This is a genomic window from Citrobacter sp. TBCS-14, from assembly GCF_005280805.1.
GTDB classification, from domain to species: domain Bacteria; phylum Pseudomonadota; class Gammaproteobacteria; order Enterobacterales; family Enterobacteriaceae; genus Citrobacter; species Citrobacter gillenii.
On record NZ_SZWM01000164.1, the window covers coordinates 633,384 to 691,054 of the forward strand.

Genomic DNA, 57,671 nt, shown 5'->3' on the forward strand with positions numbered 1-57,671 from the left:
AAGAGGAAAACCATGAGTCCAGAAGTGAGCGAAATACAGGCTCATCTTCAACAATAAGAATCTGTTTTCCGACCAATGGCTGCGTCATATTCTCCCCCCTGACTGGCTTTAATCAATAGTGGCATGCTATTGCTACTCACGCCTGTCAGAATTGACTTAAGTGTTGATAAAAAATGCGTTAGATGTTGGTCTTCACCAGTGGCAGCAACTCATCCATTTTTTTCTCTACCGCAAGCTGCCCGGCAGCAATAGCTGCACCAGCACGGTGGAAGTCCAGCGTGGATATTTGCGGACAAAACGGTTGAATTAGAATATCTGGCGGGTCGCCGGCCATGCGGTTACGTTTAAGCCGGTTTTCCAGCACCTGAATAGAGGTGGTCATGATCTCCATCGCCGTGGGCGCAGTGACCGTTCGTCTGGCGGTGATATTACTCAACCGCTCTTTCAGACGCGCATGCCATGATAGCTCGTCATCACTCGAGTCGGTATCATTGCTGACGTTAAAGGAGAGCAGATCTTGTTGCATGAGGTGCGCATCATGTTGCAGGTCAACCGCAATGACGATATCGGCGCCTAGCGCACGCGTCAGCGAAACCGGCACAGGGTTAACCACCGCGCCATCAACCAGCCAATAACCATTATGTGCAACCGGGGACATCAGACCTGGAATACTGCAAGAGGCCCGCACGGCAAGGTGTAAATCACCTTCGGTAAACCACAGTTCGCGACCCGTACTCAGATTCGTCGCGACGGTAGCAAACCGGCGCTGGCATTGTTCAATTGACTCGACAGGCATGACGTTGCGGTATTGATTAAACACGCGTTCACCGCGCAGCAATCCGCCTCTGCGCCAGGAGAGATCCATCAGGCGTAAAACATCCCAATAGCTGAACGAGCAGACCCATTGCTCGAGGGCGGGTAATTTATTACACGCATAGGCGGCGCCAACCAACGAGCCGATTGAGCACCCTGCAACGATATCAACATCAATGCCCATATGTTTAAGGGCCTTAATCACACCAATATGCGACCAGCCTCGTGCCGCGCCGGAACCTAGCGCCAGCCCAATTTTTATTTTTCTCATTGTACCTACAGACTTCCCCTGGCTTGCAGACGTAGCAACATCACTACGGCTCAGTTAACATAGTGCTACCGTGGCGTTTTTACGCCGTTTTTTTATTCCAGGGAGTATTTTGTGTCTCAGCTTTGTCCCTGTGGTAGCGCTGTCGAGTATAGCCTATGTTGCTACCGTTATGTGTCTGGCGCGCAAGTAGCACCAACGCCGTCACACCTCATGCGTTCTCGTTACTGTGCTTTTGTGATGAAAGACGCAGATTACCTGATTAAGACCTGGCACCCCGACTGTCATGCTGCTGCATTTCGCGATGAGATTAGCGCAGGATTTGCCCATACCGAATGGCTTGGACTTACCCTTTTTGAACAGGCAACGTCGGAAACAGAAAATACCGGCTATGTCAGCTTTGTGGCGCGGTTTTCCGAACAGGGGAAAACGGGCGCCATTATTGAGCGCTCTCGTTTTTTAAAAGAAAACGGCCAGTGGTATTATATTGATGGTACGCGCCCGCAAATTGGCCGTAACGATCCCTGCCCTTGCGGGTCAGGTAAAAAATTTAAAAAGTGCTGCGGCTAACCCACGCCCGACAGCATCTATTACGCAAACATTTTCAACAGGAATACCCCGGCAATGCATTCACAACAACGTAAAGTTCTGCGCACTATCTGCCCCGACCAAAAAGGTTTGATCGCACGCATCACCAATATTTGTTACAAGCATGAACTGAACATCGTGCAAAACAACGAGTTTGTTGACCACCGTACCGGTCGCTTTTTTATGCGTACAGAACTGGAAGGCATTTTTAATGACGTCACGCTGCTGACCGATCTCGACAGCGCACTGCCTGAAGGATCCATTCGCGAACTTACGCCAGCAGGCCGTCGCCGCATCGTTATCTTAGTCACCAAGGAAGCGCATTGTCTGGGCGACCTGTTAATGAAAGCCAATTACGGTGGACTCGATGTTGAAATTGCGGCGGTAATCGGCAACCACGACACGCTGCGTTCGTTGGTTGAACGTTTTGATATTCCTTTTGAGCTAGTCAGCCATGAAGGATTAACCCGCGAAGAACACGATCAAAACATGGCCGATGCCATCGACGCCCACCAGCCTGATTATGTGGTGTTGGCGAAATATATGCGTGTCTTGACGCCAGAATTTGTTTCACGCTTCCCGAATAAGATTATTAATATTCACCACTCGTTCCTGCCTGCCTTTATTGGTGCACGTCCGTACCACCAGGCTTATGAGCGCGGCGTCAAAATCATTGGTGCAACGGCTCACTATGTGAATGATAACCTCGATGAAGGTCCAATCATCATGCAGGACGTGATTCACGTGGATCACACCTATACCGCAGAAGATATGATGCGCGCAGGCCGCGACGTAGAAAAGAATGTGTTAAGCCGTGCGCTGTATCAGGTTCTGGCCCAGCGAGTCTTTGTTTACGGTAACCGAACGATTATTCTGTAATCACCAATAATATGAATTGATTAGCTTTACTGCGTTACGGATGAAAAACACGCAAACGATCTACGTTAAGCAAAGGAATGCTTTACAGCGGCGCGTCATTTGATATGATGCGCCCCGCTTCCCAAGGAAGCAGGCCAGTAAAAGCATTACCCCGTGGTGGGGTTCCCGAGCGGCCAAAGGGAGCAGACTGTAAATCTGCCGTCATCGACTTCGAAGGTTCGAATCCTTCCCCCACCACCATTATTCACTACAGCGATGTAGTTAACTCGATGAGCAATGCAGAAGTTTGCACTTATCGGGGAAGGGTGAGAAGCGAAGCGACGAATAATCCTTCCCCCACCACCATCCTCATAGCATTACCTACAATTTGAATTACCCCTGGTGGGGTTCCCGAGCGGCCAAAGGGAGCAGACTGTAAATCTGCCGTCATCGACTTCGAAGGTTCGAATCCTTCCCCCACCACCATCAATCCCCTGTGATATCTCAGCTAAATCAAAGCACAATGCCCCATATTCTGCCCATGCGGGAAGGATGAGAAGCTTCGATTAAGGTTCGATTCGAGCATAGCGAGAAAGCGTTGCCGCAGGCAACGACCCGAAGGGCGAAGCGCGCAGCGCTGAGTCATCCTTCCCCCACTACCACTTCCCTGTAGTACCCTTAGCTAAACAGCTAAACCCCATAGGCCGGATAAAACGTATTCGCCACCACCCGGCAACAGCCATAAAAAAACCCCGCCGAAGCAGGGTTTACAATGACGCAGAGAATCGATTAGTGACGTGCGCGAACAATCTGGTATTTGCGGGTCAAATACTCGACTGGCACGCTCCAGATGTGTACCAGACGCGAGAACGGGAACAGCAGGAACAGCGTCATACCGAGCACCAGGTGCATACGGAAGATAAACGCCACACCGTCCAGGTACTGGGACGCGCCGCCGTGGAAGGTCACCACGGACTGTGCCCAGTTGACCAGCTTCATCATCTCACTCCCGTCCATATGCTGGGCGGAGAACGGAATCGTCAGCAGACCCAGCGCACACTGGATAACCAGAACGGACAGCACCAGAATATCCGCGCCGGTGGTAGTGGCACGCACGCGTGGGCTGAACAAACGGCGTTTGAGCAGCAATACACCACCGACCAGACACATCACGCCGGACGCACCGCCTGCAAACATGGCCATTTTCTGTTTCACTTCCAGCGGCAGCCACGCTTCGTACATCCAGTGCGGCGTTAACATCCCCAGGAAGTGGCCGGCGAAAATACCCAGGATCCCGATATGGAACAGGTTTGACGCCATGTTCATCCCTTTGCGATCCAGCATCTGACTGGATGCCGCACGCCAGGTGTACTGCCCGTAGTCATAACGCAGCCAGCTACCAATCAGGAAGACAGAACCCGCAATGTACGGATAGATGTCAAAGAAGAACGTATTCAGGAAGTGCATTATTGCTGTCCTCCGGTGGTGATATTCAGATACTGCGGCGCGACGGCCCCGGCAAAACGACGCTGGTGAGCGGAGATCTCAGATTCACCGCACCCCTGATCGGCAAAGAATTTCACCTGCTCTTCTTCCCAGACAGCGTCCAGCGCCTGCGGAGTATCATCGCGAACTTCATCCGCAATTTTCTCCGCCACTTTGTCGCTATCGATAGCCGCATTCGCCAGTTTCAACAGCAGATCGAACAGCACGGCGTAGCGACTTTCACGCTGTTGCAGACGAGCACTGAGCAGGGCCAGAATCGGGGCGATATCCTGCAAACCACCCAGCGCCTCTTCCTTCGGCAACTGCGCCAGATATTCCAGGTACAGCGGCAGATGGTCCGGTAATTCGCGGCTGTCGAGCTGTAAACCGTGCTGCTCGTACTGCGCCATCAGGTCAACCATCGCCTGACCGCGGTCGCGGGATTCACCATGCACATGTTCAAACAACAGCAGCGAGGTTGCACGGCCACGGTCGAACAGTTCACTGTAGCGGGACTGTGCGTCCAGCATGTCCTGCGCGGTTAAATCGCGCAGGAAGACGCCCAGAGTCTGGGCATCATCTTTGTCCAGGTTTTCAGATGACGCGAGTGCATCGAAAAGTTCCTGCTGATGCTGCCATAAGGCAGCATCCGGGTACTCGAGCAGACGCGAAACAATGACGAGTTCAATCATTGGTGCGGCTCCGTTTTGCTGGTCACATCGACAGCATCGATGCGGCGACTGTTGAACAGATTGAATTTGGTGTCCGAACCGTGGCAACCGTCGCCGAAGGTAAAGCCACAACTGCTTTTCTCCGGGAACGCTTCACGCGCCAGCTCACGATGGCTGCTCGGTACCACGAAACGATCTTCGTAGTTCGCGATGGCCAGGTAGCGGTACATTTCCTGTGCCTGCGCTTCAGTCAGACCAACTTCCTCCAGCGCACGGGTGTCGACTTTACCGTCAACGGTTTCCGCACGTTTAAAGTGACGCATCGCCAGCATGCGCTTCAGCGCCAGTACCACCGGCTGCGTATCCCCTGCAGTCAGCAGATTTGCCAGGTACTGAACCGGAATACGCAGGCTGTCCACGTCCGGCAGAATACCGTTGCTGCCCAGTTCACCCGCATCAGCCGCAGACTGAATCGGTGACAAAGGCGGAACATACCAGACCATTGGCAGCGTGCGGTATTCTGGGTGCAACGGCAGCGCCAGCTTCCAGTCCATCGCCATTTTGTACACCGGAGACTGCTGGGCCGCGTCGATCACGCTCAGCGGAATACCATCTTTCAGTGCCTGCTCAATGACCGCCGGGTCATTCGGATCGAGGAACACGTCCAGCTGACGCTGGTACAGATCTTTCTCGTTCTCGGTGCTTGCCGCGCTTTCAATGGCGTCAGCGTCATACAGCAGTACGCCGAGGTAACGAATACGTCCGACGCAGGTTTCGGAGCATACGGTCGGCTGACCGGCTTCGATACGCGGATAGCAGAAAATGCACTTCTCTGACTTACCGCTCTTCCAGTTGAAGTAGATTTTCTTGTACGGGCAACCGGTAATACACATACGCCAGCCGCGGCACTTGTCCTGGTCGATCAGCACGATGCCGTCTTCTTCACGCTTGTAGATGGCACCGCTTGGGCAGGTCGCCACGCACGCCGGGTTAAGGCAGTGCTCGCACAGACGCGGCAAATACATCATGAAGGTATTTTCGAACTGGCCGTACATCGCCTTCTGCATGTTCTCGAAGTTTTTGTCTTTTGACAGCTTCTCGAACTCGCCGCCCAGGTCGTCTTCCCAGTTCGGACCTTTGGTTATCTTGTCCATACGCTTGCCGGTGATCAGCGAACGTGGACGTGCAATCGGCTGCGCTTTGCTGTCAGCCGGAGCGTTGTGCAGCGTCTGGTAATCGAAGTCAAACGGCTCGTAGTAATCATCGATACCCGGCAGATGCGGGTTAGCGAAGATTTTACCCAGCAGCAGCGCTTTGTTACCCATGCGCGGTACCAGCTTACCGTTGATCTTGCGGATCCAACCGCCCTTCCATTTTTCCTGGTTTTCCCAGTCGGTCGGGAAACCGGTGCCCGGCTTAGTTTCAACGTTGTTGAACCAGGCGTACTCGGTCCCTTCACGGCTGGTCCAGACGTTTTTGCAGGTTACTGAACAGGTGTGGCAACCGATGCACTTATCGAGATTCAGCACCATGCCGACTTGTGAACGAATTTTCATTTTACGCTCTCCTGTACCTGGTCATTGCCTTCGCCATCCAACCAGTCAATGTTCTTCATCTTACGGACCACCACGAACTCATCACGGTTTGACCCTACGGTTCCGTAGTAGTTAAAGCCGTAGGCCAGGTGGGCATAACCACCAATCATGTGCGTCGGTTTCGGCGTAATACGGGTCACAGAGTTATGGATCCCGCCGCGCTGTTCGGTAATTTCCGACCCTGGAATATTCACAATACGTTCCTGGGCGTGGTACATCATGGTCATCCCGGCCGGGACACGCTGGCTGACTACCGCACGGGCGGTTAGTGAACCGTTGCTGTTAAAGACTTCGATCCAGTCGTTATCTTCGATACCCAGATCTTTCGCATCCGCTTCACTCATCCACACGATCGGACCGCCGCGGCCTAATGTCAGCATCAGCAGGTTGTCGCTGTAAGTGGAGTGGATACCCCACTTCTGGTGTGGCGTCAGGAAGTTGAGCGCTTTCTCCGGATTGCCGTTGGATTTCTCGCCCATCACGGCTTTCACCGAACGGGTGTCAATTGGCGGACGATAAACCAGCAGGCTTTCACCGAAGTCGCGCATCCACTGATGATCCTGATACAGCTGCTGACGACCGGTCAGCGTACGCCATGGGATCAGCTCGTGAACGTTGGTGTAACCGGCGTTGTAAGAAACATGCTCATCTTCCAGGCCAGACCAGGTCGGGCTGGAGATAATTTTACGCGGCTGCGCCTGAATATCGCGGAAGCGGATTTTCTCGTCTTCTTTATTCAGTGCCAGATGCGTATGGTCACGGCCGGTAAATTCACTCAGCGCAGCCCAGGCTTTCACCGCCACCTGACCGTTGGTTTCCGGCGCCAGGGTGAGGATCATCTCGGCGGCATCAATCGCCGTATTCAGCATCGGCTGACCTTTAGCCGGGCCTTCTGCCTTGGTGTAGTTAAGCTTACGCAGCAGGTCCATTTCGCTCTGGGTGTTCCAGGCAATCCCTTTCCCGCCGTTACCGACTTTATCCATCAGTGGGCCGATGGAGGTGAAGCGTTCGTAAGTTGCTGGGTAATCACGCTCAACGGTCATGATGTGCGGGGCAGTAACGCCTGGGATCAGATCGCATTCGCCTTTTTTCCAGTCCTTCACGTCCAGCGGCTGCGCCAGTTCGGCAGCGGAATCGTGCTGGATAGGCAGCGTCACCACGTCGGTTTCTTTACCGAGGTGACCGACGCAGACTTCAGAGAATTTCTTGGCGATGGCTTTGTAAATTTCCCAGTCGCTTTTCGATTCCCAGGCCGGATCAACAGCGGCAGACAGCGGATGAATAAACGGATGCATGTCCGATGTATTCATGTCGTCTTTTTCATACCAGGTGGCGGTAGGCAACACGATATCGGAATACAGACAGGTGCTCGACAGACGGAAGTCCAGCGTCACCACCAGATCCAGCTTGCCATCGAGACCGTTATCCTGCCATTCCACTTCTTCTGGCTTCACGCCACCCTGTTTGCCCAGATCCATCCCCTGAATACCGTGTTCAGTACCCAGCAGATACTTCAGCATGTACTCATGACCTTTACCGGACGAGCCCAGCAGGTTAGAACGCCAGATGAACAGATTACGCGGATGGTTTTTACCGTTTTCAGGTTGTTCTGCCGCAAAGCGAATAGAACCCTCTTTCAGCGATTTCACGGTGTAATCCACCGGCGTCATCCCGGCTTTTTCCGCCTCACGGGCAATGTACAGCGGGTTGGTGCCCAACTGCGGCGCAGATGGCAACCAGCCCATACGTTCAGCGCGCACGTTAAAGTCGATCAAATGACCGCTATAGCGGGACTTATCCGCCATCGGCGACAGCAGTTCCTGCGCAGTTACCGTCTCATAACGCCACTGGCTGGAGTGGTTATAGAAGTAGGAGGTGCTGTTCATGTGACGTGCCGGACGCTGCCAGTCAAGGCCAAACGCCAGCGGCTGCCAGCCGGTCTGCGGACGCAGTTTTTCCTGACCCACATAGTGCGCCCAACCGCCGCCGCTCTGACCAACGCAGCCGCAGAACACCAGCATGTTGATCAATCCGCGATAGTTCATATCGAGGTGATACCAGTGGTTCAGACCGGCACCGACGATGATCATTGAACGACCGTGCGTTTTGTCAGCGTTATCGGCAAATTCACGGGCGATACGCACGATTTGAGCGCGTGATACACCGGTAATTTTTTCTGCCCATGCCGGGGTATATGCTTTGATGTCATCGTAGCTGGTGGCGCAGTTTTCATCGTTCAGACCGCGTTCCAGACCGTAGTTCGCCATGGTCAGGTCATAAACGGTGGTCACCAGCGCGGTAGTACCGTCCGCCAGTTGCAGGCGTTTGACCGGCAGTTTGTGCAGCAGAACGTTTTCCAGTTCGACTTTATTGAAGTGCTCGGTGCCTTCGCCGCCAAAGTATGGGAAGCCGACTTCAGCGATGTCATCCTGGCTGCCCAGCAAGCTGAGCTGAAGTTCGGTTTCTTTACCGGACGTGCCGTCGCGCTGCTCAAGGTTCCACTTCCCTTTTTCGCCCCAGCGGAAACCAATCGAACCGTTTGGCGCGACCATCTCGCCGTCGGTATTGACGGCAACGGTTTTCCACTCTGGGTTATTTTCCTGGCCCAAAGAATCGACCAGATCGGCGGCGCGCAGCATACGGCCCGCCGCATAGTAACCGTCACGCTCTTCGAGCATCACCAGCATCGGGAAGTCGGTGTAACGACGCACATAGTCGGTGAAGTACTGGCTTGGGTTATCAAGGTGGAACTCACGCAGCATGACGTGGCCCATTGCCAGCGCCATCGCGGCATCGGTGCCCTGCTTCGGTGCCAGCCACAGGTCGCACAGCTTGGCAATTTCAGCGTAGTCCGGGGTGATCGCGACCGTTTTGGTCCCTTTGTAGCGAACTTCAGTGAAGAAGTGGGCATCCGGGGTACGGGTCTGCGGAACGTTTGAACCCCAGGCGATGATGTAGCTGGAGTTGTACCAGTCGGCAGATTCCGGAACGTCGGTCTGCTCACCCCAGGTCTGCGGAGACGCAGGCGGCAGGTCACAGTACCAGTCGTAGAAGCTCAAGCAGGTACCGCCAATCAGGGACAAGTAGCGTGCACCGGAGGCGTAGGAAACCATCGACATTGCCGGGATCGGCGAGAAGCCTGCCACGCGGTCAGGGCCGTAGGTTTTGACGGTGTAGACGTTAGAAGCGGCAATCAGCTCATTCACTTCCTGCCAGGAAGAACGTACAAAACCACCACGACCGCGCGCTTGCTTGAAGCTTTTTGCTTTATCGGCGTCTTCGATGATGGATGCCCATGCATCTACCGGATCGCTGTGCAGTCTTTTCGCTTCACGCCACATTTTCATCAGGCGTTTACGCATCAGCGGGTATTTCAGGCGGTTAGCGCTGTAGAGATACCAGGAGTAGCTCGCACCGCGCGGGCAGCCGCGTGGTTCGTGGTTTGGCAGGTCTGGACGGGTGCGCGGGTAGTCGGTTTGCTGGGTCTCCCAGGTCACCAGACCATTTTTCACGTAGATTTTCCAGCTGCATGAGCCGGTGCAGTTTACCCCATGAGTTGATCGCACGACTTTGTCATGCTGCCAACGCTGGCGGTATCCATCCTCCCAGTCCCGGTTAGTATTGAGAAGCTGGCCGTGCCCATCGGCAAAGGTTTCGCCCTTCTGCTTGAAGTAGCGAAACCGGTCCAGGAATTTACTCATCGGTTGTCTCCTGTAGGAGCCTGACGGCTCTCTGATAAATCGACATTGCTTGATTGAGAGCGAAGGTAACGCTATGAAAGCGCGTGGGAATTGATAACGATCAAGGCAGGCAGGGATGGGAAAGAGAGGTTAAATTTTATATACCCCTTAAGTGGGATGGGGTAAAACCCAGTAATCAATTGATTTTAAATATGATTTTAAAATTAACTCATCATACAAATGTTAAATTCTTTACAAGTGAGTATTAAGGGGTATCCCCCCTGGCAGGCCTCTTTCTGTGCACCGTTCTGACAGACGATAGTCTCTGTAGACAAATAAGTATGTTGTAACTAATTACAGACAAAAAAAAGCGCGGTCTAACACCGCGCAAAGGATAATCAACCTACACGTCATCTTTCAAACTACTTCCGCGTTGGCTGTGCTCGTTCTCCCCAGTCACTGACTTGAGTATGCTCCTGGGGATTTCTCACTTGCCGCCTTGATGCAGTTAGAGTGATTTTGTGTACATTACTTTTTTATTTTTTAGAATGACGTCCGTATACCACCCAGGTGATGACCACGCAGGCGACATAGAAGATCAGGAACACTTTCATCGCATCCACCGGCGAACCGGTTAACGCCAGCGACGTACCAAACGCTTTAGGAATAAAGAAGCCGCCAATCGCGCCGATAGCTGAGATAAAGCCCAGTGCTGCCGCCGTGTCGGTTGCCGCTTCACGCATCGCTTTCTCTTCGGAGCCACCTTCGGCTTTCACTCGGTCCATCGTCAGTTTACGGAAGATCACAGAGATCATCTGGAAGGTAGAACCACTACCCAACCCAGCCGTCAGGAACAGCGCCAGGAACACCGCAAAGAAGGCGATAAAGTTGCCACCCTCACCGTTTGTTGGCAGCGTCAGGAACAGCAAGGCGCTGAAAATGGCCATCAGGACAAAGTTCACCAACGTCACGCGCGTCCCGCCCAGTCGGTCAGAAATTGCCCCACCAGCAGAACGAGCCAGGGCGCCAATCAGCGGACCAAAGAAGGCATAATGCAGGATCTGCACCTCAGGGAACTGCGTTTTTGATAGCATGGCAAAACCGGCAGAGAAGCCGATAAAGGAGCCGAAGGTTGCCAGATACAGCAGACTCATAATCCACAGATGTCCGCGTTTCAGCACCGGTAATTGCTCTTTCAGTGACGCTTTAGAGGTTGCCAGTTCGTTCATACCAAACCACGCAGCCAGCGTCAGCACCGCCAGGAACGGTACCCAAATCCACGCGGCGTTGGCCAGATACAGCTGCGTGCCATCCGGTTGCTCAACGCCGTGGCTACCGAATGCCGCGAAGATAGACAAGGAGACCACCAGCGGCGCAAGCAACTGCATCACGCTGACGCCCATGTTACCCAGACCGCCGTTCAGCCCCAGCGCACCGCCCTGTTTCTGTTTCGGGAAGAAGAAACTGATGTTAGCCATGCTGGAAGCAAAGTTTGCCCCGGCAAAACCGCACAGCAGAGAGATGATAATAAACGTGCTAAACGGCGTGGTGGTATCTTGCACGGCAAAACCTAACCATACGCAAGGAATGATCAGGATACCGGTGCTGAATGCCGTCCAGCGACGTCCGCCAAACAGAGGAACCATAAAGGAGTACGGAACACGCAGCAGCGCACCGGAAACCGACGGTAATGCCGTCAGCATGAACAGCTGCTCGGTGGTAAAGTCAAAGCCAACCTTCGGTAAGTTCACCGCTACGGCGCTAAATAACATCCATACGCAAAATGCCAGCAGCAGACAAGGGACGGAAATCCACAAGTTGCGGCTGGCAATACGATGACCTCTTTGTTGCCAAAAGGCGGGATCTTCCGGCCGCCATTCTGTAATTACAGATCCAGATGCCCTTTCCGGGGCAGATGAGTGACTCATAGACACCTCTGATACTTGTTTCGATGCCTGCAACATTAGGGTTTACAGCGGGAGGTAAGTTGATATAAATCAAAGGAAAAGATGTCATTATTGATGCTCAAAATTTATCATTACCCCAAATGAGTACATAACATCGCTAAAAAAGTTGTGGTTTTTCACGCTGCTGTCGCCCCCTACTCCCCACAGTCGAAGATCTCTCCCACTCATGGCAATTAAGGGGTAGCCCGTTTGAGGTATGGGTATACTCCAGTGTATAGCTGAGAATAACGCCACTGCTTGCAGCAGCATCGTCATTCATAAGGTTTTCGCTACAACGAAATCCTGAAGGAAGAAGTCACCATGTTAAAACGTTGTCTCTCTCCGCTTACGCTGGTCAACCAGGTGGCGCTGATTGTTTTACTGTCCACCGCAATCGGCGTGGCGGGTATGGCCGTCTCCGGCTGGCTGGTTCAGGGCGTTCAGGGCAGCGCGCATGCGATCAATAAAGCCGGCTCCCTGCGTATGCAGAGCTATCGTCTGCTGGCAGCGGTTCCGCTGGATGCCAATGACCAGCCGCTGCTGGAAGAGATGGAAAGAACGGCCTTCAGCCCGGAACTCACGCGCGCCGCTAAGCGCGACGGACAACAGGCGCAGCTGAAGGCGTTACAGGATTACTGGCATACCGAACTGGCGCCAGGGCTATCACATGCACAAAACGCGGACGCCGTTGCCGAGGACGTTACGCAGTTTGTGGCAGGACTGGATAAGCTGGTGACCGCCTTTGACCACACCACGGAATTGCGTATTGAGCGCGTGGTGATGCTGCATCGTCTGATGGCCGTGTTTATGGCACTGCTGCTGGTTTTCACCATTATCTGGCTGCGTGTTCGTCTGCTGGAACCGTGGAAACAGCTGCTGTCGATGGCGCGAGCCGTCAGCCAACGTGATTTTACCCAGCGCGCACGCATTAGCGGGCGTAATGAAATGGCGGCCCTGGGATCGGCACTGAACAATATGTCAGAAGAGCTGGCAGAAAGTTACGCGGTACTGGAACAGCGGGTGCAGGAGAAAACCGCCGGTCTGGAGCATAAAAACCAGATCCTCTCCTTCCTGTGGCAAGCCAACCGCCGTCTGCACTCTCAGGTACCGCTGTGTGAACGTCTTTCCCCGGTACTCAACGGGCTACAAAATTTAACGCTGTTGCATGATATCGAACTGCGGGTATACGACCTGGAAGATGAAGATAATCACCAGGAGTTTACCTGTCAGTCGAACGTCAGCTGTGATGAAAAAGGGTGTCATCTGTGTCCGCGCGGCACGCTGCCCGCCATTGACGGCGGAATCACACTGAAATGGCGACTGACCGATGCGCATACTCAGTATGGTATTCTGCTGGCCACCTTGCCGCACGGACGTCATCTTAGCCACGACCAGCAGCAACTGGTTGATACCCTGGTTGAACAACTGACCGCGACGCTGGCGCTGGACAGGCAGCAGGAGCGTCAGCAGCAGTTGATTGTGATGGAAGAGCGTGCCACCATTGCACGCGAACTGCATGATTCTATTGCACAATCGCTTTCTTGTATGAAGATGCAGGTCAGCTGTTTGCAAATGCAAGGCGAGGCGCTGCCGGAAAACTGCCGCGACCTGTTGAGTCAAATTCGTAATGAACTGAACACGTCCTGGGTGCAGTTGCGTGAGCTGTTAACCACCTTCCGTTTGCAGTTAACGGAGCCTGGATTGCGCCCAGCGCTGGAAGCCAGCTGCCTGGAATACAGCGCCCGATTTGGTTTTACGGTGAAGCTGGATTACCAGCTGCCACCGCGTCTGGTGCCTTCGCACCAGGCTATTCACCTGTTGCAAATTGCCCGTGAAGCCCTGAGTAATGCCTTGAAACACTCTCACGCCGATGACGTTGTGGTGACGGTGGTGCAAAATGGCAAGCAGGTCAAACTGACAGTGCAAGATAACGGCTGCGGCGTACCGGAAAACGCCGAACGCAGTAACCACTACGGCATGATTATTATGCGCGATCGTGCGCAAAGCTTGCGCGGCGATTGCCGTGTACGCCGTCGCGAGACTGGCGGTACTGAAGTTGCTGTCACTTTCATTCCCGAAACAAACTTCACAGAAGTCCAAGGAGATACCCATGAGTAATCTGGAACCGGCAACCATCCTGTTGATCGATGATCATCCGATGTTGCGAACCGGTGTAAAACAGCTTGTCAGTATGGCGCCCGATATTACCGTGGTCGGCGAAGCCAGTAATGGCGAGCAGGGTATCGAGCTGGCTGAGTCTCTTGATCCCGATCTGATCCTGTTGGATCTCAATATGCCCGGTATGAACGGTCTGGAAACGCTCGATAAGCTGCGCGAAAAATCCCTGTCCGGCCGCATCGTCGTATTCAGCGTCTCCAATCATGAAGAAGACGTGGTCACCGCCCTGAAACGCGGCGCGGATGGTTATTTGTTGAAAGACATGGAACCGGAAGATTTGCTGAAGGCATTACAGCAAGCGGCCGCCGGTGAAATGGTGCTTAGCGAAGCTTTAACACCCGTACTGGCCGCCAGCCTGCGTGCTAATCGTGCCACCTCAGATCGCGATGTCACCCAGCTCACGCCACGCGAACGCGACATCCTGAAACTGATTGCCCAGGGCCTGCCTAACAAGATGATTGCCCGCCGTCTGGACATCACCGAAAGCACGGTCAAAGTCCACGTGAAGCATATGCTGAAGAAAATGAAGCTCAAATCACGCGTAGAAGCCGCGGTATGGGTACATCAGGAACGCATTTTCTAATTTTTAATGCTGCTTATCGTTAACGAGGATCATTTTCCGACACCGCGCTAAACGGTTCGGTCAGTGATAGCGTGATCTCATTGGAAGAGACACGCTGACCCTGTTCGTCTTCCACCACCACCGACAGCCGCCAGCGGTTTGTTGCCCCGTCACTGCTGTCCCATTTTGGCATAATAATCGTCCAGCCTTCTGCACTCCGGGTAGTTGTTCCCGCCGTCAAACTCAGCGCTTGCGTATCCCCCTGCCACGTCAGGTGGCGAATACCGTGCTGACTGCGCACTTCCAGCTTCAGCGCTACCGACTCGCCAGGCGTGAGATCCCACGGCGGAGTTGCCAGAAACACAGCCAGAGTTTTGCGCTGGCGATATTCCATCGTCGGCAGATTGTTACGCTGTGGTAAGTCATAACGACTCCCGCGTAAGGACTGACTGCCAGCCACTTCGCTGACCATCAACTGTTTTTTTAACGGTACGCCAAAGCGATAGTTAAGCTTTACGCCGACGCTGTTCTGGCTGACCCCGCTTTCACCCTGCTTATGCTGCGCGGTCACCGTAACCAGCGGCACCGGCGTGTAGCTCAGCCCCAGCTTGACCGCCACCGGATTATGGTAGCCGGTTCCGGAATGAAACAGATCGACCTGGTCGCCAAAGTATTGCTCCACGCTAACGCTGGTATTGAGATGTTCATAAAACGGGACCCGCATCAGTGCAGTAAGATCGTATCCCCGCGCCATGCGCTGCACCTGCGTCGCAGAACGTTCCTGCCAGGACGAGAACGGCTGGTAATAATTGGCTGATAAGCGCAGATACTCGCCCCACGCTTCGGCACCCACGCCACCGCGCGGCAGGTTTTCATCCAGCAGAGTGTCATAAAAGGTGTTGTAACCTAACAACCAGCCGTTGCGTACCCAGCGCTGCCCGATGCCCAGATTACTGACCAGCCCCTCATCTTGCTGGGTTATCCCCATCTGGCTCCAGGTCAGGTAACGTTGATTATCCTGCCACGGAATAAACCAGCTTCCCCGGCTGCCGGTAAAGCTACCCTCGTTATCCACCTGTAGCCCAACGCTGGCATTACCCCAGGGAGAAAGCAACGACTCCAGTTGTTGATTCACCTGCTCGCTGACCGTGTCACGCACCTGGCCAAACGCAAACTGCTTCGCCTGTTCACCGGTATCAAGACCATTATCGGTCATGCTGGCTTCGCCAAACGCTTTGACCATTTCGGCAAAATGCTTTTCACCGGCCCGGGACTCCGCTGCCATGCCAAGATCGGGTAAGCCATCATGATTGTTGTCAAACGGGTTGGCGGCCTGCTGGATAAACGAAGACTGCGCGCTGGCAGTACCGCCTGCCAGCGGCAAGAGTAGGAGGATACTACGTGTACAACTGAAAAAACGGCTCAAATCGTCGTGGCTTTTACATCATTAAAATCAGGTCTCTCGACCGTTAACCATACCTTTCAGGCCAGCAATTTGCAGCCTTTTCTCAAATTTTCAGGAATATCCTTACTCTTTAAGCGTTACCGTTTGTTTCAGTAAGGCACGCAACTCCGGGATGCACGACCCACAGTTGCTGCCGCAGCGCAGCTGTTGCCCCAACGTCTGAACCGAATGGCAACCGTCGGTGATAGCACGGACGATCGCCGTTTCGCCTACGCTGAAACAACTGCACACTATCGCCCCCTCGTCAGGCGCTATACCTGCGGGTTTGCCGCTCAGCAGCGCATGGCGTATTTCAGCATTGTCTGGCGCTCGCACAAACGCGGCGAGAATAGTGACGGTGTCAATCTCAGGCTGCGTCGCCGCCGACCAGAATCCCAGCATCAGTTGCCCCTCCCGCCAGGCCAGGATATTCAGCCCCTGGCCCCAGTGCGCCTGCTGGATTTGCCAGCCTTGTGCCGTGCAGTACTGGCATAGCCAGCTGGCGAATTCCCTGTCACCCGCCAGGGTATAGCGAAAAACCGTGTCCGCCGCTTTGCGCCACCAATGGACAAAACCGGGCAGTGTTAATTGATGCCGACTAAACATCTCCCCCTGCCATTGCGGCTGCCAGGGCATGATACGCACCGCAGTCTGTTTGCTTTCTGGCTGTCCGGAATGGGGATCGCACACCGGTGCGACCAGCGCGTTTACCCGGCCCTGACGGGCAAAGCTGTTGTTCCAGTGCATCGAGGTAAACGCGCTGCCCGCCCGCTGACCTGGCTGGATTGCCACCCTGCCCACCATCAGCCCGCGCGGGGAACTGATACGACACAGCGCTCCCCCGGTCAGCTGAAATCGTACGGCGTCCTCGGGTGACACCTCGACCAGCGGTTCACTGATGTGCTGCATCAGGCGCGAAACGGTGCCGGTGCGGGTCATGGTGTGCCACTGGTCACGGATACGCCCGCTGTTTAACACCAGCGGATAGAGCGCATCACAGGCGGTTGTCATCCCCTGCGGCGTGACCGGCACCAGCCGCAAACGCTGGTTCGCGTGCCAGCCCTGCCAGAGGTTTAGCGGCGCTAGACGTCGACTGACCGGCCAGCGAACCGGGGTCATGTCTTCCCACTGCGCGTACGTCATATCAGCCAGGGCACCAATATCAAAGGCGCGTTCCCCATTATTTTCAAAACCGGAAAGCGCCGCATGTTCACAGAAGACCTCCCACGCGTTTTGCCAGCTAAACGCCCCGGCATACCCCAGCTGTTTAGCCATCTGGGCGATAATCCACCAATCCGCACGCGCCTCACCGGGAGAGGACAAAAAGGCGCGCTGGCGAGAAATGCGCCGCTCTGAATTGGTCACCGTACCATTCTTCTCTCCCCAGGCCTGCGCCGGAAAGCGAATGTGGGCATAGCGACTGGTATCGGTGTCGGCCACCACCTCGGAGACAATGACCAGCGGGCAGGCCGCCAGCGCCTGACACACGGCATGGCTGTCCGGTAACGATACCGCCGGGTTAGTCCCCATGATCCACACCGCTTTAATCTTGCCGTTGCCAATAGCCTCGAACAGCTCGACCGCCATCAACCCCGGCGTTTGCGCCAGCCGCTCAGCGCCCCAGAAGCGGGCCACGCGCGACAGGTCCTGCGGGTCAAAACTCATCTGTGCTGCCAACTGCGTCGCCAGCCCGCCTACCTCGCGACCGCCCATCGCGTTTGGCTGTCCGGTCAGCGAAAATGGCCCGCACCCGGCGCGGGCGTATTTACCGCTGGCCAAGTGGACGTTGATGATCGCATTGCATTTATCGCTGCCGCTGGCGGACTGGTTAATGCCCATGGTGTACAGCGTGACGGCCTTTGGCGCCTGCATAAACGCGTCATAAAACGCGGTGACTTCCGCCACCTCCAGCCCACAAAACTGCGCCACCCGCGCCACGTCCCAGTCACGCGCGATAGCCAGCGTTTCCGTTGCCCCGTCAAAATCCCCCAGCGCTGCACCGTCGGTGGCAATTCTGTTGAGTAAACCCACGAACAGCCCACCGTCGCTGCCAGGCAGCAGCGGCAGATGCAGATCCGCAATATCACAGGTGGCAGTACGTCGGGGATCGATAACCACCACCTTCAACAATGGATTAGTTTGTCGTGCCTGCACCAGCCGTTGGTACAACACTGGATGCGTCCACGCGGCATTCGATCCCACCAGCACCACCAGATCGCTACACTCGATATCTTCATAGCTGCAGGGCACCACGTCGGCACCCAGCGCCCGCTTATAGCCGGTCACCGCCGACGACATGCAAAGCCGCGAGTTGGTATCGATATTGGCCGCACCGATAAAACCTTTCATCAGCTTGTTGGCCGCGTAGTAATCTTCCGTCAGTAGCTGACCGGAAGCGTAAAAGGCCACCGCCTGCGGGCCGTACTGGGCGATAATGCTGCGCAGACGCGTGCCTGCGGTTTCCAGCGCCTGCGACCAACTGACCTTCGCCCCGTCAACCGTCGGCTGTAACAATCTGCCGCTCAGCCCGGTGGTTTCCGCCAGCGCCGCGCCTTTGACGCACAGGCGACCAAAGTTTGCCGGATGGTCAGGATCGCCCCGGACGTTAACGCCTTTTTCGTTCACCTGGGCGATCACCCCACAGCCGACGCCGCAGTAGGGACATGTGGTACGTATCTCACTCATGAGGCCTCCGCGCGCAGAATCAATGCCTGATTGCCCACCCACACTTTTCCATCCACCACTTTAACCGGCCAGGCGCGTACCGCCTGCTCGCCGCTGTCATACTGGCGACCATCACGCAGGCGAATGCGCTGTTTATACAGCGGCGAAATCACAACAGGCTCACCGGCTACATCCCCCAAAATGCCGCGCGAAAGTACCTGAGCGTCACTGCCGGGTTCACGATTATCCAGCGCATAAATCGACTGACCAAAACGGAAGAGTGCGATTTGCAGGTCACCCAGTAGGGCACCAATCCCTGCCTGTTCCGGGATCGCCTCAAGCGGGCAGATCGCCTGCCAGGGTTTCACCGGCAATGTCTCACGAGCATGGCGTACAGGGGGGGCCAACTGCGGCTGGCCGCGTAAGGCTTGACGCGCGATGGCGTCATCCGGGGCATCGCTGTTGACGTAAGAGCGAAACAGCGCCAGACGTTGCGGACTGCTGAGCGTGGTTTGCCACTCGCACTGGTAGCTTTCCACTACCCGCGCCATCTCTTGTTCCAACTCGCTGGCAATACCTAAGCTATCGTCCATGATCACCTCGCGCAGGTAATCAATACCGCCTTCGAGATTGTCCATCCAGGTACTGGTACGCTGCAGGCGGTCCGCGGTGCGGATGTAGAACATCAGGAAACGATCGATGGTCTGAATCAGCATGGCATCATCCAGATCGCTGGCAAACAGATCGGCATGGCGCGGCTTCATGCCGCCGTTGCCGCATAAATACAGGTTCCAGCCTTTATCCGTGGCAATGACGCCGACATCTTTCCCCTGGGCTTCGGCACACTCGCGGGTACAGCCGGAAACCGCCATTTTGATTTTGTGCGGTGCGCGCAGGCCCTTGTAGCGATTCTCCAGCGTGACCGCCAGTCCGGTTGAGTCTTGAACACCGTAGCGACACCAGGTTGAGCCGACGCAGGACTTCACCGTACGCAGCGACTTCCCGTAAGCGTGCCCGGTCTCGAACCCCGCCTCGACCAGCTCGCGCCAGATATCGGGCAACTGTTCAAGCCGCGCACCGAAGAGATCAACCCGCTGCCCGCCGGTAATTTTGCTGTACAACTGGTAGCGTTTAGCAATCTGACCAATGGCAATCAGGCCATCCGGCGTCACTTCCCCCGCTGGCATGCGCGGGACCACCGAATACGATCCGTCTTTTTGAATGTTGGCAAAATAGCGATCGTTCGTATCCTGCAACGGCAGATGCGCAGGTTTAAGCAGATACTCATTCCAGCAGGAGGCCAGCACCGACCCCACCAGCGGTTTACAAATTTCACAGCCGTGCCCGTGTCCATAACGGGCAATCAACTGTTCGAAAGTGTGAATATGATTCACCCGCACCAGATGATAGATTTCCTGACGCGACCAGGGAAAGTGTTCACAGATATCCTTTTTGACCTCCACACCCTGTGCAGCCAGCTGATGCTCCATCACCTGTTTGACCAGTGCGCTGCACCCGCCACAGCCGGTTGCCGCTTTGGTACACTGTTTTATTGCACCGATATCCGTCGCCCCAGCGCTGACCGCCCGGCAGATATCGGCCTTGCTGACGTTATGACAAGAACAAATCTGTGCGGCGTCAGGGAGTGCCGCCACCCCAAGCACTTTCGGTGCGCCGCCCGCCACGGCAGGCAGGATCAGCAATTCCGGCTGCGCGGGCAGCACCAGTCCGTTCAACATCATTTGTAGTAGCGTGGCATAGTCACTGGCATCGCCCACCAACACGCCGCCCAGCAGCGTTTTGCCGTCGGCGCTGACGACGATTTTCTTGTAGATTTGCTGTGGGCCGTGGGTCCACTGATAGCTTTGCGCCCCCGGCGTGCGCGCCTGCGCATCACCAAATGACGCCACATCAACGCCGAGCAGCTTGAGCTTAGTGCTCATGTCCGCCCCGCCAAAACTGGCCTCTTCCCCGGCCAGCCGCGCGGCGGCAACGCGCGCCATCTGATAGCCCGGCGCCACCAGTCCAAATATCCGCCCTTCCCACAGCGCGCACTCGCCAATGGCGTAAATGGCATCATCTGACGTGCGGCAGTAGCTATCAATGCTTATTCCACCGCGATCGCCGAGGTGTAAGCCACTGCTGCGAGCCAGCGTATCCTGCGGGCGGATACCGGCGGAAAACACCACCAGATCGGTGTCCAGCCGCTCTCCGTCGGCAAAATGCAGCACCAGACCGTCTGGCGTACGCTCAATTTCGCGGGTGGATTTTGCGGTATGCACCCCCACCCCCAGCGCCTCAATTTTTTCGCGCAGCATAGCGGCGCCGGCATTATCCAGTTGCACCGCCATCAGGTTCGCGGCGAATTCAACGACATGGGTTTCCAGCCCAAGCTGGCGCAGCGCATTGGCCGCCTCCAGCCCAAGCAGCCCACCGCCAATCACCACCCCACGCCGGGCATTTTTCGCTTTTTCCGCAATGGCATCGAGATCGTCGAGCGTACGGTAAACAAAACAATCCGCGGAATCACCGCCTTTTACCGGCGGCACAAACGGGTACGATCCGGTGGCCAGCACCAGCGCATCCCAGTGGGTTTCATGGCCGCTGGCGGTACGGATAACCCGAGCTTCACGGTCGATTTGCGTCACACACTGCGCAAGACGCAGCTCGATACCGTGACGCGCAAAGAAGTCCTCGTCCACCAGTGACAGCGACTGCGCGCTGCGCCCGGCGAAATACTCGGAAAGATGTACCCGATCATAGGCGGCATAACGTTCTTCGCCGAACACCACGATGTGATACTGCATATGCAGGTTGCGGCTTACGCATTGCTCGAGAAAATGGTGGCCAACCATACCGTGTCCCACAACAGCCAGCGTCGGTTTTGTCATCGTCATCAGTCCTGCAGCCGGTGGCTGCGTATCAAAGCGGTCAAATAGCCAGGCGGAATTTGCCGGCGCGTGTGCATCCAGCAAGTCGGTGAGCGGCGCAGCGCTGCGGCAATTGCCCATTAACAGCACGCCATGGAGTTTTCCGTCGCGAATCAGCAAACGACGGTAGTGTCCGCTGAGCGGATCCCAGCTACTCAACGCGGTATCCGTGGGTTCGGCGTCCGTTACCCCAGCGCTGAACAGGTCGATTCCCGTCACCTTCAGGCGCGTGCCGCGATCCTGCCAACGAAATCCCTCGCCGTTCTGGCCTGCCAGGCGTGCAGCCAGCACCTCGGCCTGCTGCAGGCACGGTGCCACCAGCCCCCAGGTCTGGCCGTTAATTTCACAACACTCGCCCACCGCGCTGATGCCTGCGACGGTGGTACGCAGTTGTGCGTCCACCACGATCCCCCGTTGGCAGCTCACACCGCTCTCCTGCGCCAGGTGGATATTGGGTTTGACGCCGGTCGCCATCACCACCCGCCGCGCGGCCAACTGCTCGCCATCCAGCAATGTGACGCGATCTCCTTCAATGCAGGTAATCCCGGAATTGAGTACGCAGCGAATACCGCGCGCTGTCAGCTGGGCCTGTAACAGATCGCTGGCCTGCCGATCCAGCTGGTGCTCCATCAGACGTTCGGCGCGATGAATTAACGTGACGTTGTCACAGCTTAACCGTAGCGCTGCCGCTGCCTCCACGCCGAGTACGCCGCCGCCAAGCACCACCACCGGACCTGGTTGTTGCAAGATGGCCTCCACATCCGCCATCGTGCGAAACGCGTGCACATGCGCCTGTTCACCGCCAGGAATTGGCGGAATAAACGGCACCGAGCCGGTGGCAAAAACCAGCTCATCCCACTCAAGGATGCGCCTGCAGGTCGTCAGCCGGCGGCGAGTCGCATCAACGGCCAGCACGCGTTCCCCGCTCAGCACCGTCACGCCGTGGTCGGTATACCACTGGCGCGGATGAAGTAGCGTGTGGGCAAACGCCTTCTCCCCACCCAGCACCGGTGATAGCTGGATGCGGTTATAGGCCAGCTGCGGTTCCTCACCGATAAGCGTGATCGCGATGTCGCTGCACTTGTACGCCAGCAGCGCCTCGGTCAGGCGCGTCGCCGCCATGCCGTGCCCCACAATGACCAGTCGTTGCGTCATATCGCCCCCTTACGCCGCCTTCGGCTGTTTCTCATACAGGAAGTGGAGGATGCGTTGCCGCAGGTGGTGATAACGGCTGTCATCCGCCAACTGGACGCGGTTACGCGGGCGCGGCAGATTTACCGCCAGAATCTCGCCCACCGTGGCCGCCGGGCCATTGGTCATCATCATCACCCGATCAGAGAGCAGCACCGCCTCATCGACGTCATGGGTAATCAGCACAATGGTGGTGTTCAGCGATTGCTGGATCTGCATCACCGTGTCCTGCAAATGTGCTCTGGTGAGTGCATCCAGCGCGCCAAACGGTTCATCCAACAGCAGCACTTTGGGTTTCATGGCCAGCGCACGGGCAATACCCACTCGCTGCTTCATGCCGCCGGAAACCTCGCCTGGATGTTTGTGCATCGCGTGGCCCATCTGCACCCGTTCAAGATTGTGCGCAATCCACTCGCGCCGCTCGGCCTTGTTCATGGTGCGGCGAAAGACCTGATCGACCGCCAGCGCCACGTTGTCAAAGCAACTCAGCCACGGCAGCAATGAATGGTTCTGGAATACAACCGCCCGCTCCGGCCCCGGCCCGGCAATTTCGCGGTTATCGCAAAGCAGGCCGCCTTCAGTGGGTAACGTGATGCCCGCGATCAGATTCAGCAACGTCGATTTCCCGCAGCCGGAATGACCAATCAGGCTGACCGTTTCCCCTTCATGGATATCAAACGAGACGTTTTGCAGCGCCAGAAACTCGCCGCTGGCGGTGGAAAAACGTTGGCTCACTGCCTGTACCTGAATAATGGGTTTCATGCTGTCTCCTTATTTTTCCTGCCAGCTAAAACGACGGGCGACCCGCATCAGCCCCTGCTCAAGCAGCAGGCCCACGACGCCAATAATGACAATGGCGATAAGAATGTTTTCGACGTTGAGGTTGTTCCACTCATTCCAGATCCAAAAGCCAATACCCAGTCCACCGGTGAGCATTTCGGCGGCCACAATCACCAGCCAGGCAATACCGATAGACAGGCGCATGCCGGTGAGGATCGCAGGCAGTACCGCGGGAAAAAGAATGCGGCGCATCACCGTCCACTCGGAGAGTTGGAGTACACGGGCGACGTTGAGATAATCGTCAGGAATTCTGCGCACCCCTTCGGCGGTGTTGATCACCATCGGCCAGATGGAGCAGATAAAAATAGTCCAGCTGGAGGCCGGTTCCGCCTTTTGAAACAGCAGCAACCCAATGGGCAGCCAGGCCAACGGGCTGACCGGGCGCAGCAGCGCGACCAGCGGTGAAAACATGTGTGAGGCGAAGGTAAATCGGCCAATCAGAAATCCGAGCGGGATGCCGACTAGCGCCGCGAGGCCAAAACCAATGGCCACCCGCTGCAATGACGCCAGCACGTTCCAGCCGATGCCCATATCGTTCGGCCCATTGTTATAGAACGGGTCAGCAAACAGCGTTAGCGCCGAGTCCAGCGTGCTGAGCGGCGTCGGAAATCCCTGGCTGTTGATCGCCGCCAGTTGCCAGCACACCACCAGCAGGCCCATCCCCAGCAGCGCGGGCACGGCTCGTCTGACCCACGCGTGCAGCCACAAATAGGCCGGCGTTTTGCGTTTTCTCACCGTCACGGCAGCCAGCGTGATCACCTCACCCACAGCCGGTTCAGGGGTTTTTAGTTGCGTGTTTTGTTTCATCTCAGGCTCCTTTACGGTGGAGGGTAAAGCGGTTGGCATACGCTTCCGGGTCGCGACCGTCCCAAACGGTACCGTCCATCAGCGTGCTGGTACGCAGTAGCTGCGCTGGCGGGGTTATGCCGCCTACGGCCGTCGCCGCGTCGCGCCAGATATCAATACGGTTGACCCTGGCCGCAATATCCGCATAGTCCGGAGCCTGCTTAAGCAGTCCCCAGCGGCGGAACTGCGTCAGGAACCACATGCCGTCCGAGTGCCACGGGAAGCTGACTTCTCCGTCACGAAAGAATTGGATCGGGTGCGCGTCCTGCCAGCGATGACCAGCACCGTTGTCGTATTCGCCCAGCATGCGCCCGGTCAGGTACTGTGCTTTGGTATTGAGCCAGGCGCGCCCGGCAAGGATTTGCGCCGTTTCACGTTTGTTGGCCTCGCTGGCGTCAATCCAGCGCGACGCCTCAAGTACGGCGCTGACCAGCGCCCGGGCGGTGTGCGGATGCTTCTCCACCCATTCCCGGCGCGTGCCGAGCACTTTTTCCGGATGATCGGGCCAGATTGCCTGCGAGGTAGCGGCGGTAAATCCGATGCGGTCGTTAATGGCCCGCGCATTCCACGGCTCGCCGACGCAGAAACCGCTCATATTGCCGATGCGCATGTTCATCACCATTTGCGGCGGCGGCACCACCACGGTACGGATATCGGTAAACGGATTGATGTCGGCGCTGGCCAGCCAGTAATAGAGCCACATGGCGTGCGTGCCGGTGGGAAAGGTATGCGCGAAGGTGTAGGTTCCTGGCGCCTGCCCGGCAATCAGCTTTTTCAGCGACGGCGCGTCGGCGATCCCCTGCTCCTGCAGCGCAGCAGACAGCGTGATGGCCTGGCCGTTTTGGTTCAGCGTCATCAGATTTGCCATCGCCTGCGGTTTGCTGGCGATGCCCAACTCCAGCCCGTACAAGAGTCCATACAGAACGTGGGCGGCGTCCAGTTCGCCGGAAACCAGTTTGTCACGTACCGCCGCCCAACTGGCCTCTTTGCTGGGCACCAGCGTAATGCCGTACTTTTTATCAAAGCCTTTCAACGCGGCAATCACCAACGGTGCGCAGTCAGTGAGGGGAATGAAGCCCACTCTGACCGTGTTCATTTCTGGCGCGTCAGACCCTGCAGCCCACACCGATGGCATCAGGCCGGAAATCAGGGATGCCCCCCCGATGGCGGCGCTGGCCTGCAGGAATCGCCGCCGCGTTAGCAAAACTGTTCTGTCACCCATACATGCTCCCCATAACAAAAAAAAAGCGCCCGGCAATGCCGAAGCATTGCAGGACGCCTTTATCCTCAAAGCAGACAAACCGCCGTTGGTCTGTTGCTAAACTGTCTGTAGAGATGAATGCAATTCGGATGCCAGAATTTCGCTGGCGCGCTGAGCGGCTTTTACCTCCCGGTGACGTTATTTTGCACCCGAATATGGCAGAGGCTGCTCGTCTGTTGTGCAGCCGCTATCCCTGAATAAGTGATTTCACGGTCAACAGCGCACGGGCGATATCCACCATCCGCTGATTTTTATCCATCGCCATTTTGCGCAGCCGTTGCCAGGCCTGTTCCTCACTCATATTGTGATGATTCATCAGTACACTTTTCGCCTTATCAATCACCTTCCGCTCTTCTAACGTATCCTGTAGCGACGCCAGTTGGCCGCTCATCTGCTCGAGCTGGCGTGCCTGCTGGCGAACCAGCAGCAGAAGCTGTTTGTCGCGACGCAGGCAGAGGTTGTCATCGGCGCTATCATCAAGCCAGTTATCGAGCGGCAGCGCGTTGGCGTCTTCCGCCAGACGCCGCTCAACGGCCTGCATCAGCTCGCCAATCAGCCTCTCCTCCACGTCGCGTAAACGTTCCAGCCGCTGGGTCTGCAACGTAAACCAGCGCAGCGCACTTTCGCCGTTATCGGCCTGCGGGTGTCGCGTACAGACCTGGCGACGCAACTGTTCAATCGTGCCAGAAGCTTCACACTGCTGGCGAAAATGCTGCACCAGCGCCGGTGAGGCCAGTGAGCTAAAGGCTTCAAAGCACGGCTGCTGTCCGTCGATCCGATCCACCAGCGCCTGGCGCATAGGCGGCTCAAATTCGCCAAGCGTAAAGCCAATCGCGCCCAATGCCCGCTCTTGTCCCACCAGCTCTTTGCCCTGCATAAAGCTGTACAGGGCCACCATCCCGCGGGCAACGTAGGGGTCATCAATACTGTCATTAAGTTGCGGGACAATACCGAGCACATGCCGCAGCGCACGGTTGTACTGCGCCATGGCCTGTTGCGCATCTAACGCCTGCCCGCTGACCGCTTCACGCAATGCGGGCAACTGCGCCAGGCACCAGACGGTACCGGCGATGCGATGGCATAGCGTGCTGCTGGCCTGCGGCATAAGCTGCGTAAACAGCGCGTGCAGTTGTCGACATTCCTCATCCACCAGTGCGCGGCTGGCACGGACCTCCGGACCGTAAAGTGACCCACGGGAGCACAACCAAATGTTGGATGCACCGCGTTCGCACTGTAGCATATGCACCAGATGGCTAATGCGCGTCACCAGTTGGCCTGACTGCGCCAACTGGCGAAGCTGGGTATTCTCAAGCTGACGTGCGTGGTGAAACCATTGCGTGGCACCGGGGTCTTGCGCATGTGTCATCATCTCTGCTCTCACGGATAACGGGTTTTCCCAAAGAGCTAGCAATATCCATGCCCCCCTGACAACAGGAGTCAAAATGCAAAAGATAGTGATCGTCGCGAACGGTGCGGCCTATGGAAGCGAATCGTTATTTAACAGTCTGCGTCTGGCCATTGCCCTGCGCGAACAGGATGACAGCCTCGATCTGCGACTTTTTTTGATGTCGGACGCGGTAACGGCGGGAATACGCGGGCAGAAGCCGACGGAAGGCTACAATATTCAGCAAATGCTGGAGATCCTGACCGCACAAAATGTGCCGGTGAAACTGTGCAAAACCTGCACCGATGGTCGTGGCATCACCACGCTGCCGTTAATCGACGGCGTTGAAGTCGGGACATTGGTGGAATTAGCCCAGTGGACGCTAGCGGCGGATAAGGTGTTAACCTTCTGATAGACGACTTTTCAGGTAAGCGCACTGAAAGAGCCGGATATTTCCAGATTTAATCTGCCTGGGGCGCGGTTTCGCTAAACGTAAGCACGCCCTTTCAACGCTTTTCAGGGATTTTGTCATTTTTGTTTAATCGTTATGCCATTTTTTGATCAAAATCAGCATCCTGTCCCTCCCCCTTTGGTGTTATGCCATGAGTGAAATGTGAACAACATCACGCAGCACTTTCGACAGAAAGTACGTTGTTTTCAAGAACGGGGTGAAAAATGGCATTAGTGAAGGCAAGTTTGAAATTGTTTGGTGGAGATACCGTGGTGGTGCGCTGTTCTGAGCGCTGTCACATTCATCTGATGAGCGAAAAAAATCACGTCAAAGACACGCAGACCGACATTTTAAGCGTGCAGGATCGTGATAACGCATGGTTGACCGTGCCGTATACCGGCACGTGGAATGTTCTGATCGACAGCCACAGCCAGTCGCTGGAACATTCCATCAGTTATATCGCCGCCTGACAGTTAGCTGCCCGAAAGCACTCTCGCTTATCGGGCAGTTCGCCGACTCAGGCAAATCCTGGCCGCATGACCCCTTCCGGTAACACCTCGCCCAACAGTCGTTTGACCGTGACGATCAGTTCGTTCAGGCAATCATCCTGCATGCCTAACCGGGACAATTCCTGTTCCAGCGAGAACAGATACTGCGCATTGGTTCCCAATGGTCCGCTGGCGGTAGCGATAAGCGGCGCGATCACCTGCGCGCGCGTATCTGCCTCAAACAATGGATGCCGCGGATCCATAATAAAGACCAACGCATTGACCGTCCGCCCGTCATCAAGCGTGAGCTGACACCAGGTCGGAAGATAGCAGCCGGTGATCATTTCGCGCTTCCACAGCAACGTCAACTCTTGCTCCAGCGAGGCGTCCGGTAAGCGGTAGGCTACACCGGTGGTGCGGCCCCCTTCTTTCAGGGCCAGCATCCGTCCAGGCTGACACGCCGTGCCTCGTCCCGCCGTCAGGCGCAGGCAAAATGCCCGGTGCCAGCCGACTAACGTGCCGGTACACGACTCCTCAAACTCTAAGGCCGGGTTCCACATCAACGATCCATAACCAAAGATCCACACCGGTCCATCATCTGGTCGGCAAGCGAGTGTGGCAGCCAGTGAGGCTGCCCGTTGTTCCGCTGACCAGAGTAGTGATTCTTCAATAGCACCAAATGCCGTCTTACAGTCGGCATTCAATAAAAAATCACGCGTTAACACCTTACACCTCCGCCACTGCAACGTCCCTGCGACAACTTTTTGACGCCTTCCGGGCTTTTTTGCTGTTCATTTTGAAACCAATATCAGGACAATAGGCAATTCACTGGCTGCATGCAAGGCAGCAAAGGCTCAACGGCACTTTATATCCTGTACTGATGGCGCGATCGGTACCGACATGTTGCTCATTGTGAGTGTCAATATTTGTGCACCATTAAAACTAACACCTTGTTATTTAAATCGTCTCTAAACAAGATAAATGATTATATTCACTTTGAAGCAAGAAACGGGCCACGCCGTAAAATTACGTAAAAACAGATCGGAAATACCGAGATATCTGTTATTTTTTACATTCTTTAATACATTTATAATTATAAATACCTGCAGAGATGGAGAAGTGAATGACACATGCACATGAGGCGGTAAAAACCCGCCACAAGGAGACCTCGCTCGTCTTCCCGATTTTGGCGCTGGTAGTTCTGTTCTTATGGGGGAGCAGTCAGTCACTACCAGTGGTTATCGGCATTAATGCGCTTGCCCTGGTGGGTATATTAAGCAGTGCATTTAGCGTTGTACGTCACGCAGACGTATTAGCCCACCGACTCGGTGAACCCTATGGTTCCCTGATCCTGAGCCTGTCGGTGGTTATTCTTGAAGTCAGCTTAATTTCTGCATTAATGGCAACGGGCGACGCCGCGCCGACCCTGATGCGCGATACGCTCTATTCAATCATTATGATTGTCACCGGTGGTCTGGTCGGTTTTTCATTACTGTTAGGCGGGCGTAAATTTGCCACCCAGTATATGAATCTGTTTGGTATTAAACAGTATTTGATCGCCCTGTTCCCGCTGGCCATTATTGTTCTGGTGTTCCCGATGGCATTGCCGGGCGCGAATTTCACCACTGCGCAGGCGCTACTGGTGGCGTTAATTTCTGCCGCAATGTACGGCGTATTTCTTCTGATTCAGACAAAAACGCACCAGAGCCTGTTTATTTACGAACACGAAGACGAGGGTGACGACGACGACCCGCACCACGGTAAACCGTCAGCGCACAGTAATATGTGGCATGCGGTTTGGCTTATCGTCCATTTAATTGCGGTTATCGCAGTGACCAAAATGAACGCCAACCCACTGGAGACGCTGTTAACGGAACTGAATGCGCCGGTTGCGTTCACTGGTTTCCTTGTCGCATTGCTGATCCTCTCTCCTGAAGGGCTGGGTGCGCTGAAAGCGGTGCTGAGCAATCAGGTACAGCGTGCGATGAATTTGTTCTTCGGCTCCGTGCTCGCCACCATTTCGCTGACAGTTCCGGTTGTAACGCTGATTGCGTGGGCGACGGGCAACGACCTGGTGTTTGGCTTAGGTTCGCCAGAGATGATTGTGATGGTTTCTTCGTTGGTACTGTGCCAAATTTCCTTCTCGACCGGGCGCACGAACGTGCTTAACGGTGCGGCACATCTGGCACTGTTTATCGCCTATCTGATGACGATCTTTGCTTGATTCATAAAAAAGCCGGATGCGACGCAAAGCGTCATATCCGGCCTACAGTGATTTTTGCGTCGTAGGCCCGATAAGCGTAAGCGCCATCGGGCACACAAGCCAAACTTAGTTCTCAGTATCCAGTTCGTCGAAGCTTTTCACCAGATCATCAACCGCTTTGATCTGGGTGAGGAACTGTTCCAGCTTCGCCAGCGGCAGCGCGGAAGGACCGTCACATTTCGCATTGGCTGGATCCGGATGTGCTTCAATGAACAGACCCGCCAGACCCACCGCCATACCGGCACGCGCCAGTTCTGTCACCTGCGCACGACGACCGCCGCTTGCAGCACCGAACGGGTCACGGCACTGCAGCGCGTGGGTAACGTCAAAAATAACCGGTGAGTTACCGGAAACTTTCTTCATCACGCCAAAGCCCAGCATATCCACAACCAGGTTGTCGTAACCGAAGTTTGCGCCACGATCGCACAGAATAACCTTGTCGTTGCCACCTTCATGGAATTTATCCACGATATTACCCATTTGACCTGGGCTTACGAACTGCGGTTTTTTGACGTTGATAACGGCACCGGTTTTCGCCATCGCTTCAACCAGATCGGTCTGGCGAGCGAGGAAGGCCGGAAGCTGAATCACGTCCACAACGTCAGCCACAGGCTGCGCCTGGCTGGCTTCATGCACGTCGGTGATCACTTTTACGCCAAAGGTTTGTTTCAGTTCCTGGAAGATTTTCATCCCTTCTTCAAGGCCCGGACCACGATAAGAGTGGATGGAAGAACGGTTGGCTTTATCAAAGGAGGCTTTGAACACGTAAGGGATACCCAGTTTCTGAGTAACGGTTACGTAGTGCTCACAAATGCGCATCGCCAGATCGCGGGATTCCAGCACGTTCATGCCGCCAAACAGCACGAATGGCAGGTCATTTGCCACGTTGATGTCGCCAATGCTAACCACTTTTTGTTTCATAGGATCGCCTTAAACGGTAGGTAAAGTGTCATTAATCAATGCAATACAATATGCTTGTGCGAAATAGTATTTATCTGCGCACGGATCATTTCGCTGATCGGGTCTTCCGGACACTGCTCAACGAAATAACTTAAATCGGTTAACGCAACATGTTCACATTCCAGCTGCGCGTAGATCAATCCGCGATCGCGTATTTCATACGGATCTTCAGGATTGAACTGCAATAAGGCCTCACTGGCGCGCAGTGCCAGCTCCATTTGCCGTTCTTCCATCAGCGATGATTTCAGCGTGTCGAGCAGTTTGCGGATCACTTCCGCGTTATCCGCCTCATCGAGATCTTCGTTAAACAGCTCAGCTACCGGGCTGATATTGCCCTTTAGCCACACTTCCAGCGTGTGCTCATTTAACGTTTCGCCATTGAACGGGTTAATCAACCACATTTCGCCTTCCAGTGATTCAATGCGCAGAATTAACTGCGTCGGGAAAATCACCGGCACCAGCGGCAGATCCAGCCGATTGGCCAGCCACAACAAGATGGCGCCAAGCGACACCGCGCTGCCCTGACGATTTTTCAGGACCTGGTCGAGCCAAAGTGCATCAGAAAGACGATAGACGCCGCGGGTATCCGTAAACCCCCAGTCGCCGTAAAAAAGTGCCAGCAATTTTTCCAGTTGCTCATCCTGAGACAGGAGCTGGCTAATTTCTTCATGCGCGAGGCTGGCCAGACGTTCCAGTTCGTCGTAGACAGATTGCGTAGGGAAATCCAGGCGGATAGACTCCGATGCCAGGATCATCCCATCGCACAATGGCGCTTTATTAAATTCGAAATCAGCTAACGACCTCATGATTACCCCAGTAACGGTATTTTTGTGGTGGCGAGTTTAATGATGATGTACAGCACCACCAGCGCCAGCGGAAAGGCGATTAAACGCGCCTGCTGGCTGCGCGCCCGACGATAATCGAGCGCAATAAAACCCAAAACGATGTAAATGATAACCCCAAACAGCTTTTCAGTCAGCCATGTCCCCTGTTCGGTGAATGGCAGGATGTGCGTTTTAGCGATCAACGCTACGCCGCTGAGTAACAAAACGGTATCAATGACCGGCGGAGCAATCCGCGTCCAGCGCGCTGACGCAAGGCGTGCTTGCGTGTAACGCCACCAAAAACGCAGCGTGAGCAGCCCCACGGACAGCGCAATGCTAATAAGATGAACGCCGAGCAACAGGCTGAAGGTGGTCATGCAGCGAGGCGCCCGAGCGTAATGCGCTCGTTGCCGCCGTAATCACGACAGGTTTCGACCGCCTGGTATCCACTGCGCGTAAACGCGTCACGCACCGCCTGCCCCTGCTGCCAGCCGTGTTCCAGTAGCAAATAACCGCCAGGGGTTAACATGTGTTTAGACTGTTCGATAATATGCACAATATCCGCCAGGCCATGATCGCCCGCCACCAGCGCGGTCAGCGGCTCAAAACGTACATCGCCTTGTGCCAGATGCGGGTCCTGCTCATCAATGTACGGTGGGTTACTGACGATCATGTCGAACTGCTGCCCCTGTAAAGCGCTGAACCAGTCGCTTTGCAGCACGCGCACATTGTTGATGCCCAGATGCTGCGTATTGCGGGTCGCCAGCGCCACGGCGTCCGGCATCCGATCAACCGCCGTCACGTCGCAGTCCGGGCGCTCGGAAGCCAGCGCCAGCGCAATAGCGCCCGTACCGGTCCCCAAATCCACAATGCGGCACGCAGAGGCAGGCAGGCGTGCCAGCGCCTGCTCGACTAAGCATTCGGTGTCCGGACGTGGAATAAGCGTCGCCGGTGACACGAACAGCGGCAGCGACCAGAACTCGCGAACGCCGGTTAAGTGCGCCACCGGCTCTCCCCGTTGACGACGCGCCACCAGCGCGTTCAGCTGTTCCTGCTGTGCCACGGTTAATACCGTTTCACCAAACGCCAGAATAAAGGTACGCCCTTTGCCGGTAACGGTCTCGAGTAAGATCTCGGCGTCGCGGCGCGGGCTTTCGCTGTCCTGTAATTGGGCTATTGCTTCACGCAACCAGTGCTGATAATCCATTAATCCTGCTCGGACAACGCCGCCAGCTGGTCGGCCTGGTATTCCTGGACAATTGGCTCAATGAGCATATCCAGTTTCCCTTCCATCGCTTCGTCCAGACGGTAGAGCGTCAGGTTGATGCGGTGATCGGTTACGCGACCCTGTGGGAAGTTATAGGTACGGTTACGATCGCTGCGATCGCCGCTGCCTAACAGGTTGCGGCGCTCGGAGGCTTCCGCCTGCTGGCGTCGCGCCACTTCGGCGGCACGAATACGTGAACCCAGCACCGACATCGCTTTAGCTTTGTTTTTGTGCTGTGAACGTTCGTCCTGACATTCAACCACAATACCGGTCGGTAAGTGGGTAATACGAATAGCAGAGTCGGTGGTGTTAACGTGCTGACCACCGGCCCCCGATGAACGGAAGGTATCAATGCGCAGGTCAGCCGGATTGATGTCCGGCAGTTCCGCTTCCGGCAGCTCAGGCATTACCGCGACCGTACAGGCAGAGGTATGGATACGCCCCTGAGATTCGGTGGCCGGAACGCGCTGTACGCGATGACCGCCGGACTCAAACTTCAGTCGACCATACACGCCATCGCCGCTCACTTTGGCAATAATTTCTTTATAGCCACCGTGTTCACCTTCGTTGGCGCTCATGATCTCCACGCGCCAGCGGCGGGATTCAGCGTAACGGCTGTACATACGGAACAGATCGCCTGCAAACAGCGCCGCTTCATCGCCGCCGGTTCCGGCACGCACTTCAAGAAACGCATTACGTTCGTCATCCGGATCTTTCGGCAGCAGTAGCACTTGCAGATGCTGTTCCAGCTGTTCACATTTTTCTTTTGCTTCGCGCAGTTCATCCTGCGCCATCTCACGCATTTCAGGATCGTCGAGCATCATCTGTGCTGTTTCGATATCATCCTGAACCTGTTGCCAGTCCGTGAAACAGCGAGAAACATCGCTTAACTGGGCATATTCGCGCGACAGCGCACGAAAGCGATCCTGGTCTGCGATGGTTCCCGCATCGCCGAGCAGCGCCTGAACTTCTTCATGGCGTTCATGCAGGGCTTCCAGTTTGGCAACGATAGAAGGCTTCATAGGCGTAAATGCACCCTGTAAAAAATAAGATTGGTGTGCTGCTACTCCAGCCCGAGGCTGTTGCGCAGAATATTCAGGCGTTCACTATCCCCGTCACGGGCAGCCTGTTGAAGAGATTTGGTTGGTGCATGGATCAGGCGGTTAGTCAGTTTCCAGGCCAGATCTTGCATAATGGCTTGCGCATCACCGCCCTGTTGAAGAGCAGCCAACGCTTTGGCGGTCAGTTCATCACGCACTTGTTCTGACTGACTGCGATATTCGCGGATGGTGTCACTCGCGCTTTGGGCGCGGAGCCAGGCCATAAATTCGCTGGTTTCCTGCTCGACGATCGTTTCGGCTTCCACCGCCGCCGCTTTACGCTGCGCCAGATTATGCGAAATGATGCTTTGCAGGTCGTCAACGCTGTACAAGTAAGCGTTCGACAGTTTGCCGACCTCCGGCTCAACATCGCGCGGTACGGCGATATCGACCAGCAGCATCGGCTGATTGCGGCGGTTTTTCAGCGCGCGCTCCACCATCCCTTTACCGATAATCGGCAGCGGGCTGGCGGTAGAACTGATAATGATATCGGCGTCCTGTAAACGTGCGTCGATATCACTCAATGAGATCACCTCAGCGCCGACTTCGTCTGCCAGCACCTGCGCACGTTCACGCGTACGGTTGGCGATGATCATCTTCTTCACTTTGTGTTCGCGTAGATGACGCGCCACCAGTTCGATGGTCTCACCTGCGCCAACCAGCAGTACGGTTACCGTGGACAGCGATTCAAAGATTTGTCGCGCCAGCGTACAGGCCGCAAAAGCAACGGACACGGCACTGGCGCCGATGTCGGTTTCGGTGCGGACACGTTTGGCGACGGAGAACGATTTCTGGAACATGCGCTCCAGCGCACTGGCGTTCAGGTGGCCTTTTTGCGAATCCGCAAAGGCTTTTTTCACCTGGCCGAGAATTTGTGGCTCGCCGAGTACCAGCGAATCCAGGCCGCTGGCAACCCGCATCAGATGGCTGACGGCGTCGTTGTCCTGATGCCAGTAAAGGCTGCTGCGCAGTTCTTCTTCATTCAGATTATGGTATTCGCACAGCCAACGGATCAGCGCCTCTTGCAGGTTATCCTGCTCTTCGACGCTGAGATACAGCTCCGTGCGGTTACACGTCGACAGCACTACCCCGCCTTGCACCATTGGCTGCGCAAGCAGGCTGTCCAGCGCCTGATCGAGCGTATCCGGCGAAAACGTTACGCGTTCTCGCAGCGATACAGGTGCCGTTTTATGGTTAATACCAAGCGCTAAAAGGGTCATGTGTGCGGGAATAGTACCAGCGTTGATAAGGTTAGACTGCGGGCATCATACAGGATGCGTGCGGCCAATAAAAGAGACTGCCCCCTTTTGGAGTAATAGCTTAGTGCACAAATTTTAGTGATTTAAGATAACGTGAACGTAGACGAGGTCAGATGGCGGCGCTAGCATTAAGAACTATAACTGCAACGTATCTCAAGGATTTGTCATCATTATGACCCTGCCTGATTTTCGCCTGATCCGCCTGCTGCCGCTGGCAAGCCTGGTCCTCACCGCCTGTACACTCAATGCGCCGAAAGGTCCTGGCAAAAGCCCGGACTCCCCGCAGTGGCGTCAGCACCAGCAGGAAGTGCGTGCGCTGCACCAGTATCAGACGCGCGGCGCGTTTGCCTACATTTCCGAACAGCAGAAGGTCTATGCCCGCTTCTTCTGGCAGCAAACCGGTCAGGATAACTATCGTCTGCTGCTGACCAATCCGCTGGGCAGTACCGAACTGGAACTGAAAGCCCAGCCGGGCAACGTCGAGCTTGTCGATAATAAAGGCAAGCATTATACCGCCGATGATGCCGAAGAAATGATTGGCAAACTGACCGGGATGCCGATTCCGCTCAATAGCCTGCGTCAGTGGATCCTCGGTCTGCCGGGCGATGCCACCGATTACAAACTTGACACGCAGTACCGTCTGAGCGAAGTCAACTACAGCCAGAACGGTAAGCGCTGGAAAGTGGTGTACAGCGCCTACGACAGCAAAACGCAGCCAGCGATGCCCGCTAACATGGAACTGTCCGACGGCGACCAGCGCATTAAGCTGAAAATGGATAACTGGATCGTGAAATGATGACCCATTGGCCCTCTCCGGCAAAACTGAATCTGTTTTTATACATCACCGGACAGCGTGCGGATGGTTATCACACGCTGCAGACGCTGTTTCAGTTTCTCGATTACGGCGATGATATCCGCATTGAGGTGCGCGATGACGGCGACATTCATCTACTCACCCCGGTTGCGGGTGTGGAGCATGAAGATAACCTGATCGTGCGCGCCGCGCGTTTGCTGATGAAAACTGCCGCAGAAAGTGGACGCTTGCCCGCCGGGCGCGGCGCGGCCATCAGCATTGATAAGCGCCTGCCAATGGGCGGGGGTCTGGGCGGAGGCTCCTCGAATGCCGCAACGGTTCTGGTGGCGCTGAACCACCTCTGGCAGTGCGGGCTGTCCGTCGATGAACTGGCAACCATCGGATTAACTCTGGGTGCCGACGTGCCGGTATTTGTACGCGGACACGCGGCCTTCGCCGAGGGGGTGGGAGAAATTCTCACGCCGGTCAATCCACCGGAAAAATGGTACCTGGTTGCTCATCCTGGCGTCAGTATTCCGACGCCGGTGATTTTTAAAGACCCGGAACTCCCGCGCAACACGCCAAAAAGGTCAATAGAAACGTTACTAAAATGTGAATTCGGCAATGATTGCGAGGTTATCGCAAGAAAACGTTTTCGCGAGGTTGATGCAGTGCTTTCTTGGCTGTTAGAATATGCGCCGTCGCGCCTGACTGGTACAGGGGCCTGTGTCTTTGCTGAATTTGATACAGAGTCTCGTGCTCGCCAGGTGCTTGAGCAAGCCCCGGAATGGCTCGAAGGCTTTGTGGCGAAAGGTGTCAACCTCTCCCCATTGCACAGAGCGTTACTCTAAATCATTCGGGTTTCAGGAAGATGGCGAGATGACGAATCGCCAGGAGCATACAAAAGTATGTGACTGGTGTGAGGAATTGATGCCAGCGCACATGAAACGCGAGAGATAACGAGTAAGCCGGGCAAGCTGAGTTGCGGTGACAACGTCACCCCGTTCCAGACGTTGCATCGCGCTCTTTAATACACCGCCTGGAGAGGATACTGCCTGGCCCGCACAGTTTTCGGCAGATTCTTTCCACCAATGGACGCATGCCTGAGGTTCTTCTCGTGCCTGATATGAAGCTTTTTGCTGGTAACGCCACCCCGGAACTAGCACAACGTATTGCCAACCGCCTGTACACTTCACTCGGCGACGCCGCTGTAGGTCGCTTTAGCGACGGCGAAGTCAGCGTACAAATTAATGAAAATGTACGCGGTGGTGATATTTTCATCATCCAGTCCACTTGTGCCCCTACTAACGACAACCTGATGGAATTGGTCGTTATGGTCGATGCTCTGCGCCGTGCTTCCGCAGGCCGTATCACCGCCGTTATTCCTTACTTCGGCTATGCACGCCAGGATCGTCGCGTACGTTCCGCTCGTGTACCGATTACCGCAAAAGTCGTCGCTGACTTCCTGTCAAGCGTTGGCGTTGACCGCGTCCTCACCGTTGACCTGCATGCTGAACAGATCCAGGGCTTCTTTGACGTACCGGTTGATAACGTATTCGGTAGCCCAATTCTGTTAGAAGACATGCTGCAGCTGAACCTGGACAACCCGATTGTGGTTTCTCCGGACATCGGTGGCGTCGTGCGTGCCCGCGCTATCGCTAAGCTGCTGAACGATACCGATATGGCTATCATCGACAAACGTCGCCCGCGTGCGAACGTTTCTCAGGTGATGCACATTATTGGTGACGTTGCAGGTCGTGACTGCGTCCTGGTTGATGACATGATCGATACCGGCGGTACGCTGTGCAAAGCAGCAGAAGCGCTGAAAGAACGTGGTGCCAAACGCGTATTTGCTTACGCAACTCACCCGATCTTCTCAGGCAATGCGGCAAACAACCTGCGCAACTCGGTGATTGATGAAGTCGTGGTTTGTGACACCATTCCACTGACCGACGAAATCAAAGCACTGCCGAACGTGCGTACGTTGACCCTGTCGGGTATGCTGGCCGAAGCGATTCGTCGTATCAGCAACGAAGAATCCATCTCTGCTATGTTCGAGCATTAATCGAGCCCGGCTCAAAAACCCGCTGCGGCGGGTTTTTTTATCCGTTTTATTTATTTGTATGATTTATGCCAACTTCAACTATCATTTTCTAGATAGATGATGCGCTCATGGATGAAACATTATTGTGAACAGACTATTTTCCTCACATGTGATGCCTTTCCGCGCCCTCATCGACGCTTGTTGGAAAGAAAAATATACCGCCTCGCGCTTTACCCGTGATCTGATCGCCGGGATAACCGTGGGCATTATTGCTATCCCGCTGGCAATGGCGTTGGCAATTGGCAGCGGCGTTGCGCCACAATACGGCCTGTATACCTCAGCCGTTGCCGGGATTGTTATCGCCCTTACCGGTGGTTCACGTTTTAGCGTCTCCGGTCCTACCGCCGCCTTCGTGGTGATTTTATATCCGGTGTCGCAGCAGTTCGGGCTGGCAGGTCTGCTGGTGGCTACGCTGATGTCCGGGATCTTCCTGATCCTTTTCGGCCTCGCCCGATTTGGCCGATTGATCGAATATATCCCGGTCTCCGTTACCTTAGGCTTTACCTCAGGTATCGGTATCACCATCGGTACCATGCAGATTAAAGATTTTCTCGGTCTGCAGATGGCACACGTCCCGGAACACTACCTGCAAAAAGTGGGTGCGTTGTTTATGGCCCTGCCGACCATTAACCTTGGTGATGCCGCCATTGGCGTGGTCACGCTGGGGATCCTGATTTTCTGGCCGCGTCTGGGGATCCGCCTGCCTGGTCATCTTCCGGCGCTGCTGGCCGGTTGTGCGGTAATGGGCATCGTTAACCTGACAGGTGGCCATGTCGCGACCATCGGTTCTCAGTTCCACTACATTCTGGCGGATGGTTCGCAGGGCAACGGTATCCCGCAACTGCTACCACAGCTGGTGTTGCCGTGGGATATGCCGGGGTCAGACTTTACGCTAAGCTGGAGTTCATTACGGGCGCTGTTACCGGCAGCCTTCTCGATGGCGATGCTCGGCGCGATTGAATCCCTGCTGTGCGCTGTGGTGCTCGACGGGATGACCGGCACCAAGCACAAAGCCAACAGCGAGCTGGTGGGTCAAGGGCTGGGGAATATCGTCGCGCCATTCTTTGGCGGCATCACCGCCACCGCCGCAATTGCCCGCTCTGCGGCTAACGTTCGCGCCGGGGCCACCTCGCCCATTTCTGCGGTGATCCACGCGATTCTGGTGATCCTCGCCCTGCTGGTGTTAGCTCCGTGGCTTTCCTGGCTGCCACTTTCCGCCATGGCGGCCCTGCTGCTGATGGTGGCGTGGAACATGAGTGAAGCCCATAAAGTGGTGGATCTGCTGCGTCACGCACCGAAAGACGACATCATCGTGATGCTGATGTGTATGTCGCTGACCGTACTGTTCGATATGGTAATCGCCATCAGCGTCGGTATCGTCCTTGCCTCGCTGCTGTTTATGCGCCGCATTGCGCGCATGACGCGCCTGGCACCGGTTAACGTAGACGTACCGGACGATGTGCTGGTGCTGCGCGTGATTGGCCCGCTGTTCTTTGCCGCAGCGGAGGGATTGTTTACCGATCTCGAAACGCGTATTACAGGCAAGCGCATCGTGGTACTGAAGTGGGATGCCGTCCCGGTACTGGATGCCGGTGGTCTGGACGCCTTCCAGCGTTTTGTTAAACGACTGCCGGAAGGCTGTGAATTACGTATCAGTAATCTGGAGTTCCAACCGCTACGCACCATGGCGCGTGCGGGTATCCAACCCATCCCCGGCCGTCTGGCGTTCTTCCCGAACCGTGACGCCGCACTGGCTGATATTTAACGTTTAGTGATGGCCGGCAGGCTTTGCTTGTCGGTCACTCTTCACTTCTGCAATCCCCGCTGAGTTGCTATTATCATTTCCCCTACTCCTGATAATACCCACAACAATGAACCCTAATGCTACGTATACCTTTCGCGAAATTACCGAGTCGGATATTCCCGCCGTTCAGTCATTTATTATCCGTCATTTAAATCTCTATTTTCAGGCTAACAGGCCCACTCCACGTCCTGACGAAGACATATTAGATTTACGTTCACACTACCTGCACCACCCCCGAAATCTACTGCTCGGCGCGTGGGATGCACACCAGCAACTTATCGCTACGCTGGCAGTGTGTCAGTACGATGACAGAATCATGGCATTGCGCGGGCGCTATGATTTAGCCAACACCGCAGAAATTTGCCGCTGTTACGTGGAACAGGAACACCGCCGTCGAGGTATAGGCCGCCAACTTATGACGCTGGCAGAAGCATATTGTCAGCGTCAGCAATATAAAACGCTCTACTTGCATACCCATCATTTTTTACCCGGCGGCTATCAGTTTTGGTGCAACAATCTCTTTAACATGTTCCTTGATGAAGGTGGCGAGCAACAAATTGTCCATATGGAAAAACACATTGAAAAATGTGATGTGGCGCAGATTATTTAATAAGCGTGTATTTCTCGCTATTCATTTTATTCTTTTTCAACGCCACATCGTTAATTGATCAACATCAAATAATTCTCATTTAATTTACCAAATATTTATTATCTTCGGCACATCACAATGAACCATTAAAGATTAACCACATGATTTAAAAGGAATTAAAAATGACAATTAAATACTACCTACTTATTACAGCGGTTGACGCAATATTAGCATACCGATACAGTCCGCTCCGACAGTATTTCAAAGCGCAGTCATGCTTTTGAAACGGAATATGGTGCGGATGATTTCTCTCTTATGCCATAGCTGCCCCCGCAACTGTAAGCGGATGCTGAATATCTCTGTGTAGTGATGATTCACTACAGGTCACTGTAAAATATTTTTATGGGAAGGCCGATATTCTGATTACCGTAAGCCAGGAGACCTACTGTCATGGTTTTATACATTGAGTGGACGGGATGGTCCATGGGGTGATTTATTTGACGAATGAACAAAATTGATTCCTGATCAAACTGGCAACAATATGTTTTATTTTCATATTATTTTGCCTGAATGTCATGATGAAATGTCATCTATCGTCATGCGCCTGTCCCGCGAAATAAATAATGACCAGACGCTGAAGCGCTGGCATCAACGGGACAATGATAATGTATTCTGTTTTTACCTCTGCTTATTGCAAATATTCACTTCTGGCGCTGACCGGCGCGGCACTCTTCCTGACCAGTAATATGGCGACGGCAGCAAAGACGCAATATCCGCTGACTATCAAAAACTGTGGTCGAGATATTACCTTTAATAAAGCCCCGCATCGCGTGACCACAGTGGGTCAGAACAGCACTGAAATCCTCTATTCTTTGGGTCTGGCCGATCGCGTTGTAGGCACATCGCTGTGGTTTGGCCCGGTTCCTGAACAGTACAAAGCGGCGAATGACAAGATTGCAGTCATCGCGCAAAACATACCCAGTTTTGAAGGCATTATCGCCAAAAAACCAGACCTGGTTGCCAGCCAGTTTGAATGGCAGATTGGCCCCGCGGGGACGGTTGCCTCTTATGAACAATTCAGTGAACTCAACGTTCCGGTTTATACCGCCCCTGCCGATTGTGCAAAAGACAATGAAGACGGCGGCGATGGTGTGCGTAAAGGCATGTTTGATATCGCCATGGTCTACCAGGAAGTTGCCGATCTGGCCAAAATCTTCGATGTGCAGGACAAGGGCGATGAGCTGATAGCCAGCCTCAAAGCCCGCGAGGCCGCAGCCAAAACGAAGATCACCGGCATGGAGAATAACGTTTCTGCCGTCTTCTGGTTCTCCAGCGCCGATCTGCAGCTTGATCCGTATGTTGCCGGTAAATTTGGCCCCGCCGCGTGGATCGCACAAACCCTTGGGGTAAAAAATGTCATTGATTCCGCGGAAGAGTGGCCGACTGTCGGCTGGGAAACCATTGCCAAAGCCAGTCCATCGGTGATTGTTCTCGGCGAGATGGGCCGTCGCCGTTTCCCGGCGGATGACTGGAAAGTCAAAATGGAATACCTCAAGTCTGACCCGGTTACCCGTCTTATCCCGGCGGTGAAAGACAACCACCTGCCGGTGATTGATGTCCAGACCATGAATGCGGGCATCAGAACCCTTGACGGGCTGGAAAAACTCGCCGATGCGCTGGTGCAATACGGTCTGGCACACCCGCAGGCCACTCATTAATCCTCGTCGCGCGTGATGTCATGCACGGGCATCACGCGCTTTCGCACTCAGGAAAGCCATCAACAATGAGCGAATTACGCAGGACGCGTCGGGCGATGAGTCAGTTTACCCAGCGAACGCTGCTGCACAGCCTGTGGGTCAGCGTAGTGATGTGCGGGGTGCTGCTGGCGGGGATCTCCATCGGTGAGACGTTTATCCCGTGGCAGCATGTCACCCACACGCTGGCAAACCACCTGTTTGGCAGCCAATATCCGGTAGACGCGCTGGATGCTGGGATCATCTGGAACTACCGCCTGACCCGTGCGCTTGTCTCTGCCTGCTGCGGTGCCTGTCTGGCCGTTTCCGGCGTGGTGCTGCAATCACTACTGCGTAATGCGCTGGCCGAACCTTATCTGCTGGGGATCTCGGCAGGGGCATCGACGGGAGCGGTGCTGATCGCGCTGACCGGGTTGGGTGCGGGGATTATCAGCATGTCGCTCGGGGCGTTTATCGGCGCGCTGACGGCATTTCTGTTTGTCGCACTGCTGGCCGTGGCCGCAAGGGGTAAAAACGGGTCCGCCACCACGCAAATTATTCTCGCCGGGATCGCCAGCTCGCAGCTGTTCAATGCCATTACCTCGCTCATCATTACCCGTTCGGCCAATGCCGAACAGGCACGCGGCATTATGTTCTGGCTGCTCGGCAATCTGAGCGGCGTACGCTGGCCCGATGTGGTACTGGCCATCCCGACCGCGCTGGTCGGCATCATCGTCTGCTTTTGCTACGCCCGCCATCTGGACGCATTTTCATTTGGCGCCGAGTCAGCGGCCTCGCTGGGCATCCCGGTTAAACGCACTCGCGGCGTACTGATTACCGCGGTGACGGGGATGACCGCCATTATGGTGTCGATTGTCGGGGCCATTGGCTTTGTTGGACTGGTTATCCCTCACGCTGCGCGTTTACTGGTGGGTAATCAGCATCACCGCTTGCTGCCCGTCAGCGCCCTGATTGGTGCCATTTTTCTTATTGTCGCGGACGTCATTTCACGCACCTTACTACCAGGGCAAGTACTGCCTATTGGGGTGATCACTGCGCTGGTTGGCGCGCCCGCATTTTCGATTATTTTGATCCGAGGGAACCCGAGCAAATGACGGTTAACCCACGTTTTACCACGCCGCTACGCGCGGTAAATACCGCCAACGATGTGGTCTGCGCTCAACATCTGCACTGGGAGGTGAAAGGCAAGGCCATCGTCAATGATGTCTCTTTTCAGGTCGCACCCGGCGAGTTTGTGGGCATTATCGGCCCCAACGGTTCGGGGAAAACGTCGCTCATTTCCCTGCTGGCCGGTTTACTCAAGCCCTCCAGCGGTAGCGTTTCGCTTAACCGCAAAGATATTCGCCGCTACTCACGCCGCCATCTGGCGCAAAAGGTCGCCCTGGTTGAGCAGCAGGCGGAAACCAGCGAGCGTCTGACCGCCATCCAGGCCGTGTCCCTTGGCCGCACGCCGTGGTTAAGTCTGCTGTCGCCGTGGTCACGGACCGACGACGTTATCGTGCAGACGATGCTGGAGAAAGTCTCCCTGCAAAACGTCCAGCATCGCTGCTGGCATACCTTCTCCGGCGGCGAACGCCAGCGCCTGCATATTGCCCGGGCGCTGGCACAACAGCCGCAGGTATTGCTGATGGATGAGCCAACCAATCATCTCGACATCCAGCATCAAATTGGCCTGCTTAACCTGGTTAAACGCGAAAAACTGACCGTGATTGCCGCCCTGCACGATCTGAATCATGCCGCGATGTTTTGCGATCGCATCATGGTGATGACAGCGGGACGACTGATCATGCAAGGCTGCCCTGCAGCTGTCTTCACCCGAGAAAATCTTAACAACTGGTTTGGCATCGATGCGATTGTCGAACGAGCTGCTGATGAGGCGAGCTGCTTTATTCGCTACCAACGGCCAGCGTAAATATCACAAGGAACCGCAATGAAATGTATTAAACAACGTTTACTCATCCTGTGCCTGTGCGCGTTCACCTCGACGGCGTTCGCACAAACGTATGAAGTGCTGATGAAAAACCGCGGTACCGGCGGACCGATGGTCTACGAGCCGGATTTTCTGGCGATCCAGCCGGGCGATAGCGTGAAGTTTGTTCGCAAGCACAAAAGCCACAATGCGGCCTCAATTGCCGAGCTGTCTCCTGCCGGGTACCCCGGTTTCATCGGCAAAATCGATGAGGAGATTGAAATCAAATACGACACAGCAGGCTTCTACGGCATCAAATGCTCACCGCACTATGCGCAGGGGATGATTATGCTGATCAAAGTCGGCGACGCCGTTTTACCCGACAGCTACCGCGCGTTTAAAGCCCCCGGCCTTGCCGATAAACGCTTTCAGGACATTTATACCCGCATTGAGAAACCCTGACAGCGCAATGAATAGAGGAGACGGCGGTGAATAAAAAAACGGACAGTGAGGCAATCCACACCCAGCGACGCGATTGCCTGTGTAAGTTGACAAAATTTGTCGGCGCTGCGGGGGTGACCGCAGCCGTCTGGCCACTCATTTCGGCGCTGGGGCCGGACGATAAAACCGTGGCAGAAAATGAGCCGGTGGATGTCTCTCTTGCGGGAGTAGCGGCTGGTCAGACGGTGAAACGAATCTGGCAGGGGAAACTGATCCTGATTCGCCACCGTACGCCAGACGAGATCACGGCGGCGCAGCAGGCCGACACCCGACTGTTGCTCGACCCGCAGGCAGACAGCGAGCGGGTCACGGCGGCGCATCCGCAGTGGCTGATCGTTCAGGGTTACTGCCCGCATGCCGGATGCGTGCCTAACGCCAACCCCAGCGGTCAGGGCTGGATTTGTCCGTGTCACGGCTCAGAGTTTGACACCTCCGGGCGCGTGACGCGGGGTCCGGCCACGGCAAATTTGGCGATCCCCGACTATGCCCTGGCCGCCGATGGTCTGAGTGTACGCCTTGGCACAAAAGAGGCCTGACATGAACGCAACGTCCCCGACAGCACCCCAGCGTCATGTGCAATTTCGCCTTCCGTTCCCCCGCTCCATTACCGGCGTGTGGATCTTTGCCGTCGGCATCATCTTGCTGGTCATGCTGGGCGTGCAAATTCTCTCCGGCATCGTGCTGGCAATGTTTTATGTGCCCACGGCAGATTCCGCGTTTGATTCCATTGTGCATATTATGCGTGCGGTCAGGCACGGGGAGCTGGTGCGTAATCTGCACGCCATTGGCGCCTCGCTTTTTTTCTTCGCCTGCTACCTGCATATCTTTCGCGCGATGTATTACAACGTGTACCGCAAACCGTATCTGAAGATGTGGGCCATCAGCGTAACGCTGTATGTGCTCCTGATGATCACCGCATTTCTCGGCTATAGCCTGATTTGGGGGCAAAAAAGCTATTGGGCCGCCACGGTCATCACCAGCTTCGCCCGCGCAATACCGTTCGTTGGCGATACGCTGTACACCTTTTTGGTCGGCGGGTATGCGCCCGGCACGCCGATGTTAGGCCGTTTTTATGTGCTTCACTTTATTATCCCCTTCGCCATTGTTGCGATGACGATATGGCATGTGCGTACCGTCCAGTCAGCGTTCGCCCACGCGATGAAAAAAACGTTCACCGCCCGAGAGTCGCAACGTCTGCTGTTTGATTTTCGCGTCACCGAACGCGATGCCCTCAAGCTGACACTGTTTTTAATGCTGTTTGCGTGGTTCTTATTTTTTGCGCCGCACTACCTCAGCAGTGCCGATAACTTTATCCCCGCCGACCCGACGGTCACGCCCGCCGTTGTCGCGCCCGAGTGGTATTTTCTGCCCTTCTTCTCCATTTTGCGCTGTTTTCCCAATGAGCTGGCGGGCATTGCCGCCATGTGCGCATCGGTGCTGATCTTCTATTTGTTACCCTGGCTGGATACCTCCCGCGCACGGTTTCGCCATTACAGCAAATGGATCAAACTCGGTTTCTGGATCTGGGTCGGCAATGTGTTCTTTTTAGGCTGGCTGGGTTCAAAAGCACTGGTCGGCCCCGACCTGCTGGACGGATTGAGTAACGATGACGGCTGGATCCGTGCCGCGTCTCAGCTTTCAACGCTTATCTATTTCGCATGGTTTCTGCTTGTGATGCCGTGTCGACGCTTACTGGAAAAACAGGACTGACATGATGGGACGATGGTTAACCTTTGCAGCCCTGAGCCTGGCGTCACTCTTCAGTCATGGGTATTGCGCGCCGCTTCCGCCCCCGCAGCCGTGGGTATTTAGCGGCGTGAACGGCGCTCACGACACTGAACAGTTACGTCGTGGTTTACAGGTTTACGAAGAAAAATGCCGGGCCTGCCACGGTATGAAATATCTCACCTTCAAAGAGCTGACCCAACCTGGCGGGCCGCAACTCACGCAAGCAGAAGCCAAAGCACTGGCCAGCGGCTATCTGTTTGCAACGGTTGAGGACGACGGACAACCGGGTGAACGTGACGGCAATCTGAACGATGTCTTCGCCTCCCCTTATCTGAACGATCAGGAAGCCAAATACCTCAACAATGGCGCACTGCCGGTGGATCTCAGCTATATCGTGCGGGCACGAAGCTACGATCGCGGGTTTCCGCAGTTTATCCTCGATGCGTTTATTCCCTACACTGACAGCGGTGCGGATTATATTTATGCGCTGCTAACGGGTTATTTACCCGACGATCCTGAGATGAAGGCAAACCGGTATTTTCCTGGTGGGATAATCAATATGCCAAAGCCGCTGGCAGATGGTGAGATTACCTGGTCCACGCAGTCTCATCTGCCACAAACCGAGCAACAGTACGCGCGCGATGTCACCGCGTTTCTGGCATGGGTTGCCGATCCGCAGCTGGCGTCAAGAAAACATCAGGGAATGTACGTGATGGGGTATCTGGCGGTGGTTGTGGCATTATTAGCACTATTACTGCGAATTCAGTCCCGCTCGCGCAAAAGCAAGACGAACTGAAAACCAGTCAGCGTAAGGCTGGCTGGTCTGCAGACAATGTCACGGTTTAGCTATGGCGTTGGCTATTATTACGACGACAGCGTTTGTCGTAATGGCGAACCCACCAGTAGCGGTCGCTGATTTGTTCGTGACCGCCGACGCGAGCCCCCGCCAGCCAGAGCACGCCGCCAACAAAAATACTGAGCACGGCACCGTGTGCAAAAAATTGTGGCAGGTTAAATTGCGGCAGCTGATTTAAGATTGAATAGCCCACACCGACAACCATCACCACCAACCCTAAAGCCATGAGCACGTTACCGAGTAACGAAGCGTTTTTGCGTTTCATGTGTCACCTCCGGAACTTTGGGTTGCTACAGAGAATACCCCTAATCCTTATGTGTAAAGTATAGACAACACTGCCGCTCGCAAGTGCGCCTGTGATCACAATTACAAACACTCATGCAACAAAACTTTACAAATAACCCACTGAACACACTCATTTTCTAATAGTCCAGCGAGGTAATTATTCATTTTTTGCCGGTACGCACGCAGTTTTTTGTCAAGCGCGCCGCCAGACAGTAAACTACACGCCGGTTATGGACACACTCAGGACAAAATACGTGACGATTAAATTGATTGTCGGTCTGGCGAATCCCGGCGCTGAATATGCGGCTACGCGACACAATGCCGGCGCATGGTACGTCGATTTGCTGGCAGAGAGATTACGCGCCCCCCTGCGCGATGAGCCGAAATTCTTCGGTTACACCTCCAGAGTGACGCTCGAGGGTGAAGATGTCCGTCTGCTGGTGCCAACCACATTTATGAATCTGAGCGGCAAAGCAGTCAGCGCGATGGCCAGCTTTTACCGGATCAATCCTGATGAGATTTTGGTCGCCCACGACGAATTAGATTTGCCCCCCGGCGTTGCCAAGTTTAAGCTCGGCGGCGGCCACGGCGGGCATAATGGCCTGAAAGACATCATCAGCAAGTTGGGCAATAACCCGAACTTTCATCGCTTACGCGTTGGAATTGGTCATCCCGGCGATAAAAACAAAGTTGTCGGCTTTGTTTTAGGCAAACCGCCTGTTTCAGAACAAAAGTTAATTGATGAAGCCATCGACGAAGCGGCGCGTTGTACAGAGATATTGTTCAAAGATGGCCTGACCAAGGCAACCAGCCGGTTACATACCTTTAAAGCACAATAAGCAGTGATGTGCGGCATTTTTCCCGCGTGCTGTGTATAATAGGCAAAGTTATTTACTTTTCTACAATCTGTTTTCCATAACAGGTTGAATATCAAAAGATTAAGGTGATTTAAACATGGGATTCAAATGCGGTATCGTCGGTTTGCCAAACGTAGGCAAATCCACCCTGTTCAACGCGCTCACCAAAGCGGGTATTGAAGCGGCTAACTTCCCGTTCTGTACTATTGAGCCGAACACTGGCGTTGTACCGATGCCCGATCCGCGTCTGGACCAGTTGGCTGAGATCGTCAAGCCGCAGCGTATTCTCCCGACTACTATGGAATTCGTCGACATTGCCGGTCTGGTAAAAGGCGCATCCAAAGGTGAAGGTCTGGGTAACCAGTTCCTGACCAACATCCGCGAAACCGAAGCGATCGGTCACGTGGTACGCTGCTTTGAAAACGACAATATCATTCACGTTAATAACAAAGTGGATCCGGCTGACGATATCGACGTCATTAATACCGAGTTGGCACTGTCTGACCTGGATACCTGCGAACGCGCGATTCACCGCGTGCAGAAAAAAGCCAAAGGCGGCGACAAAGACGCTAAAGCCGAGCTGGCCGCGCTGGAAAAATGCCTGCCGCATTTGGAAAATGCCGGGATGCTGCGTTCACTGACCAACCTGACGGACGAAGACAAAGCTGCCATCAAATACCTGAGCTTCCTGACCCTGAAGCCAACCATGTATATCGCTAACGTTAACGAAGACGGTTTTGAGAACAACCCGTACCTCGATAAAGTGCGTGAAATCGCGGCAGCTGAAGGTTCTGTGGTGGTTGCCGTGTGTGCGGCAGTTGAATCCGATATCGCCGAACTTGACGATGCCGATCGTGAAGAATTTATGGCTGAGCTGGGCATTGAAGAACCCGGTCTGAACCGCGTGATCCGCGCCGGTTACGAGCTGCTGAACCTGCAGACCTACTTCACCGCTGGCGTAAAAGAAGTCCGCGCGTGGACCATCCCTGTTGGCGCAACCGCCCCGCAGGCTGCCGGTAAAATCCACACCGACTTCGAGAAAGGCTTTATCCGCGCGCAGACCATCGCATTTGAAGACTTCATCACCTACAAGGGTGAGCAAGGCGCAAAAGAAGCCGGTAAGATGCGTGCAGAAGGTAAAGATTACATCGTCAAAGATGGCGACGTAATGAACTTCCTGTTCAACGTCTAAATAAGCTTTGTTGTCTCATGAGGTTTCGCTGAATCTCATAGGAATCGCAAAAAACTTTAAAACCCACGCAATTGCGTGGGTTTTTCATTTCATAGAGTCTCATTTAGCCTCAACGGCATCAGTCCAGAAAACGTCGAATATATCTTGTCGTGAGGATAGGAAATACCTATTGCCGCGGAGTCAGTCCAGTTTTCCAGATATTTTTGTCCACTCTGCGTAATTTAATAGTGTTTATTATCTGGATTATCACAATTATTTCTCCTGACTTATATATTATTATCTCAGCTCAATTGTTAACAATAAAAATAAAGCACCAGATGTAAATTTTAAAATGACCACCAAAAACACTAACCATTTATAAAATTATAAGTAACACACGTAAGATTGTCGTTTTTTATTTCTCATAGACGAGTATTTACATATCATGATATAATCTCACGGAAAAAATTCAGGTTAACAACCTGCATTTAATGTAAATAAATCTTTGAGGAGAGCATTCCAGTGGGACGTAAATGGGCCAATATTGTTGCTAAAAAAACGGCTAAAGACGGTGCAACGTCTAATATATATGCAAAATTCGGTGTAGAAATCTATGCTGCTGCTAAGCAAGGTGAACCAGACCCAGAATCAAACTCATCTTTAAAATTCGTTATTGAACGTGCGAAGCAAGCACAAGTCCCGAAACACGTTATTGATAAAGCAATTGATAAAGCCAAAGGCGGCGGCGATGAAACATTCGTGCAAGGTCGTTATGAAGGCTTTGGACCCAATGGCTCAATGATTATCGCTGAAACCTTGACGTCAAATGTTAACCGTACGATTGCTAATGTCCGCACAATTTTCAATAAAAAAGGCGGGAGTATCGGAGCGGCAGGCTCTGTCAGCTATATGTTTGACAATACTGGCGTCATTGTATTTGCAGGAACAGATCCAGACCGTATTTTTGAAATTTTGCTTGATGCTGAAGTTGATGTTCGTGATGTAACCGAAGAAGAAGGAAACATCGTCATTTATACTGAACCTACAGATCTTCACAAAGGAATTGCAGCTCTAAAAGCAGCTGGAATTACTGAATTCTCAACAACAGAATTAGAAATGATTGCTCAAGCAGAAATTGAACTCTCACCAGAAGATTTAGAAATCTTTGAAGGACTTGTTGATGCCCTTGAAGATGATGATGATGTTCAAAAAGTATATCATAACGTTGCAAATCTCTAATTATATATTAAAGAAATCTGTCGTTGTGGCAGATTTCTTAATCTTACAACTTTGTATATTAAAGCATATCCAGCCAGATGCATTGTTTTAAATTTACCCTGTCATTATCGCGCACAAAATATATCTTTTTGCCCATGGCATTATAGAATTAATATATCCACGCAATTGCGTGGACTTTTCATTTACCCTGTTATTGATGCCCGCCGTGATGGCCGTTAATACATCGCCATAGTTAATTCAGAAATGGGTAATCGGTATAACCCACTTCGCTACCGCCAAACAGCGTCGCTGGGTTACCCATTTCTGAAAGTGGCAGGTTTTCTTTCAGGCGACGTGGGAAATCTGGATTAGCGATAAAGGGACGTCCGAAAGCGACCAGATCTACGATCCCTGCCGATAACAGTTTGTCGGCTTTTTCACGGGTGTAATTCCCCGCCACAATAATCGTACCGCTAAAAGTCGCCCGTAAGGTCTCCCGGAACGCATAGGGCACCTGCGGCGCATCATCCCAATCCGCTTCCGCCAGATGAATAAAGGCAATACCTTTTGATTCACACCAGGCCGCCAGAGCCAGAATAGCGTCAATAACCTGCGGGTCATCCATGCCACGCTGGGTGATGTACGGGGCCAGACGGATACCGGTACGCTCTGCACCAATGGCCTCGCTGATCGCTTCCAGTATCTGCTGGGCGAAACGCACACGGTTGTCCAGACTACCGCCGTATTCATCGGTTCGTTGGTTTGAAGAACGGCGCAGGAACTGGTCAATCAGATACCCGTTGCCACCGTGAACTTCCACGCCATCAAACCCCGCTGCCACCGCATTGAGGGCCGCCTGCCGGTAATCTGCTATTACCCGTTGAATATCAGCTGTCGTTAGCTCACGTGGAACCGGGCAGTCGACCATTTCACCGATACCCTCATTGTTTACCACCCACACCTGTGCGTGCGGTGATAACGCAGAAGGAGCTACAGGTTGGCCGTCCGGGTGAAAACTTGCATGGGACATACGCCCCACATGCCACAACTGGGAGAAAATCGTACCTCCTGCGCGATGGACCGCATCTGTTACCAGACGCCATCCCGCCACCTGTTCAGCAGAATGAATGCCTGGTGTCCAGGAGTAACCCTGCCCTTGGGCAGAAATCTGTGTTGCTTCGGTGATGATAAGACCGGCGGTGGCGCGCTGCTGATAATACTCAGCCATAAGTGCGCCAGGAATATTACCGGGCTGGACAGTACGGGCACGAGTCATCGGTGCCATGACAATACGGTTTTTTAGTACACGTTTGCCAATAGATGTTGTCTCGAAAAGGGAATGTTGTGGCATGTTCTGCTCTCCTGAGCGGTTAACTATGGCTTGACTTTATGTCATGCAAGTCGCTTTGATAATGGCAGTAATAATTGATTATCTTTTCAGGAAAACGGAATAATGGGTAAATTCGAAGATATGACGTTACTGGTGGAAGTGGTTGAAGCTGGTGGTCTGGCCGCTGCAGGGCGTCGGATGAACCTTTCCCCCGCCACCATGACTGCACGATTAAAGGCGCTGGAAGAACGTTATCAAACCCGGCTGTTTAATCGTTCAACCCGGGCTATCGCATTGACGCGAGCCGGGGAGGAGTTTTACCACGCCGCACTTCGTGTGCAGGAGGAGATGACACAGGCAGAATCAAAACTGACGCAGAAGGACGGACTGCTCAGCGGCAGCCTGCGTATTTCAGCCCCCTCGGACTTTGGCCGACAGTATCTTTCCCCTGCGCTTCTCGATTTCTCCCGTTTGCATCCTGAAGTCAGAAGCTCCGTTTATCTCAGTGAGAGCGTGGTGGATTTGATTGTCAACCGTCTGGATATGAGCGTGCGTTTCGGGAACTTGCCGGACAGTAATCTGGTCACAAAATTCATCCGTCCTAATTATCGAGTGCTGGTTGCGTCAAAAAGCTACCTTGAAGCTCACGGAACGCCTCAGTATCCGGATGAATTACACGGGCACCGCTGCCTGGTGATGGAGCAGCGCGGCACGCTGATGAACGAGTGGCGTTTTGAAGAGCAAAATGAAACCGCGGTGGTGCAGGTCACGCCGGCAATGGTATGTGATGACGGCGCCTTGCTTCGTCAGTGGGTACTGGCCGGAGCGGGTATTGCCAGCAAATCCTGGTGGGATGTGAAGCAAGATGTGGAACAAGGGCGACTGAGCGTTTTATTTGCTGAGACTTTTATCGGCTTCAGCCGCCATGACAAGAAACACGTTGGTCTGCAGTTTGTCTACCCTCAACGGCGTTTTCAGCCGTTGCAGGTGACGGCTTTCAGTGAGTTTTTCATTAGCTGGCTGGATAATGAATAACGCAGCTACTATCGGTTTTACGGCCGTGCAGCCACCTGGCGACACCGTTCACCTTCATCTGCGCACGTAGCCATTGAAGCTGGTATCACGGATAACTGGTTCAAATATGTGGGCCCGTCGTTAAGCCAAAGCGAAAACAAGCCCCGCTTTTCGGCGTATCCACCAGCGCAATTTCGCTACCATGTAGCTGTAGCATCTGGCGGACGATCATCAACCCCAGTCCCCCTACTCGAACACCTGACGGATTCGCAATCGAAGGACGGATGAATAATCCCTCCATCAATTCTTGCGGGATCCCAGGACCGCTGTCGCTAATTTGCACCATCACTTTATCCGCTTCTCGCCACAAACGCACAGCAACAGTGCCGTTGTCGGGAGTATGGCGAATCGCATTATCCAGCAGGTTGGTCAGCACCCGTTCGATCATCCCGAGGTCTGCATCAATAAGCGGCAGGCCTGGCTGAATATCTGCCAGCAATGCCAGCTGTTTAGTCTGGGCAGAAAGTTCAAATTTCTGGAAAACATCCTGCAGCAGTTCACTAATCGAGAATTTCTCTTTCTGCGGTTTAACCACACCATATTCCAGACGAGCCAGCTCAAACAGCGACTGGGAGAGCGCACCCACCTTTTGGCTCTGTGCGAGAGCAATATTAAGGTAGCGCTGCTTCTCAGCGTCGCTCAGGCTGGCTGACATTACGGACAGGCTTTCAAGGTAGCCGTGTAGTGAGGTTAATGGCGTGCGCAAATCATGGGAAATGTTGGCGATAAACTCACGTCGTAACTGCTCTTGTTGTGCAAGACGATGCCACTGTTCTGCAATGCGCTGGGCCATCGAGATAACCCCTTGTCGCAGTTGGCTAATTTCATCGTTACTGGTATTGATTTGCCGGGGCTGCGCCGCCATTGCCTGCATTTCTTCTATCCCACCGGTTTCCAGGACATGGACTTGAGCAGACAATTCGCGCAAGGGACGAGTTATCCAGCGCAAGGCGAGTGCCCCCACCACCAGCCCCAACAATGCAACAAGGCTGATGGACAGTAAGACTATCTTCAACAACGCATCAAATTGCGCATTGCTGTTTAAGGCGTTGTAATTTTCCCCGAGCAAAATTACATACAAGTAGCCTTTTATCTGCCCATCCTGACGCATTGGCGACACGCTAAACACTTTCTTCGCATCAAGGCTACGCGGATCGTCGCCGTAAATAGGGTAATGAGGATTATTTAATGCCGAGTGTATTGGCTGTAAATCAACCCGCTGACGTTTGATGTGCCCTTCCGGCGCCGCATCACCAATAATATTGCCCTCTTTGTCTAGTAAATAAACTTCTACACTGGGATTCACCGCCATCAGATGATCAAATAAATTACGCATCGACTCTTTATTAAGGCCATCGCGTTCAAGCAGAGGGTAACTTTGGTTGATATGCCCGGCAAGATCCGCAGAAAGCTGCTGAATTACGGCCTTACTGTATTCAGTACTGGTTCGCACCTGCAGCCAGCCCAACAGGGCACACGACGTAATAAACAGGAGAGCAAAAACCAGCGTTAAACGCTGTGAAAGTGTATAAGTTCGCATGGTTACTCGCGTGGCTGTGCGGTGAATTTATAGCCCTTTCCCCAGACGGTACGGATAAAGTTAGGTTCCGCCGGGTTATCCTCAATTTTGATCCTTAAACGATTGATATGTGTATTCACCGTATGCTCATAGCCTTCATGTTCGTACCCCCAGACCTGATTTAGCAGACTCAAACGGGAAAAGACTTTATCCGGATGTCTGGCAAAAAAATAAAGCAAATCAAACTCTCTGGGCGTCAACTCCACCGACTGATGATTAAGTTGAACATCCCGAGCCAGCGGATCAATAGAGAGGTTATCAAAAATCAGTACACCAGCATCCAGCCGTAAATTCTTACTCATTGCTTCCTGACGGCGAAAGAGCGCCTTTACACGGGCGACCAGTTCAAGCATTGAAAACGGTTTCGCAAGGTAATCATCAGCCCCCAGTTCAAGACCGAGAATACGATGGGTTTCACTTGAACGAGCGCTGATAATAATGATGGGCGTATAACGCGTCATCGTTCTGGCATGGCGACAGATTTCAAGCCCGTCAACGCCAGGCAGCATTAGATCCAGGATTAGCGCATCCCACCCCCCCTGGTTAAGTAACGCCATACCAATATTGCCATTTACCGCATGCGTCACCGTAAAACCCTCCTCACGCAGATGAAGCTGTAACAGCTCAGCGATGTTTTCATCGTCTTCTACGATAAGTAATTTCTTATCCTGATTCACTTCATTGTCCCCCACGATCCCGATACTGAAAGTCTACACAACAAGCGGGTAGAAAGTTGTCACATTTAATTTAACTTTGCGTGAAGCATCGGGGAATAACCACGTTTTCACATTGCGTGTATCAGGATGCATTAATTGCAGAATGCGGATTTTAGAAACGGTAATAACTGAATAATACTCACCTGTTGGTACTATTTTTTGTCGACGCCATCACCTTTTTCCTAAGTAAAATTCATTAGACCAACTGGCGTACGACTCATACTTATCCTAGGGTTAGAATATGTCTCCATATGCCGCATTATTGTATTTTTAAAGTAAAAAATGTGGTTATTTGAAAAAGGTAAAGAATATGGCTCCAGTTATCCTCACTCGCTTAATTCTTTGTTGCAGCGCCTTTTCCATCATTTCAGCGGCTGATGCTGTTACCGCAAACGGCACGTTTCAGGTGCTAATGACGATTCAAAAAGCCTGTACCGTTACCGCAGGTTCAGGGTCAAATATTGCCCTGGGATCGGTCAATGCCACTGCGACAAATACATCGGCCAGTAATACCATTTCCATTAATTGCTCCAAGACGACACCTTATTTTATAGGTCTGGCACCTTCGGTCGCTAACGGCGGGAATACCACGGGCAGAGGGGCAATGTCCTCGGTGGCCAACGCAGCAACCAACACGGATAAAGTGCCGTACCAGTTGAACCAAACGTCTGCAACGGGTCCGGTTTGGGGTAATACAGCCACTGCGGAAAGCGTGGGAAATGGGGTGGCCTCGACCGGAACCGGGCTGGGACAAAGCTTCACTGTGTATGCCACCGCTCCGAGCGCCAACTTCACGCCTGATGACTATGCCGATCTCGTAACGGTTAACGTTAACTACTAACCTCAGGACGACCCATGACATTGAAACTGCCTGTGCAGCGGTGCGCCTTCGCGTGTCTGTCAGGAATAGCCATGAGCATTAATATCGCGGCGGCAAGCGGGCTGCAAATAGCGCCGGTTACGCTGACACTGCAGGCGACGCAAAATGCCGACGGTATCTGGTTAAGCAACGCAGGTGAAAACGTGCTGAATGCGCAGGTGCGCGTTTTCCACTGGCGTCAGGGAGCAGACGGCGATACGTTGTCACCCTCTCAGGGACTGGTCATCAGTCCACCCATGCTGGCATTAGCCCCGGGTGAACGACAGCTCATCCGCGTGATTCGAACCGCGCCGCCATCGGCGTCTGTTGAAGAGGCCTATCGCTTATCCATTGATGAATTACCCCCTGCAAAATTACAAAAAAATAAACTGAAATTTGTGATGCATTATTCCGTGCCCGTGTTTATTCAACCCACAACGCAGGCTGACACAGCGGCAAAATTACAGTGGAAACTGCAACAGCGTGACGGCAAACACTTTCTTGAAGTCAGTAATCAGGGAAACGCTCATGCCCAATTATCCGCCGCCACATTTATACAACGTAATGGCGCGAAAAAAGTGATCAGTCCAGGACTGCTAGGCTACGTTCTTCCAGGTTCAACGATGCGGTGGATAGTCTCCCCGTCAGCCAGTGATACTCATTACGGCGGAAAAGTTGAAGTCACGGTCAATGGCCAAAAAACAGTACAAGAACTCTGACTGGCTCTG

The 57,671-nt window shown here is 54.1% G+C and carries 51 protein-coding genes, 2 tRNA genes, 1 other RNA gene and 1 riboswitch (2 of these 55 cut by a window edge); of the genes, 29 read left to right on the top strand and 25 right to left on the bottom strand.

Going from position 1 to position 57,671, the window contains the following annotated elements:
* Positions 1-88, bottom strand: partial view of a two-component system response regulator RssB gene (gene rssB / locus FDX22_RS06720; protein WP_096756792.1) — the 5' portion only. The gene continues 926 nt to the left of window position 1, outside the view; only the first 88 of its 1,014 coding nucleotides appear in the window; the start codon lies at positions 86-88; the stop codon falls past the left edge of the window.
* 90 nt (positions 89-178) lie between these two features.
* Entirely contained in the window at positions 179-1,084 is a 906-nt protein-coding gene (rssA, locus tag FDX22_RS06725) for a patatin-like phospholipase RssA (RefSeq protein ID WP_096756791.1), read from the bottom strand.
* Between the two features lie 111 nt (positions 1,085-1,195).
* Between rssA and FDX22_RS06730 the strand changes: the two genes are divergently transcribed.
* From FDX22_RS06730 to FDX22_RS06750, 5 genes are all read left to right on the top strand, one after another.
* Entirely contained in the window at positions 1,196-1,651 is a 456-nt protein-coding gene (locus tag FDX22_RS06730; protein WP_146716903.1) for a YchJ family protein, read from the top strand.
* Positions 1,652-1,705: 54 nt separating this feature from the next.
* The gene (gene purU / locus FDX22_RS06735) at positions 1,706-2,548 is read left to right on the top strand and encodes a formyltetrahydrofolate deformylase (RefSeq protein WP_096756789.1); all 843 of its coding nucleotides are present in this window, start codon (positions 1,706-1,708) and stop codon (positions 2,546-2,548) included.
* Positions 2,549-2,703: 155 nt separating this feature from the next.
* Positions 2,704-2,788, top strand: a tRNA-Tyr gene (locus FDX22_RS06740).
* A 140-nt stretch (positions 2,789-2,928) separates the two neighbouring features.
* A tRNA-Tyr gene (locus FDX22_RS06745) sits at positions 2,929-3,013 on the top strand.
* A 45-nt stretch (positions 3,014-3,058) separates the two neighbouring features.
* A non-coding RNA gene (locus FDX22_RS06750) (RtT sRNA) lies at positions 3,059-3,189 on the top strand.
* A gap of 127 nt (positions 3,190-3,316) precedes the next feature.
* Here the strand turns inward: FDX22_RS06750 and narI are convergent.
* The 5 genes from narI to FDX22_RS06775 form a co-directional block, all read right to left on the bottom strand.
* Positions 3,317-3,994, bottom strand: a complete 678-nt coding sequence (narI, locus tag FDX22_RS06755; RefSeq protein ID WP_115258301.1) for a respiratory nitrate reductase subunit gamma — start codon at positions 3,992-3,994, stop codon at positions 3,317-3,319.
* The gene (gene narJ, locus FDX22_RS06760) at positions 3,994-4,704 is read right to left on the bottom strand and encodes a nitrate reductase molybdenum cofactor assembly chaperone (protein ID WP_096756787.1); all 711 of its coding nucleotides are present in this window, start codon (positions 4,702-4,704) and stop codon (positions 3,994-3,996) included. Before narJ ends, narI begins: the two co-directional genes overlap by 1 nt.
* A complete protein-coding gene (gene narH / locus FDX22_RS06765; protein ID WP_096756786.1) occupies positions 4,701-6,239 on the bottom strand; it encodes a nitrate reductase subunit beta in 1,539 nt (512 codons plus the stop codon). The genes narJ and narH overlap by 4 nt, the downstream gene beginning before the upstream one ends.
* Positions 6,236-9,979, bottom strand: a complete 3,744-nt coding sequence (locus FDX22_RS06770; RefSeq protein WP_096756785.1) for a nitrate reductase subunit alpha — start codon at positions 9,977-9,979, stop codon at positions 6,236-6,238. The genes narH and FDX22_RS06770 overlap by 4 nt, the downstream gene beginning before the upstream one ends.
* Before the next feature lie 515 nt (positions 9,980-10,494).
* Positions 10,495-11,886: a NarK family nitrate/nitrite MFS transporter gene (locus tag FDX22_RS06775; RefSeq protein WP_115258300.1), complete on the bottom strand. Its 1,392-nt coding sequence runs from the start codon at positions 11,884-11,886 to the stop codon at positions 10,495-10,497.
* Positions 11,887-12,225: 339 nt separating this feature from the next.
* On the opposite strand from FDX22_RS06775, the gene narX reads away from it, so the two are divergent.
* On the top strand, positions 12,226-14,022 hold the full coding sequence (gene narX / locus FDX22_RS06780; protein WP_115258299.1) for a nitrate/nitrite two-component system sensor histidine kinase NarX: 1,797 nt from the start codon (positions 12,226-12,228) through the stop codon (positions 14,020-14,022).
* Complete coding sequence (gene narL / locus FDX22_RS06785) at positions 14,015-14,665, top strand: two-component system response regulator NarL (RefSeq protein ID WP_003020756.1); 651 nt, start codon at positions 14,015-14,017, stop codon at positions 14,663-14,665. The genes narX and narL overlap by 8 nt, the downstream gene beginning before the upstream one ends.
* 19 nt (positions 14,666-14,684) lie before the next feature.
* On the opposite strand, the gene FDX22_RS06790 is transcribed toward narL, so the two are convergent.
* The 7 genes from FDX22_RS06790 to nasR all read right to left on the bottom strand — a co-directional run bounded on the left by FDX22_RS06790 (position 14,685) and on the right by nasR (position 27,189).
* Complete coding sequence (locus tag FDX22_RS06790; RefSeq protein ID WP_146716904.1) at positions 14,685-16,070, bottom strand: YchO/YchP family invasin; 1,386 nt, start codon at positions 16,068-16,070, stop codon at positions 14,685-14,687.
* 102 nt (positions 16,071-16,172) lie between these two features.
* A complete protein-coding gene (locus FDX22_RS06795; RefSeq protein ID WP_146716905.1) occupies positions 16,173-18,773 on the bottom strand; it encodes a nitrate reductase in 2,601 nt (866 codons plus the stop codon).
* A complete protein-coding gene (nirB, locus tag FDX22_RS06800; protein WP_146716906.1) occupies positions 18,770-22,837 on the bottom strand; it encodes a nitrite reductase large subunit NirB in 4,068 nt (1,355 codons plus the stop codon). Before nirB ends, FDX22_RS06795 begins: the two co-directional genes overlap by 4 nt.
* A gap of 9 nt (positions 22,838-22,846) precedes the next feature.
* A complete protein-coding gene (locus FDX22_RS06805; protein WP_146716907.1) occupies positions 22,847-23,635 on the bottom strand; it encodes an ABC transporter ATP-binding protein in 789 nt (262 codons plus the stop codon).
* 9 nt (positions 23,636-23,644) lie between these two features.
* Entirely contained in the window at positions 23,645-24,520 is an 876-nt protein-coding gene (gene ntrB, locus FDX22_RS06810) for a nitrate ABC transporter permease (RefSeq protein WP_117342905.1), read from the bottom strand.
* 1 nt (position 24,521) lies between these two features.
* On the bottom strand, positions 24,522-25,781 hold the full coding sequence (locus FDX22_RS06815; protein ID WP_137399963.1) for a CmpA/NrtA family ABC transporter substrate-binding protein: 1,260 nt from the start codon (positions 25,779-25,781) through the stop codon (positions 24,522-24,524).
* Between the two features lie 226 nt (positions 25,782-26,007).
* Entirely contained in the window at positions 26,008-27,189 is a 1,182-nt protein-coding gene (nasR, locus tag FDX22_RS06820; RefSeq protein ID WP_146716908.1) for a nitrate regulatory protein NasR, read from the bottom strand.
* Positions 27,190-27,262: 73 nt separating this feature from the next.
* Here nasR and FDX22_RS06825 point away from each other — a divergent pair, with 73 nt between their 5' ends.
* Both FDX22_RS06825 and FDX22_RS06830 read left to right on the top strand, forming a co-directional pair.
* Positions 27,263-27,616, top strand: a complete 354-nt coding sequence (locus tag FDX22_RS06825) for a DsrE/DsrF/TusD sulfur relay family protein (protein WP_096756774.1) — start codon at positions 27,263-27,265, stop codon at positions 27,614-27,616.
* A 263-nt stretch (positions 27,617-27,879) separates the two neighbouring features.
* A complete protein-coding gene (locus FDX22_RS06830) occupies positions 27,880-28,125 on the top strand; it encodes a DUF1883 domain-containing protein (protein WP_096756773.1) in 246 nt (81 codons plus the stop codon).
* A gap of 47 nt (positions 28,126-28,172) precedes the next feature.
* Here FDX22_RS06830 and FDX22_RS06835 read toward each other — a convergent pair whose 3' ends face one another.
* Positions 28,173-28,868, bottom strand: a complete 696-nt coding sequence (locus FDX22_RS06835; RefSeq protein ID WP_137361821.1) for a gamma-glutamylcyclotransferase — start codon at positions 28,866-28,868, stop codon at positions 28,173-28,175.
* A gap of 398 nt (positions 28,869-29,266) precedes the next feature.
* Between FDX22_RS06835 and chaA the strand changes: the two genes are divergently transcribed.
* Positions 29,267-30,367: a sodium-potassium/proton antiporter ChaA gene (gene chaA / locus FDX22_RS06840; RefSeq protein WP_115258290.1), complete on the top strand. Its 1,101-nt coding sequence runs from the start codon at positions 29,267-29,269 to the stop codon at positions 30,365-30,367.
* Positions 30,368-30,472: 105 nt separating this feature from the next.
* On the opposite strand, the gene kdsA is transcribed toward chaA, so the two are convergent.
* The 6 genes from kdsA to hemA are packed head-to-tail and all read right to left on the bottom strand — an operon-like array spanning position 30,473 to position 35,777.
* Positions 30,473-31,327 carry a 3-deoxy-8-phosphooctulonate synthase gene (kdsA, locus tag FDX22_RS06845; RefSeq protein WP_096756770.1) on the bottom strand — a complete coding sequence of 285 codons (855 nt, stop codon included), beginning with the start codon at positions 31,325-31,327 and terminating at the stop codon, positions 30,473-30,475.
* A gap of 35 nt (positions 31,328-31,362) precedes the next feature.
* Positions 31,363-32,172 carry an invasion regulator SirB1 gene (gene sirB1, locus FDX22_RS06850; protein WP_096756769.1) on the bottom strand — a complete coding sequence of 270 codons (810 nt, stop codon included), beginning with the start codon at positions 32,170-32,172 and terminating at the stop codon, positions 31,363-31,365.
* 2 nt (positions 32,173-32,174) lie between these two features.
* Positions 32,175-32,567 carry an invasion regulator SirB2 gene (gene sirB2, locus FDX22_RS06855; protein WP_096756768.1) on the bottom strand — a complete coding sequence of 131 codons (393 nt, stop codon included), beginning with the start codon at positions 32,565-32,567 and terminating at the stop codon, positions 32,175-32,177.
* The gene (prmC, locus tag FDX22_RS06860; RefSeq protein ID WP_146716909.1) at positions 32,564-33,397 is read right to left on the bottom strand and encodes a peptide chain release factor N(5)-glutamine methyltransferase; all 834 of its coding nucleotides are present in this window, start codon (positions 33,395-33,397) and stop codon (positions 32,564-32,566) included. Before prmC ends, sirB2 begins: the two co-directional genes overlap by 4 nt.
* Complete coding sequence (prfA, locus tag FDX22_RS06865; RefSeq protein ID WP_115258288.1) at positions 33,397-34,479, bottom strand: peptide chain release factor 1; 1,083 nt, start codon at positions 34,477-34,479, stop codon at positions 33,397-33,399. Before prfA ends, prmC begins: the two co-directional genes overlap by 1 nt.
* A 41-nt stretch (positions 34,480-34,520) precedes the next feature.
* Positions 34,521-35,777: a glutamyl-tRNA reductase gene (gene hemA / locus FDX22_RS06870; RefSeq protein ID WP_096756765.1), complete on the bottom strand. Its 1,257-nt coding sequence runs from the start codon at positions 35,775-35,777 to the stop codon at positions 34,521-34,523.
* Between the two features lie 211 nt (positions 35,778-35,988).
* Here hemA and lolB point away from each other — a divergent pair, with 211 nt between their 5' ends.
* The 12 genes from lolB to FDX22_RS06930 all read left to right on the top strand — a co-directional run bounded on the left by lolB (position 35,989) and on the right by FDX22_RS06930 (position 47,794).
* The gene (lolB, locus tag FDX22_RS06875; RefSeq protein WP_096756764.1) at positions 35,989-36,612 is read left to right on the top strand and encodes a lipoprotein insertase outer membrane protein LolB; all 624 of its coding nucleotides are present in this window, start codon (positions 35,989-35,991) and stop codon (positions 36,610-36,612) included.
* On the top strand, positions 36,609-37,460 hold the full coding sequence (gene ispE, locus FDX22_RS06880) for a 4-(cytidine 5'-diphospho)-2-C-methyl-D-erythritol kinase (RefSeq protein ID WP_135911905.1): 852 nt from the start codon (positions 36,609-36,611) through the stop codon (positions 37,458-37,460). The genes lolB and ispE overlap by 4 nt, the downstream gene beginning before the upstream one ends.
* 266 nt (positions 37,461-37,726) lie before the next feature.
* On the top strand, positions 37,727-38,674 hold the full coding sequence (gene prs, locus FDX22_RS06885; protein WP_001518537.1) for a ribose-phosphate diphosphokinase: 948 nt from the start codon (positions 37,727-37,729) through the stop codon (positions 38,672-38,674).
* 124 nt (positions 38,675-38,798) lie between these two features.
* Positions 38,799-40,478 carry a C4-dicarboxylic acid transporter DauA gene (dauA, locus tag FDX22_RS06890; RefSeq protein ID WP_146716910.1) on the top strand — a complete coding sequence of 560 codons (1,680 nt, stop codon included), beginning with the start codon at positions 38,799-38,801 and terminating at the stop codon, positions 40,476-40,478.
* Between the two features lie 106 nt (positions 40,479-40,584).
* Positions 40,585-41,127 (top strand): GNAT family N-acetyltransferase, encoded by a 543-nt coding sequence (locus FDX22_RS06895; RefSeq protein ID WP_146716911.1) that lies wholly within the window; start codon positions 40,585-40,587, stop codon positions 41,125-41,127.
* Between the two features lie 216 nt (positions 41,128-41,343).
* A riboswitch (cobalamin riboswitch) is annotated at positions 41,344-41,571 on the top strand.
* A 200-nt stretch (positions 41,572-41,771) separates the two neighbouring features.
* Positions 41,772-42,824, top strand: coding sequence for an ABC transporter substrate-binding protein (locus FDX22_RS06900; RefSeq protein WP_137361825.1), 1,053 nt, complete (start codon positions 41,772-41,774; stop codon positions 42,822-42,824).
* Positions 42,825-42,889: 65 nt separating this feature from the next.
* On the top strand, positions 42,890-43,954 hold the full coding sequence (locus FDX22_RS06905; protein ID WP_115258282.1) for an iron ABC transporter permease: 1,065 nt from the start codon (positions 42,890-42,892) through the stop codon (positions 43,952-43,954).
* Positions 43,951-44,772, top strand: a complete 822-nt coding sequence (locus FDX22_RS06910) for an ABC transporter ATP-binding protein (protein ID WP_146716912.1) — start codon at positions 43,951-43,953, stop codon at positions 44,770-44,772. The genes FDX22_RS06905 and FDX22_RS06910 overlap by 4 nt, the downstream gene beginning before the upstream one ends.
* A gap of 18 nt (positions 44,773-44,790) precedes the next feature.
* The gene (locus FDX22_RS06915) at positions 44,791-45,231 is read left to right on the top strand and encodes a pseudoazurin (protein WP_135911901.1); all 441 of its coding nucleotides are present in this window, start codon (positions 44,791-44,793) and stop codon (positions 45,229-45,231) included.
* A 26-nt stretch (positions 45,232-45,257) separates the two neighbouring features.
* Positions 45,258-45,806: a ubiquinol-cytochrome c reductase iron-sulfur subunit gene (gene petA, locus FDX22_RS06920; RefSeq protein ID WP_117342914.1), complete on the top strand. Its 549-nt coding sequence runs from the start codon at positions 45,258-45,260 to the stop codon at positions 45,804-45,806.
* A 1-nt stretch (position 45,807) separates the two neighbouring features.
* A complete protein-coding gene (locus tag FDX22_RS06925; protein WP_146716913.1) occupies positions 45,808-46,980 on the top strand; it encodes a cytochrome b N-terminal domain-containing protein in 1,173 nt (390 codons plus the stop codon).
* A gap of 4 nt (positions 46,981-46,984) precedes the next feature.
* On the top strand, positions 46,985-47,794 hold the full coding sequence (locus FDX22_RS06930) for a cytochrome c1 (protein ID WP_146717039.1): 810 nt from the start codon (positions 46,985-46,987) through the stop codon (positions 47,792-47,794).
* Positions 47,795-47,840: 46 nt separating this feature from the next.
* Here FDX22_RS06930 and ychH read toward each other — a convergent pair whose 3' ends face one another.
* The gene (gene ychH, locus FDX22_RS06935) at positions 47,841-48,119 is read right to left on the bottom strand and encodes a stress-induced protein YchH (protein WP_045443721.1); all 279 of its coding nucleotides are present in this window, start codon (positions 48,117-48,119) and stop codon (positions 47,841-47,843) included.
* A gap of 274 nt (positions 48,120-48,393) precedes the next feature.
* Here ychH and pth point away from each other — a divergent pair, with 274 nt between their 5' ends.
* The 3 genes from pth to FDX22_RS06950 all read left to right on the top strand — a co-directional run bounded on the left by pth (position 48,394) and on the right by FDX22_RS06950 (position 51,406).
* The gene (pth, locus tag FDX22_RS06940; RefSeq protein ID WP_046275292.1) at positions 48,394-48,978 is read left to right on the top strand and encodes an aminoacyl-tRNA hydrolase; all 585 of its coding nucleotides are present in this window, start codon (positions 48,394-48,396) and stop codon (positions 48,976-48,978) included.
* A 115-nt stretch (positions 48,979-49,093) separates the two neighbouring features.
* Positions 49,094-50,188: a redox-regulated ATPase YchF gene (ychF, locus tag FDX22_RS06945; RefSeq protein WP_096756754.1), complete on the top strand. Its 1,095-nt coding sequence runs from the start codon at positions 49,094-49,096 to the stop codon at positions 50,186-50,188.
* A gap of 501 nt (positions 50,189-50,689) precedes the next feature.
* On the top strand, positions 50,690-51,406 hold the full coding sequence (locus tag FDX22_RS06950) for a YebC/PmpR family DNA-binding transcriptional regulator (RefSeq protein WP_096756753.1): 717 nt from the start codon (positions 50,690-50,692) through the stop codon (positions 51,404-51,406).
* Positions 51,407-51,638: 232 nt separating this feature from the next.
* Here the strand turns inward: FDX22_RS06950 and FDX22_RS06955 are convergent, their stop codons facing one another.
* Complete coding sequence (locus FDX22_RS06955) at positions 51,639-52,736, bottom strand: alkene reductase (RefSeq protein ID WP_146716914.1); 1,098 nt, start codon at positions 52,734-52,736, stop codon at positions 51,639-51,641.
* Positions 52,737-52,838: 102 nt separating this feature from the next.
* Between FDX22_RS06955 and FDX22_RS06960 the strand changes: the two genes are divergently transcribed.
* Positions 52,839-53,750, top strand: a complete 912-nt coding sequence (locus FDX22_RS06960) for a LysR family transcriptional regulator (RefSeq protein WP_146716915.1) — start codon at positions 52,839-52,841, stop codon at positions 53,748-53,750.
* A gap of 100 nt (positions 53,751-53,850) precedes the next feature.
* Here the strand turns inward: FDX22_RS06960 and FDX22_RS06965 are convergent, their stop codons facing one another.
* Both FDX22_RS06965 and FDX22_RS06970 read right to left on the bottom strand, forming a co-directional pair.
* Positions 53,851-55,329 carry an ATP-binding protein gene (locus tag FDX22_RS06965; RefSeq protein WP_146716916.1) on the bottom strand — a complete coding sequence of 493 codons (1,479 nt, stop codon included), beginning with the start codon at positions 55,327-55,329 and terminating at the stop codon, positions 53,851-53,853.
* A 2-nt stretch (positions 55,330-55,331) separates the two neighbouring features.
* Positions 55,332-56,045, bottom strand: a complete 714-nt coding sequence (locus FDX22_RS06970) for a response regulator transcription factor (protein ID WP_137361832.1) — start codon at positions 56,043-56,045, stop codon at positions 55,332-55,334.
* A 349-nt stretch (positions 56,046-56,394) separates the two neighbouring features.
* Here FDX22_RS06970 and FDX22_RS06975 point away from each other — a divergent pair, with 349 nt between their 5' ends.
* The 3 genes in view from FDX22_RS06975 to FDX22_RS06985 are tightly spaced (at most 14 nt apart) and all read left to right on the top strand, a layout consistent with a single transcriptional unit that may run on beyond the window.
* On the top strand, positions 56,395-56,925 hold the full coding sequence (locus FDX22_RS06975) for a spore coat protein U domain-containing protein (protein ID WP_137399972.1): 531 nt from the start codon (positions 56,395-56,397) through the stop codon (positions 56,923-56,925).
* Positions 56,926-56,939: 14 nt separating this feature from the next.
* Positions 56,940-57,662 carry a molecular chaperone gene (locus FDX22_RS06980; protein ID WP_146716917.1) on the top strand — a complete coding sequence of 241 codons (723 nt, stop codon included), beginning with the start codon at positions 56,940-56,942 and terminating at the stop codon, positions 57,660-57,662.
* Positions 57,634-57,671: the 5' end (the start) of a fimbria/pilus outer membrane usher protein gene (locus FDX22_RS06985; protein ID WP_146716918.1), read on the top strand. It continues 2,326 nt past the right edge of the window; only the first 38 of its 2,364 coding nucleotides appear in the window; it begins with the start codon at positions 57,634-57,636; the stop codon falls past the right edge of the window. The genes FDX22_RS06980 and FDX22_RS06985 overlap by 29 nt, the downstream gene beginning before the upstream one ends.

Excerpts from the sequence above, each read along its gene's own strand:
- rssA (WP_096756791.1), bottom strand. The coding sequence starts at position 1,084 with ATGAGAAAAATAAAAATTGGGCTGGCGCTAGGTTCCGGCGCGGCACGA.
- purU (WP_096756789.1), top strand. The coding sequence starts at position 1,706 with ATGCATTCACAACAACGTAAAGTTCTGCGCACTATCTGCCCCGACCAA.
- narI (WP_115258301.1), bottom strand. The coding sequence starts at position 3,994 with ATGCACTTCCTGAATACGTTCTTCTTTGACATCTATCCGTACATTGCG.
- narJ (WP_096756787.1), bottom strand. The coding sequence starts at position 4,704 with ATGATTGAACTCGTCATTGTTTCGCGTCTGCTCGAGTACCCGGATGCT.
- narH (WP_096756786.1), bottom strand. The coding sequence starts at position 6,239 with ATGAAAATTCGTTCACAAGTCGGCATGGTGCTGAATCTCGATAAGTGC.
- FDX22_RS06770 (WP_096756785.1), bottom strand. The coding sequence starts at position 9,979 with ATGAGTAAATTCCTGGACCGGTTTCGCTACTTCAAGCAGAAGGGCGAA.
- FDX22_RS06775 (WP_115258300.1), bottom strand. The coding sequence starts at position 11,886 with ATGAGTCACTCATCTGCCCCGGAAAGGGCATCTGGATCTGTAATTACA.
- narX (WP_115258299.1), top strand. The coding sequence starts at position 12,226 with ATGTTAAAACGTTGTCTCTCTCCGCTTACGCTGGTCAACCAGGTGGCG.
- narL (WP_003020756.1), top strand. The coding sequence starts at position 14,015 with ATGAGTAATCTGGAACCGGCAACCATCCTGTTGATCGATGATCATCCG.
- FDX22_RS06795 (WP_146716905.1), bottom strand. The coding sequence starts at position 18,773 with ATGAGTGAGATACGTACCACATGTCCCTACTGCGGCGTCGGCTGTGGG.
- nirB (WP_146716906.1), bottom strand. The coding sequence starts at position 22,837 with ATGACGCAACGACTGGTCATTGTGGGGCACGGCATGGCGGCGACGCGC.
- FDX22_RS06805 (WP_146716907.1), bottom strand. The coding sequence starts at position 23,635 with ATGAAACCCATTATTCAGGTACAGGCAGTGAGCCAACGTTTTTCCACC.
- ntrB (WP_117342905.1), bottom strand. The coding sequence starts at position 24,520 with ATGAAACAAAACACGCAACTAAAAACCCCTGAACCGGCTGTGGGTGAG.
- FDX22_RS06815 (WP_137399963.1), bottom strand. The coding sequence starts at position 25,781 with ATGGGTGACAGAACAGTTTTGCTAACGCGGCGGCGATTCCTGCAGGCC.
- nasR (WP_146716908.1), bottom strand. The coding sequence starts at position 27,189 with ATGATGACACATGCGCAAGACCCCGGTGCCACGCAATGGTTTCACCAC.
- FDX22_RS06825 (WP_096756774.1), top strand. The coding sequence starts at position 27,263 with ATGCAAAAGATAGTGATCGTCGCGAACGGTGCGGCCTATGGAAGCGAA.
- FDX22_RS06830 (WP_096756773.1), top strand. The coding sequence starts at position 27,880 with ATGGCATTAGTGAAGGCAAGTTTGAAATTGTTTGGTGGAGATACCGTG.
- chaA (WP_115258290.1), top strand. The coding sequence starts at position 29,267 with ATGACACATGCACATGAGGCGGTAAAAACCCGCCACAAGGAGACCTCG.
- kdsA (WP_096756770.1), bottom strand. The coding sequence starts at position 31,327 with ATGAAACAAAAAGTGGTTAGCATTGGCGACATCAACGTGGCAAATGAC.
- sirB1 (WP_096756769.1), bottom strand. The coding sequence starts at position 32,172 with ATGAGGTCGTTAGCTGATTTCGAATTTAATAAAGCGCCATTGTGCGAT.
- sirB2 (WP_096756768.1), bottom strand. The coding sequence starts at position 32,567 with ATGACCACCTTCAGCCTGTTGCTCGGCGTTCATCTTATTAGCATTGCG.
- prmC (WP_146716909.1), bottom strand. The coding sequence starts at position 33,397 with ATGGATTATCAGCACTGGTTGCGTGAAGCAATAGCCCAATTACAGGAC.
- prfA (WP_115258288.1), bottom strand. The coding sequence starts at position 34,479 with ATGAAGCCTTCTATCGTTGCCAAACTGGAAGCCCTGCATGAACGCCAT.
- hemA (WP_096756765.1), bottom strand. The coding sequence starts at position 35,777 with ATGACCCTTTTAGCGCTTGGTATTAACCATAAAACGGCACCTGTATCG.
- lolB (WP_096756764.1), top strand. The coding sequence starts at position 35,989 with ATGACCCTGCCTGATTTTCGCCTGATCCGCCTGCTGCCGCTGGCAAGC.
- ispE (WP_135911905.1), top strand. The coding sequence starts at position 36,609 with ATGATGACCCATTGGCCCTCTCCGGCAAAACTGAATCTGTTTTTATAC.
- FDX22_RS06895 (WP_146716911.1), top strand. The coding sequence starts at position 40,585 with ATGAACCCTAATGCTACGTATACCTTTCGCGAAATTACCGAGTCGGAT.
- FDX22_RS06900 (WP_137361825.1), top strand. The coding sequence starts at position 41,772 with ATGTATTCTGTTTTTACCTCTGCTTATTGCAAATATTCACTTCTGGCG.
- FDX22_RS06905 (WP_115258282.1), top strand. The coding sequence starts at position 42,890 with ATGAGCGAATTACGCAGGACGCGTCGGGCGATGAGTCAGTTTACCCAG.
- FDX22_RS06910 (WP_146716912.1), top strand. The coding sequence starts at position 43,951 with ATGACGGTTAACCCACGTTTTACCACGCCGCTACGCGCGGTAAATACC.
- FDX22_RS06915 (WP_135911901.1), top strand. The coding sequence starts at position 44,791 with ATGAAATGTATTAAACAACGTTTACTCATCCTGTGCCTGTGCGCGTTC.
- FDX22_RS06925 (WP_146716913.1), top strand. The coding sequence starts at position 45,808 with ATGAACGCAACGTCCCCGACAGCACCCCAGCGTCATGTGCAATTTCGC.
- FDX22_RS06930 (WP_146717039.1), top strand. The coding sequence starts at position 46,985 with ATGGGACGATGGTTAACCTTTGCAGCCCTGAGCCTGGCGTCACTCTTC.
- ychH (WP_045443721.1), bottom strand. The coding sequence starts at position 48,119 with ATGAAACGCAAAAACGCTTCGTTACTCGGTAACGTGCTCATGGCTTTA.
- ychF (WP_096756754.1), top strand. The coding sequence starts at position 49,094 with ATGGGATTCAAATGCGGTATCGTCGGTTTGCCAAACGTAGGCAAATCC.
- FDX22_RS06955 (WP_146716914.1), bottom strand. The coding sequence starts at position 52,736 with ATGCCACAACATTCCCTTTTCGAGACAACATCTATTGGCAAACGTGTA.
- FDX22_RS06960 (WP_146716915.1), top strand. The coding sequence starts at position 52,839 with ATGGGTAAATTCGAAGATATGACGTTACTGGTGGAAGTGGTTGAAGCT.
- FDX22_RS06965 (WP_146716916.1), bottom strand. The coding sequence starts at position 55,329 with ATGCGAACTTATACACTTTCACAGCGTTTAACGCTGGTTTTTGCTCTC.
- FDX22_RS06975 (WP_137399972.1), top strand. The coding sequence starts at position 56,395 with ATGGCTCCAGTTATCCTCACTCGCTTAATTCTTTGTTGCAGCGCCTTT.
- FDX22_RS06980 (WP_146716917.1), top strand. The coding sequence starts at position 56,940 with ATGACATTGAAACTGCCTGTGCAGCGGTGCGCCTTCGCGTGTCTGTCA.